This window comes from Streptomyces solicavernae (genome assembly GCF_029968095.1).
GTDB lineage: Bacteria > Actinomycetota > Actinomycetes > Streptomycetales > Streptomycetaceae > Streptomyces > Streptomyces solicavernae.
This window is the reverse complement of record NZ_JASCIR010000002.1, coordinates 455,118-511,914: the sequence shown is the minus strand read 5'-3', so window position 1 is coordinate 511,914 and position 56,797 is coordinate 455,118. Positions and strand designations below refer to the sequence as shown.

The 56,797-nt window shown below is 72.0% G+C and carries 49 protein-coding genes and 1 tRNA gene (2 of these 50 only partly in view); 15 read left to right on the top strand and 35 right to left on the bottom strand.

Going from position 1 to position 56,797, the window contains the following annotated elements:
- Positions 1-22, top strand: the final stretch of a protein-coding gene (locus tag QIS99_RS04705; protein WP_282510657.1) for a DUF309 domain-containing protein. Its footprint begins 482 nt before the window's first position; only the last 22 of its 504 coding nucleotides appear in the window; its start codon lies off the left edge, out of view; it ends in the stop codon at positions 20-22.
- Between the two features lie 385 nt (positions 23-407).
- On the opposite strand, the gene QIS99_RS04700 is transcribed toward QIS99_RS04705, so the two are convergent.
- The 4 genes from QIS99_RS04700 to QIS99_RS04685 all read right to left on the bottom strand — a co-directional run bounded on the left by QIS99_RS04700 (position 408) and on the right by QIS99_RS04685 (position 5,542).
- Positions 408-1,049 carry a response regulator gene (locus QIS99_RS04700; RefSeq protein ID WP_282510797.1) on the bottom strand — a complete coding sequence of 214 codons (642 nt, stop codon included), beginning with the start codon at positions 1,047-1,049 and terminating at the stop codon, positions 408-410.
- On the bottom strand, positions 1,046-2,866 hold the full coding sequence (locus QIS99_RS04695; protein WP_282510655.1) for a sensor histidine kinase: 1,821 nt from the start codon (positions 2,864-2,866) through the stop codon (positions 1,046-1,048). The genes QIS99_RS04700 and QIS99_RS04695 overlap by 4 nt, the downstream gene beginning before the upstream one ends.
- Before the next feature lie 75 nt (positions 2,867-2,941).
- Positions 2,942-4,774 (bottom strand): VanW family protein, encoded by a 1,833-nt coding sequence (locus tag QIS99_RS04690; RefSeq protein ID WP_282510653.1) that lies wholly within the window; start codon positions 4,772-4,774, stop codon positions 2,942-2,944.
- A 189-nt stretch (positions 4,775-4,963) separates the two neighbouring features.
- A complete protein-coding gene (locus tag QIS99_RS04685; RefSeq protein WP_282510651.1) occupies positions 4,964-5,542 on the bottom strand; it encodes a TetR/AcrR family transcriptional regulator in 579 nt (192 codons plus the stop codon).
- Positions 5,543-5,681: 139 nt separating this feature from the next.
- On the opposite strand from QIS99_RS04685, the gene QIS99_RS04680 reads away from it, so the two are divergent.
- The 4 genes from QIS99_RS04680 (at position 5,682) to QIS99_RS04665 (ending at position 9,903) form a co-directional block, all read left to right on the top strand.
- Positions 5,682-6,068 carry a VOC family protein gene (locus QIS99_RS04680; protein ID WP_282510649.1) on the top strand — a complete coding sequence of 129 codons (387 nt, stop codon included), beginning with the start codon at positions 5,682-5,684 and terminating at the stop codon, positions 6,066-6,068.
- Positions 6,069-6,359: 291 nt separating this feature from the next.
- On the top strand, positions 6,360-7,679 hold the full coding sequence (locus QIS99_RS04675) for an MFS transporter (protein ID WP_282510647.1): 1,320 nt from the start codon (positions 6,360-6,362) through the stop codon (positions 7,677-7,679).
- Between the two features lie 80 nt (positions 7,680-7,759).
- On the top strand, positions 7,760-8,989 hold the full coding sequence (locus QIS99_RS04670; protein WP_282510644.1) for an aminopeptidase P family protein: 1,230 nt from the start codon (positions 7,760-7,762) through the stop codon (positions 8,987-8,989).
- A gap of 95 nt (positions 8,990-9,084) precedes the next feature.
- Positions 9,085-9,903, top strand: coding sequence for an IclR family transcriptional regulator (locus QIS99_RS04665; RefSeq protein ID WP_282510640.1), 819 nt, complete (start codon positions 9,085-9,087; stop codon positions 9,901-9,903).
- A gap of 147 nt (positions 9,904-10,050) precedes the next feature.
- On the opposite strand, the gene QIS99_RS04660 is transcribed toward QIS99_RS04665, so the two are convergent.
- The gene (locus tag QIS99_RS04660) at positions 10,051-10,941 is read right to left on the bottom strand and encodes a polysaccharide deacetylase family protein (RefSeq protein ID WP_282510638.1); all 891 of its coding nucleotides are present in this window, start codon (positions 10,939-10,941) and stop codon (positions 10,051-10,053) included.
- Entirely contained in the window at positions 10,922-12,535 is a 1,614-nt protein-coding gene (locus QIS99_RS04655; RefSeq protein WP_282510636.1) for a purine-cytosine permease family protein, read from the bottom strand. The genes QIS99_RS04660 and QIS99_RS04655 overlap by 20 nt, the downstream gene beginning before the upstream one ends.
- A 158-nt stretch (positions 12,536-12,693) precedes the next feature.
- Between QIS99_RS04655 and QIS99_RS04650 the strand changes: the two genes are divergently transcribed.
- Positions 12,694-14,193 carry a PucR family transcriptional regulator gene (locus QIS99_RS04650; RefSeq protein WP_282510634.1) on the top strand — a complete coding sequence of 500 codons (1,500 nt, stop codon included), beginning with the start codon at positions 12,694-12,696 and terminating at the stop codon, positions 14,191-14,193.
- Between the two features lie 52 nt (positions 14,194-14,245).
- Here the strand turns inward: QIS99_RS04650 and QIS99_RS04645 are convergent, their stop codons facing one another.
- The 3 genes from QIS99_RS04645 to ald form a co-directional block, all read right to left on the bottom strand.
- On the bottom strand, positions 14,246-15,751 hold the full coding sequence (locus QIS99_RS04645; protein ID WP_282510631.1) for an amino acid permease: 1,506 nt from the start codon (positions 15,749-15,751) through the stop codon (positions 14,246-14,248).
- A gap of 386 nt (positions 15,752-16,137) precedes the next feature.
- The gene (locus QIS99_RS04640) at positions 16,138-17,508 is read right to left on the bottom strand and encodes an aspartate aminotransferase family protein (protein WP_282510629.1); all 1,371 of its coding nucleotides are present in this window, start codon (positions 17,506-17,508) and stop codon (positions 16,138-16,140) included.
- Between the two features lie 210 nt (positions 17,509-17,718).
- A complete protein-coding gene (gene ald / locus QIS99_RS04635; RefSeq protein WP_282510627.1) occupies positions 17,719-18,834 on the bottom strand; it encodes an alanine dehydrogenase in 1,116 nt (371 codons plus the stop codon).
- 309 nt (positions 18,835-19,143) lie between these two features.
- Between ald and pdxR the strand changes: the two genes are divergently transcribed.
- Complete coding sequence (gene pdxR / locus QIS99_RS04630; RefSeq protein ID WP_282510625.1) at positions 19,144-20,604, top strand: MocR-like pyridoxine biosynthesis transcription factor PdxR; 1,461 nt, start codon at positions 19,144-19,146, stop codon at positions 20,602-20,604.
- A 13-nt stretch (positions 20,605-20,617) separates the two neighbouring features.
- Here pdxR and QIS99_RS04625 read toward each other — a convergent pair whose 3' ends face one another.
- From QIS99_RS04625 to QIS99_RS04615, 3 genes are all read right to left on the bottom strand, one after another.
- Positions 20,618-22,393: a cobaltochelatase CobT-related protein gene (locus tag QIS99_RS04625; protein ID WP_282510623.1), complete on the bottom strand. Its 1,776-nt coding sequence runs from the start codon at positions 22,391-22,393 to the stop codon at positions 20,618-20,620.
- Positions 22,390-23,397: an AAA family ATPase gene (locus QIS99_RS04620; RefSeq protein WP_282510621.1), complete on the bottom strand. Its 1,008-nt coding sequence runs from the start codon at positions 23,395-23,397 to the stop codon at positions 22,390-22,392. Before QIS99_RS04620 ends, QIS99_RS04625 begins: the two co-directional genes overlap by 4 nt.
- Before the next feature lie 234 nt (positions 23,398-23,631).
- Positions 23,632-24,429 (bottom strand): IclR family transcriptional regulator, encoded by a 798-nt coding sequence (locus QIS99_RS04615; RefSeq protein ID WP_282510619.1) that lies wholly within the window; start codon positions 24,427-24,429, stop codon positions 23,632-23,634.
- 182 nt (positions 24,430-24,611) lie between these two features.
- Between QIS99_RS04615 and xsc the strand changes: the two genes are divergently transcribed.
- Together xsc and QIS99_RS04605 are read left to right on the top strand one after the other, a co-directional pair.
- On the top strand, positions 24,612-26,420 hold the full coding sequence (gene xsc, locus QIS99_RS04610) for a sulfoacetaldehyde acetyltransferase (RefSeq protein ID WP_282510617.1): 1,809 nt from the start codon (positions 24,612-24,614) through the stop codon (positions 26,418-26,420).
- A gap of 364 nt (positions 26,421-26,784) precedes the next feature.
- Complete coding sequence (locus QIS99_RS04605) at positions 26,785-27,963, top strand: phosphotransacetylase (protein WP_282510615.1); 1,179 nt, start codon at positions 26,785-26,787, stop codon at positions 27,961-27,963.
- A 259-nt stretch (positions 27,964-28,222) separates the two neighbouring features.
- On the opposite strand, the gene QIS99_RS04600 is transcribed toward QIS99_RS04605, so the two are convergent.
- Entirely contained in the window at positions 28,223-29,131 is a 909-nt protein-coding gene (locus QIS99_RS04600) for a LysR family transcriptional regulator (protein ID WP_282510613.1), read from the bottom strand.
- A 108-nt stretch (positions 29,132-29,239) separates the two neighbouring features.
- On the opposite strand from QIS99_RS04600, the gene QIS99_RS04595 reads away from it, so the two are divergent.
- The gene (locus QIS99_RS04595) at positions 29,240-30,466 is read left to right on the top strand and encodes a YeiH family protein (protein WP_282510611.1); all 1,227 of its coding nucleotides are present in this window, start codon (positions 29,240-29,242) and stop codon (positions 30,464-30,466) included.
- 81 nt (positions 30,467-30,547) lie between these two features.
- On the opposite strand, the gene QIS99_RS04590 is transcribed toward QIS99_RS04595, so the two are convergent.
- From QIS99_RS04590 to QIS99_RS04570, 5 genes are all read right to left on the bottom strand, one after another.
- On the bottom strand, positions 30,548-31,279 hold the full coding sequence (locus QIS99_RS04590; protein ID WP_282510609.1) for a hypothetical protein: 732 nt from the start codon (positions 31,277-31,279) through the stop codon (positions 30,548-30,550).
- 92 nt (positions 31,280-31,371) lie between these two features.
- Entirely contained in the window at positions 31,372-32,907 is a 1,536-nt protein-coding gene (locus QIS99_RS04585) for a beta-propeller fold lactonase family protein (protein ID WP_282510607.1), read from the bottom strand.
- A 184-nt stretch (positions 32,908-33,091) separates the two neighbouring features.
- Positions 33,092-33,823, bottom strand: coding sequence for a zf-HC2 domain-containing protein (locus tag QIS99_RS04580; RefSeq protein WP_282510605.1), 732 nt, complete (start codon positions 33,821-33,823; stop codon positions 33,092-33,094).
- Positions 33,820-34,329, bottom strand: coding sequence for a sigma-70 family RNA polymerase sigma factor (locus QIS99_RS04575; protein ID WP_282510604.1), 510 nt, complete (start codon positions 34,327-34,329; stop codon positions 33,820-33,822). Before QIS99_RS04575 ends, QIS99_RS04580 begins: the two co-directional genes overlap by 4 nt.
- Positions 34,330-34,489: 160 nt before the next feature.
- Positions 34,490-34,563, bottom strand: a tRNA-Pro gene (locus tag QIS99_RS04570).
- Between the two features lie 206 nt (positions 34,564-34,769).
- Between QIS99_RS04570 and QIS99_RS04565 the strand changes: the two genes are divergently transcribed.
- Entirely contained in the window at positions 34,770-35,492 is a 723-nt protein-coding gene (locus QIS99_RS04565) for a thiamine pyrophosphate-dependent enzyme (RefSeq protein ID WP_282510603.1), read from the top strand.
- A gap of 30 nt (positions 35,493-35,522) precedes the next feature.
- Positions 35,523-36,434: a transketolase family protein gene (locus tag QIS99_RS04560; protein WP_282510602.1), complete on the top strand. Its 912-nt coding sequence runs from the start codon at positions 35,523-35,525 to the stop codon at positions 36,432-36,434.
- 13 nt (positions 36,435-36,447) lie between these two features.
- Here QIS99_RS04560 and QIS99_RS04555 read toward each other — a convergent pair whose 3' ends face one another.
- Both QIS99_RS04555 and QIS99_RS04550 read right to left on the bottom strand, forming a co-directional pair.
- Positions 36,448-36,819 carry an MmcQ/YjbR family DNA-binding protein gene (locus QIS99_RS04555; RefSeq protein ID WP_282510601.1) on the bottom strand — a complete coding sequence of 124 codons (372 nt, stop codon included), beginning with the start codon at positions 36,817-36,819 and terminating at the stop codon, positions 36,448-36,450.
- Between the two features lie 98 nt (positions 36,820-36,917).
- Positions 36,918-37,847 (bottom strand): alpha/beta fold hydrolase, encoded by a 930-nt coding sequence (locus tag QIS99_RS04550; protein WP_282510600.1) that lies wholly within the window; start codon positions 37,845-37,847, stop codon positions 36,918-36,920.
- Between the two features lie 187 nt (positions 37,848-38,034).
- Here QIS99_RS04550 and QIS99_RS04545 point away from each other — a divergent pair, with 187 nt between their 5' ends.
- Positions 38,035-41,499 (top strand): ThuA domain-containing protein, encoded by a 3,465-nt coding sequence (locus QIS99_RS04545; protein ID WP_282510599.1) that lies wholly within the window; start codon positions 38,035-38,037, stop codon positions 41,497-41,499.
- 11 nt (positions 41,500-41,510) lie between these two features.
- Positions 41,511-42,386, top strand: a complete 876-nt coding sequence (locus QIS99_RS04540) for a sugar phosphate isomerase/epimerase family protein (protein WP_408909476.1) — start codon at positions 41,511-41,513, stop codon at positions 42,384-42,386.
- Between the two features lie 44 nt (positions 42,387-42,430).
- On the opposite strand, the gene QIS99_RS04535 is transcribed toward QIS99_RS04540, so the two are convergent.
- From QIS99_RS04535 to QIS99_RS04520, 4 genes are all read right to left on the bottom strand, one after another.
- On the bottom strand, positions 42,431-42,997 hold the full coding sequence (locus QIS99_RS04535; RefSeq protein ID WP_282510597.1) for a GNAT family N-acetyltransferase: 567 nt from the start codon (positions 42,995-42,997) through the stop codon (positions 42,431-42,433).
- A 103-nt stretch (positions 42,998-43,100) separates the two neighbouring features.
- Positions 43,101-43,940 carry an ABC transporter ATP-binding protein gene (locus QIS99_RS04530; RefSeq protein ID WP_408909480.1) on the bottom strand — a complete coding sequence of 280 codons (840 nt, stop codon included), beginning with the start codon at positions 43,938-43,940 and terminating at the stop codon, positions 43,101-43,103.
- Positions 43,937-45,019, bottom strand: a complete 1,083-nt coding sequence (locus QIS99_RS04525) for an ABC transporter substrate-binding protein (protein ID WP_282510593.1) — start codon at positions 45,017-45,019, stop codon at positions 43,937-43,939. Before QIS99_RS04525 ends, QIS99_RS04530 begins: the two co-directional genes overlap by 4 nt.
- 91 nt (positions 45,020-45,110) lie before the next feature.
- Positions 45,111-45,974 (bottom strand): ABC transporter permease, encoded by an 864-nt coding sequence (locus tag QIS99_RS04520; RefSeq protein WP_282510591.1) that lies wholly within the window; start codon positions 45,972-45,974, stop codon positions 45,111-45,113.
- Between the two features lie 314 nt (positions 45,975-46,288).
- Here QIS99_RS04520 and QIS99_RS04515 point away from each other — a divergent pair, with 314 nt between their 5' ends.
- Complete coding sequence (locus QIS99_RS04515) at positions 46,289-47,308, top strand: LacI family DNA-binding transcriptional regulator (RefSeq protein ID WP_349017269.1); 1,020 nt, start codon at positions 46,289-46,291, stop codon at positions 47,306-47,308.
- Positions 47,309-47,520: 212 nt separating this feature from the next.
- On the opposite strand, the gene QIS99_RS04510 is transcribed toward QIS99_RS04515, so the two are convergent.
- The 11 genes from QIS99_RS04510 to QIS99_RS04460 form a co-directional block, all read right to left on the bottom strand.
- Positions 47,521-48,048: a GAF domain-containing protein gene (locus QIS99_RS04510; protein WP_282510586.1), complete on the bottom strand. Its 528-nt coding sequence runs from the start codon at positions 48,046-48,048 to the stop codon at positions 47,521-47,523.
- Positions 48,045-48,680: a GTP-binding protein gene (locus tag QIS99_RS04505; protein WP_282510584.1), complete on the bottom strand. Its 636-nt coding sequence runs from the start codon at positions 48,678-48,680 to the stop codon at positions 48,045-48,047. Before QIS99_RS04505 ends, QIS99_RS04510 begins: the two co-directional genes overlap by 4 nt.
- Positions 48,658-49,035, bottom strand: a complete 378-nt coding sequence (locus QIS99_RS04500) for a DUF742 domain-containing protein (RefSeq protein WP_282510793.1) — start codon at positions 49,033-49,035, stop codon at positions 48,658-48,660. The genes QIS99_RS04505 and QIS99_RS04500 overlap by 23 nt, the downstream gene beginning before the upstream one ends.
- Before the next feature lie 2 nt (positions 49,036-49,037).
- The gene (locus tag QIS99_RS04495; protein ID WP_282510582.1) at positions 49,038-49,469 is read right to left on the bottom strand and encodes a roadblock/LC7 domain-containing protein; all 432 of its coding nucleotides are present in this window, start codon (positions 49,467-49,469) and stop codon (positions 49,038-49,040) included.
- An 86-nt stretch (positions 49,470-49,555) separates the two neighbouring features.
- Positions 49,556-51,628: an ATP-binding protein gene (locus QIS99_RS04490; RefSeq protein ID WP_282510580.1), complete on the bottom strand. Its 2,073-nt coding sequence runs from the start codon at positions 51,626-51,628 to the stop codon at positions 49,556-49,558.
- A gap of 432 nt (positions 51,629-52,060) precedes the next feature.
- The gene (locus tag QIS99_RS04485) at positions 52,061-53,485 is read right to left on the bottom strand and encodes a cytochrome P450 family protein (protein ID WP_282510577.1); all 1,425 of its coding nucleotides are present in this window, start codon (positions 53,483-53,485) and stop codon (positions 52,061-52,063) included.
- Positions 53,482-54,090: a GTP-binding protein gene (locus QIS99_RS04480; RefSeq protein ID WP_282510575.1), complete on the bottom strand. Its 609-nt coding sequence runs from the start codon at positions 54,088-54,090 to the stop codon at positions 53,482-53,484. Before QIS99_RS04480 ends, QIS99_RS04485 begins: the two co-directional genes overlap by 4 nt.
- Positions 54,068-54,427: a DUF742 domain-containing protein gene (locus QIS99_RS04475; RefSeq protein ID WP_282510573.1), complete on the bottom strand. Its 360-nt coding sequence runs from the start codon at positions 54,425-54,427 to the stop codon at positions 54,068-54,070. The genes QIS99_RS04480 and QIS99_RS04475 overlap by 23 nt, the downstream gene beginning before the upstream one ends.
- Positions 54,424-54,831 carry a roadblock/LC7 domain-containing protein gene (locus QIS99_RS04470; RefSeq protein WP_282510570.1) on the bottom strand — a complete coding sequence of 136 codons (408 nt, stop codon included), beginning with the start codon at positions 54,829-54,831 and terminating at the stop codon, positions 54,424-54,426. The genes QIS99_RS04475 and QIS99_RS04470 overlap by 4 nt, the downstream gene beginning before the upstream one ends.
- The gene (locus QIS99_RS04465) at positions 54,828-56,456 is read right to left on the bottom strand and encodes an ATP-binding protein (RefSeq protein ID WP_282510567.1); all 1,629 of its coding nucleotides are present in this window, start codon (positions 56,454-56,456) and stop codon (positions 54,828-54,830) included. The genes QIS99_RS04470 and QIS99_RS04465 overlap by 4 nt, the downstream gene beginning before the upstream one ends.
- Positions 56,457-56,507: 51 nt before the next feature.
- On the bottom strand, positions 56,508-56,797 hold the final stretch of the coding sequence (locus QIS99_RS04460) for an enoyl-CoA hydratase/isomerase family protein (RefSeq protein WP_282510566.1). Its footprint extends 553 nt past the window's final position; the window shows 290 of its 843 coding nt (coding positions 554-843); its start codon lies off the right edge, out of view; its stop codon occupies positions 56,508-56,510.

Below are 56,797 nucleotides of genomic sequence, written 5' to 3'. Positions count from 1 at the left end.
GAGGCTGCGCGGGACGGGGTAGCGGGCGGGCGGAACGCGGGGCCGGGCCGCAGGCCACAGGGCACGGGGCACGGGCACAGGCCACAGGGCCGCCAGACCGCAGCCGGTCCTCGGCGTACGGACGTCCTGGGCCTCCCCTGAGCCATCCCCTGAGCCATCCGCGTACGGACGCCCCTGGTCAGCGCCCTGCATACCCGCCGGTATTCAGGGCTTGCCCTGATGTTCCGTGCCGTTCGGCCGCCTAACTTTGGTGATCCGGCACCGCTCCGCACCGGGCATCAAGGGGTACGGGGAACGGGGGCACGGTCACGGGTCACGGGGGCCCGGGGCCTGCGCCCGGTCGCGGGGCGGCACCGGGTCGGGGGGAGAGTGCGGTGCGGGTGCTCCCGCCGCTCGCGCAGGTGGGTTCAGGCCTCGCGCAGATAGGTGAGGACGGCCCGGACGCGTCGGTTGTCCTGCGCGTCGGCGTCGATGCCCAGCTTCGTGAAGATGCTGCGTACGTGCGACTCCACCGTCTTCGCCCCGATGACCAGTGCCTGGGCGATGGCGTGATTGGAGCGGCCCTGCGCCATCAGCACGAGCACGTCCCGCTCGCGGGCGGTGAGTCCGGCGAGGGCGCTCGCACCGCGCACCCCGCTCATGAGGTGCGCGACCACCTCGGGGTCGACGACCGTCCCGCCGGCCGCCACCTGCTGCAGGGCGCGGGCGAGCTCGTCGGCGTCGGCGACGCGCTCCTTGAGGAGGTAGCCGAAGCCGCGCGCGTCGTCGGCGAACGCCCGCACGGTCGCGGTGGTCTCCACGTACTGCGAGAGCAGCAGGACGCCGGTGCGCGGGTGCCGGGCGCGGATCGCGGCGGCCGCGCGCAGGCCCTCGTCGGTGTGGGTGGGCGGCATCCGGATGTCGAGGAGGACCGCGTCGGGGCGGTGCCGGTCGACCAGGCCGAGCAGCGGCCCCGGCTCGCCGCAGTGCGCGGGCACGTCGAAGCCCTCGTCGGCCAGGAGGCGTACGAGCCCCTGGCGCAGGATCGCCGAGTCCTCGGCCACGATCACCCGCACGGCAGCTCCGCTCGTACGCGCGTGCCGCCGCCCGCCGGGCTGTGCACGCTCAGCACTCCGTCGACGGCCGCTATCCGGTCGGCGAGACCGCTGAGGCCCGAGCCGCGCGCGGTGTCGGCGCCGCCGATGCCGTCGTCGACGGTCTCCACGACGAGGGTCGTGCCCTGCCGCCGGGCGGAGACGCTGACGGCCCTGGCCCGGGCGTGCTTGGCGGCGTTGGCGAGGGTCTCGCAGACGGTGAAGTACGCGGTGGTCTCCACGACCGCGTCGTAGCGGCCGGGCTCGGCGGCGACCACGACGGGCAGTTCGGCCTGGAGCGCGAGTTCGGCGAGCGCCGGGGCGAGCCCTTCGCGGGTCAGTACGGCGGGGTGGATGCCGTGGGCGAGTCCGCGCAGCTCTTCCAGGGCGAGGCGCAGGCTCTGCTCGACCTCGGCGACGGAGCCGCGCAGCTTCGCGTCCGGGTGGTCGGCGACGCCCTTGCCGACCCGGCGCAGCGCCATCAGGGCGAACACGATGCGGGCCTGCGCGCCGTCGTGCAGGTCGCGTTCGAGGCGGCGGCGCTCGTCGTCGGCGGCGCGCACCAGGCGCGTACCGGCCTCTCTGGCCTCGGTGCGCAGCCAGGCGTTCTCCAGGCCGAGGCGGAGCGCGGCGCCGACGGCGGCGAGGAGTTCGGGGTCCTCGGCGAGTGCCGGATCGTGGTCGAGGACGGCGAGCGGGGTGCCGCGCACGGAGTCGACGCGGGTGGCGCGGGCCCCGTCGGCGCGTACGGGGCGGCCGTCCTCGTCGACGTATGCGCCGCGGATGCCCTGCCCCTGCTGCCACAGGCCGAGCCGCAGCGAGCTGTCGCCGAGGACGCGGGCCAGGACCGCGCGCATCCGGGCCGGGGTGGGGTCCGCGCCGACCTCGATGACCAGGCCGCCGACCGCGGCGTGCTGCAGCCGCATCCGCAGCAGCCCGGCGAGGAACGCGATGGGCACGGCGCACTGCGCGAAGTCGGACAGGAGCAGCACCAGGTCCTCGCCGAGACCGTCGAGCCCGGGGACCGTGAGCAGGACGACGTCCCACAGGATGAAGACGATGGCCGCGCCGATGGCGGCCCAGGCGGGCAGCAGCGCGCGGCGGCGGGCGTGCGAGGCGCGCCGCCAGCGGTGCACGACGGCCGTGGCGGTGAGCACGGAGATCGTCACGGCGAGTGCGCGGCAGGCCAGGTCGACCGGCCCGAAGAGTCCGGCGGCCCCGTCGACGAGCAGCGCGTTGGGCCCGCAGCCGCCGCAGTCCAGGTAGGTGCCGTGGTGGGCGCGGGCGGGATCGAAGGTGAGCGCGCGCAGGAGTCCGCCGACGGCGACGATCGCGTACGTGGCGAGGATCAGGCGGCGGGTGCGGGCGCCGGTGATGCGGCCGTCGGGGAAGGTCAGCACGAGGTGCACGAGGACGGCCAGGTTCAGCCCTTCCCACCAGGCGCCGAGGGCGAACAGGGCCGGTACGGAGGTGCCTTGGAGGTTGCCGATGAACCAGGTGACGCCCTCGGCGACCATGAGCAGGCCGGTCCGGTTGGCGGGCCTGCGCCACCAGGCGACGAGCCCGGCGCCCGCGTACGCCCAGCCGACCGCGAGGTCCCGCACGATGTCGGCGCCGTCGGCCCCGGCCCGCGCGTACGCCCACGCCCCGGCCGCGCCCGCGCCGACGGCGGCGCCCGCGCCCAGGCCGAGCCGGAAGCCGGGCCGGTTGCCGGGCCGGATGCCGGGCCGGATGCCGGGCCGGTTGCCGGGCCTCCGCGGCCTGATTCCGGTTCCTGTCCCCGCCGCTGTCACGGGCACACGCTAAGGCATGGGCTCCTGCCGGGCGCCGGTCGGTGGCCGGAAGACGGCCGGGGCCTGCGGTTCGCCCTATTCGCCCGGGCCTGGGCGCTCACCCGCGGCCGCCTGCTGCTCGTCACCCGGCGTCGGCTCGCCGCCCGGTGTCGGCTCGTCACCCGGCGTCGGCTCGGCCGTCGCCTCCGGTTCGCAGGTGACCTTGTCGCGGGGCGTGTAGTGGGTGCGGTACGGCTCGCGTTTCACTTCCCGGCCGTCGTCCTTGAGGATCCGCTCCACGGTGATGTCGAAGCCTTCGAGCGGGGTCTGCGGCTCGCACTGCTCGGAGGTGTTGGTGCGCTCCTTGGGCTGCGTGATGTTCTCGCGCTCGCCCTGGGTGGCGAGGACCTCGTCGTACTTCTTCGTGCCGAGGAAGGTGACCGTCACCGAGGTGTCCGTGGACTCGGCCTTGATGTAGATCGCGTTGCCGGAGTCGTTGAGGAAGCGCAGGTCGAGGCTGCCCCAGGCGACGGTGGCCTCGCGGCCCGCGGGGTAGCGCTCGATGTAGAAGGAGTGCGCGCCATATTCGAGGGGCTTCACGCCGGCGAAGAACAGGGCGTTGTACATCGTCGTGGCGACGGTGGAGACACCGCCGCCCGCGGCCTTGGTGTACATGCCGTTGAGGATGATCGTGCCGTCGACGAAGCCGTTGGCCTTGGTGCGCTCGCCGACGGTGCGGTTGAAGCTCCACTCCTGGCCCGGCTTGACGAGCGAGCCGTTGATCAGCTCGACGGCCCGGCCGATGTTCTTCGTGCGGTACGCGGCCCGCTCGAAGTCGACCGTGAACGACGACATCTTCTCGGTCAGGCCGAGCTCGGCGGCGCTCTCGCGGGTGATCTGCGGCTGCGTGGTCCGGGTGGCGACCTCGCCGGTACGGGCTGCGGCGCCGGTCCGGGTGAGCAGCGGCAGCACGGCCTTGCCGAGGGCCTTGTCGGTGACGGTCCGCCCGGGCCTGCCGTCGCTCGCGACCACCACCCTGTCGCCGTCGAGCCCCAGTTCGGCGTTCTTCGCGGCGCCGGTGAGGCGGGCGAGGGGCTTGGCTACCTCGGGGTCCTTGATCAGGCCTGCGCTGTCCAGGTGCGGCTCCAGCCGGCCGGAGGCGTCGGCCTTGAGGTCGAGGTGCTCGCCGAGGGTGTCGGGCCCGATGGTGAGCTCGCCGCCGCCGACGTCCAGGGTGACCGGGCCGGACATGGCGGGTTCGGCGAACTCGCGCAGGGCCCGGCCGGTCTCGGCCGCGGTGACCTTCGGCTCGGTGTCGTGCGTCGGCAGCTGCGTCCGGTCCGTGCGGGCCGCGGGCTTTTCGGGGAGGTACGCGGACCGCAGCGCGGTGACGGCCCCGTCGACGTCGAGGGTGTGGCCGGTGCGGGCCTGGCGGGCCTCGGGCTTGCCGTCCTTGAAGGCGACGGCGCCGTCGCGGACCTGCTGATCGTGCTCCTCGGCCAGGTCCTGGAGGGCGGCGCGCGCCTTGCGCTCGTCAAGGTGGACGACGGGTTCGACGTCGCCGCCGGAGCGGAAGAGCCCGCCGATCACCGTGACCGGGTCGGCGCCGCCGCGGGCCGCCCGGTCGACGGTGGCCTCGGTGTCGACGCTGAGACCGGCCGCCGCGGGGTCGATCGTGTCCTCGCGGTCGCCGATGCGCACGGCGAGGGGTTGCGCGCCCTCGCCCGCGACGAGCTCGCGCTGCAGCTTCTGCTCGGCCTCGGCACGGCTGAGGCCGCCGACGTCCACGCCGCGTATGCGGGTGCCTGGGTCGATGCCGTCGCCGTTGATCAGCGTGCCCGCCAGGTAGAGCCCGCCGGCGCCGACCGCGAGGACACCTCCCGCGATCGCGGCGGGGTTCAGGTACCCGGGGCGTATTCGCTGCTGCATGGAGCTCCCTCGGAGACGACGGCGGGGCAACCGAGCAAGTAACTCATATTCGGGCATTGCACCCATAGGGCGCATCTCACATGCACTTCGCCCGGCCCCGGGAGCGCTCTGCCCCCTCAGGCCCCCCGGCCCGCCCGAACCTCCTCGGCGAACCCCTCCACGTACCGGCGGCCCGCGGCAGGGTGAGGCTCACGCCCCGGGCGGCGCGCTCCGCTCCACGAGCACGGCGATGATGTGGTCGATGCCGTGCGGTTCGAGGAGCGCGGGCACCGTCAGGTCGTCCACGATGACGCCGAGCATGGCGAGGTAGAGCAGCAGCACGGTGTCCCGGTCGCCGGGGAGGCCCGCGTCGAGGTGCCAGGCGATGTTGTCGTCGAGCAGCTCGGTGAACGTGCGGGTCAGGTCAGCCTGCAGCTCCGGCCGGCGCGTGGCCTCCAGGCGGAGCTCCAGCATGGCGAGGTGGCTGCTGCGGTCGGCCCGCATCCGCTCGACCAGCTGCCGCAGCAGGGTGGCGTTCAGCTCGCGGCCGGGCTCGGCGCTCATGGTCTCTTCCATGGCGGCCGGGTCCGGGGTCAGGCGCTCCTTCGTACGGCCCATGATCTGGCGGAGCAGTTCGGCGCGATTGGCGAAGTAGTTGGTGGTGGTGCCGGTGGGGACTCCGGCGGCCTTGTCGACGGCGCGCAGGGTGAGCCCCCGCGATCCCTCCTGGGCCAGGACGTCGATCGCGGCGTCGAGCAGCGCGGTCCGCCGGGCGGGATTCTGTCGCATGGGTCTCCCCCACTAGTCACACACAAGTCACACACAAGTCACACACAAGCCACAACTGCGAACGCAGTACTACAGATTTACCACTTCACGTAGAGTACGTTACGGCGGGACCGCCGACGACCGAGGAGAAGGACTGCCCATGCGAGTGCGAGTCAAGGACTTCGACCACCTCGTCCTGAACGTCGAGGACGTCGAACGCGCCCTGGAGTTCTACTGCGGACCGCTCGGCCTGGAGCCGGTGCGGGTGGAGGAGTGGCGCGCAGGGAAGGTCCCGTTCCCCTCGGCCCGGGTCAACGCGACCACGATCATCGACTTCTTCGCCCGCCCGCGCCACGAGTCGAACGTGGACCACATCTGCCTGGTCGTCGAGCCGCTGGACTGGCAAGAGGTCATCGACGCGGGCGAGTTGACGGTCCTCGACGGCCCGGCCCCCCGCTTCGGCGCCCGCGGCGACGCCCAGTCGGTCTACGTACGGGACCCGGAGGGGAACACGGTCGAGCTGCGGTGGTATCCGCAGGACGCGTAACCGTACGCACGGGCACACACGTACGGACACACGCGTACGTACACGCGTACGCCCGTACGCCTACGCGCACGCACACACGCACACTCGCGCCCACGACAGGCCGTGCCGGAACTCTCCGGCGCGGCCTTTTCGTTGCCTCACCCTCTCCGAGTCATGCGTTGCGTCGCAAGCAACTCTGATGCATTACGAGCATCCATCCTTGTCATTTTCCTTGACACCTTGAATCCCTGTTCCCATAGTGGCGCTCATCGTTGCTTCTCGCGCAACCCTGATGCATGGGAGCCAGGTTCCATGAGCAACCCCACCGTCCCGCCGGACACCGACACCGGGACCGGGACCGACACCGGGACGCGTCGCCGGGTGGTCGCCGCCAGCTTCATCGGCAACTTCGTCGAGTGGTTCGACTACGCCGCGTACGGCTATCTGGCGGCGACCATCTCGACGGTCTTCTTTCCGGCGACCGACCGCACCACGGCGCTCCTCGCGACGTTCAGCGTGTTCGCCCTCTCGTTCCTCGTGCGGCCGCTCGGCGGGTTCGTGTGGGGGCACATCGGCGACCGGGTCGGGCGGCGCAGCGCGCTCTCGCTGTCCATCGTGATCATGTCCGTGGCGACCTTCTGCATCGCCCTGCTGCCCAGCTATGAGGCCGTCGGGCTGCTCGCGCCGCTGCTGCTGCTCGCCGTGCGGATCGTGCAGGGCTTCTCGGCCTCCGGCGAGTACGCGGGCGCCTCCGCGTTCCTGGTGGAGTACGCGCCCGAGGGCCGGCGCGGGCTCTACGCCTCCGTCGTCCCGGCCAGCACCGCGACGGGGCTGCTGCTCGGTTCGCTGCTCGCGGCGCTGCTCACCGAGTTGCTGTCCGCGGAGCAGATGCACAGCTGGGGCTGGCGGCTGCCGTTCCTCCTGGCCGCGCCCCTGGGCCTGATCGGCCGGTACATCCGGCTGCGCCTTGAGGACACCCCGGCGTTCCGCGCCCTTGAGGGGGAGCACGAGGTCACCCGGACCCCGGCCAAGGAGATGCTGCGGGACAACCGGCGCCCGCTGCTGCTCGCGATGGGTGCCACGGTACTCAACGCGGTCGCCTTCTACATGCTGCTCAGCTACATGCCGACGTACCTCTCTCAGGAGCTCGGCGTCGACGCCACCGCGTCGTTCCTCGCCACCACCGTCGCACTCACGGTCTACATCGCCTTCGTCTTCTGCACCGGCCTGGCCTCGGACCGCTTCGGCCGGAAGAAGCTGCTGATCGGCGCCTCCGTCCTGTTCGCCCTGGGCACCGTGCCGGCGTTCCTGCTGCTCGACGGGGCCGGGCTGCTGACCGTCATCGCGGTCCAGGTGCTGCTCGGCGGCATGCTCGCCCTCAACGACGGCACCCTGCCCAGCTTCCTCGCCGAGCAGTTCCCGACCCGGGTCCGCTACAGCGGCTTCGCCATCAGCTTCAACCTGGCCAACGCGCTGTTCGGCGGCACGGCGGCCTTTGTCGGCACCCTGCTCATCTCCTGGACCGGCAGCCCGCTCGCCCCGGCCTGGTATCTGGCCGCCGCGGCACTTGTCTCCCTCGGGGCCGTGCTCGCCGCGCGCGAGACCGCACGTCAGCCGCTCCGCGAGGGCTGACCCGCACGAACCACCGTACGAACCGCGTACGGACCACCGCACGAACCACCGTACGAACCCACCCACAAGAAGGAGTACGCATGTCCACCACCGACCTCCAGCGCCTGAAGCTCATCCGCAACGGTGAGAAGGAGCAACTGACGTTCTCCGACGCCGAGATGGAGCGGCGCCTGGCCGGGCTGCGCAAGGTGATGGCACAGGGTGACATCGACGTCGCCCTGTTCACCTCGTACCAGAACATCAAGTACTACTCCGACTTCCTCTACACCGCCTTCGGGCGCCCGTACGCGCTGATCGTCACCGCGGACGACCAGATCACGGTCACCGCGAACATCGACGCCGGCATGCCCTGGCGGCGCTGCTACGGGGACAACGTCGTCTACACCGACTGGCAGCGCGACAACTACGTGCACGCCATCCACGAGACCCTGAAGCAGCGGTCGATCGACCCGCGCCGCATCGGTGTCGAGCACGACAGCCTGCCGCTCGACCAGCTGCGGAAGTTCCAGGACGCCTTCTCCGGCGCCGAGTTCACCGACATCGCGGCGGCGACCATGCGGGAGCGGATGGTCAAGTCGGACGAGGAGATCGCCCTCATCAAGGAGGGCGCACGGATCGGCGACCTCGGCGGCGAGGCGGTGCGCGCGGCGATCGCCGAGGGCGTCGCGGAGTACGAGGTGGCGCTTGCGGGCAGCCAGGCGATGATCCGCGAGATCGCCCGCGCGCACCCGCACACCGAGATCCGCGACACCTGGGTGTGGTTCCAGTCGGGCATCAACACCGACGGCGCGCACAACTGGCCGACCACCCGCACCGTGCGCCGCGGCGACATCCTCAGCCTCAACTGCTTCCCGATGATCTCCGGTTACTACACCGCCCTGGAGCGGACGCTGTTCTACGGCGAGCCGGACGCGCGCTCGCTGCGGCTGTGGGAGGTCAACGTCGAGGTGCACCGCCGCGGCCTGGAGCTGATCAAGCCGGGCATCAGCTGCGCCGAGATCGCCCACGCCCTCAACGAGATCTACATCGGCCACGGCCTGCTGCCCAACCGCACCTTCGGCTACGGCCACTCCTTCGGTGTGCTGTCCCACTACTACGGCCGCGAGGCGGGCCTGGAACTCCGCGAGGACATCGACACCGTCCTGGAGCCCGGCATGGTGGTGTCCATGGAGCCGATGCTGATGGTGCCCGAGGGCGAGCCGGGCGCGGGCGGGTACCGCGAGCACGACATCCTCGTCGTGGGCGAGGCCGGCGCCGAGAACATCACCAAGTTCCCGTTCGGCCCGGAGCACAACATCGTGGGCGCCTGACGCCTGACCGGTGACCACTGAGCGCGCGGTGCCGCATCGTCCCGAACGGACGGTGCGGCATCGCGCGTACGACCATGCGGCAGGATGGGCGCACCATGGCAGACACTCAGACGGACAAGACGACCGACGGCGCGGGCGAGAACCGCGGCATCTCCGTGCTCCACAACGGCATCTCCGTACTGCTCAGCTTCAGCGCGGACGAACCGCTGCTCGGCGTCACCGAGATCGCCGCACGGGTCGGCCTGCACAAGAGCACCGTCTCCCGCATCCTCGCCACCCTGGAGCTCGACGGCCTCGTCGAACGGGACCCGGAGACCCGGCGCTTCCGCCTCGGCCTCGGCGTCATCGCCATGGCGGGACCGCTCCTCGCCGACCTCGACGTACGAAGGGTCGCGCACCCGGTGCTGCGGGAGCTGAGCCGCCGTACGGGCGAGACCGCGGCGCTGATGCTGTGGAACGGGTCGGAGGCGGTCTGCGTCGAGCAGGTGCCCAGCCACCACGAGGTCAAGCACACCACCCCGCTCGGCACCCGCTACACCACCGCGGCCAGCTCGTCCGTCCAGGTCTTCCTCGCCCAACTGCCCGCCCCCGCCGCGCGATCCCTGCTGACCGGCGGCGCCCTGGTCCTCCCGGGCACGGACGACGCGGCGCTCGACGCGTACCTGGCGCGGCTCGACGAGGTGCGCGAGCGGGGGTACGCCGCCAACTACGGGGAGACCTCGCTGCAGGAGGTCGGCGTGGCCGCGCCGGTCTTCGACCACCGGGGCGACGTGGCCGCCACCGTGCTCGTCTCCGCGCCGCGCTTCCGGGTCTCCCCCGACCAGCTGCCGATCCTCGGCGAGGCCGCGCGCGAGGCGGCGGACCAGGTGACGCGGCGGCTGGGCGGGCACCGGCCGGGGCAGGACACGGACTGACGGCGCCCGACACCGGCCGAGGGCACGGCACAACTCCCGTACCGCTGTGCGTGGTACGGGAGTTGTCGTGTTCGGGGGTTGTCGTGTTCGGGGGTTGTCGTGTTTCGGGGGTTGTCGTGTTTCGGGAGTTGTCGCGTTCCGGCAGTCTCAGTCGGCGGTCGGGTCCGTGGGCCGCGGCGCGTACTTCTCGGGTACCTCGACGCGCTCGACTCGCCGGATCTCGGTGACCGTGCGTGCCGTGTGGGCGGCGATCTCGGCGAGCGTGGTGACCCACATGCCGTCGAGGGCGCGGACGTCGGCGATCAGCCGTTCCAGGGCGGCGGCGCGGGCGGGACGGCCGGAGAGGAACGGGTGGTTGGTGAGGACGAAGCAGCCGCCCTCGGCGTGCTGCGCCTCCGCTTCGAGCAGCCACATCTCGTGCGCCTTGCGCGGGCTCTCGATCACGCCGCTGCCGGTCCAGCCCGGGTAGAAGGCGTACTGCTCCCAGTCGTCGAGGCTCCAGTCGACGGGTATCTCGACCAGGTCGCCGGGCTCGGCACTGCCGTGCAGGCGGTAGGGGACGTCGCCGTCGAGGAGGCTGGAGTCGTAGCCGAAGCCGCGCTCGATGAGCAGGTCGGGGGTGTGCCAGTTCATCTCCCACCACGGGGCCCGGTAGCCGACCGGGCGGGCGCCGGCCCGGTCCAGGGCCTCCAGGCCGCGATCCAGGTACTCCGCCTCCGTCGCCGCGTCGATGCCGCGCATCGGCTCGTGGAGGTAGCCGTGGTGGGCGACCTCGTGGCCGTCGTCGACGATCGTCCGCACCAGGTCGGGGTAGGTGTCGGCGGTGAAGCCCGGGACGAAGAAGGTGGCCCGTACGTCGAGGCGCCGCAGCAGCCGCAGCAGCCGGGGGACGCCGACGCGCGGCCCGTACGCCTGATGGGACATCAGGGACATCCGGGATGAGGCCGCCGGGTCGTGGGCGAGGACGCAGGACTCGGCGTCCACGTCGAAGGTGAACGCGGCGGCGGCGCGGCGGCCCTCAGGCCAGGGGAAGTTCATCGTCGAGCCTTTCCGGTGCGGCGGGAGAGGGGGCGGCAGCCTTCGGAGCCGGGGTCGGAGCCGGGGTCGGAGCTGGAGCGGGAGCCGGAGTCGGAGCCGCACTCGGAGCCGGAGTCGGAGCCGGAGTCGAGGTGCGGCGGGCGGCGCGCGGCCCGAGTACCGCGTACACCCCCGCGCTGGTGAGGCCGCCGGCCAGCCAGGACAGGTCGACGCCGCCGAGGGCGACGGCGGCCGGGCCCTGGAACGGCGGGATCAGCCCGTACATGAAGAGCCAGGTGGCGAAGACACCGGCGGCGAAGGCGGTGAGGCCCGCCCCGTTGACGTCGGGCAGCCGGCGGGAGCCCACGGGGTCGAAGAGGCGCTCGACGCCCGCCGTGCCGCGGTCGATGCGGCCGTAGTGGACGAGCATGATGCCGCCCCAGGCGGAGACCCAGGCGACCAGGCCGATCAGCCAGGTGTCGAGGATGGCGGCGAAGTCGGACTGGTAGACGAAGAAGACCACGACGGCCATGGAGAGGACCCCGACGACGCTGCTCAGGGTGCGCCGGTGCACCTTGATGTCGAGGGCCTGGGCGGCGACGGTGAAGGTGTAGATGTTCAGGATGTTGGTGGCGATCGGCCCGTGCAGGACGAGCAGCAGCACGGGTACGGCAAGGGCGCCGAAGTTCTCCACGATCAGCCGACCCGGGTCGACGTCGCCGTTCTTCGTGGCGAGCGTCGCGCCGAGAACGCCGAGCCAGACGACGGGCACGAACTGGCCGAGCGTGCTGGCCAGATACAGCTTGCGCCGGGGCATGCTGCGGCTGACGAAGCGCGAGTAGTCGGCGGCGTACGTGAACCAGGTGATGCCCCAGCCGATGCCGATCGCTGTCATCACGGCCGTCATCGCGGCGAACCGGTCCGGGCCGGTGAGGACCTGGCCGGGCGGTCCCGCGTACGACCAGTCGATGTCGAGGAAGAACCACGCGGCCACCGACATCGCCACCAGGACCACGATGGTGGGCGGCACCGTCCAGCGCTCGAAGGCGGAGATCGCGCGGTAGCCGACCCAGGAGATGACCACCTGGATGCCCATGATCAGGGCGGCCACCCCGATCTTCCAGGCGTGGTTGGCCTGGAGCGGGTCGACCACGCCGAGCCGGCCGAGCAGCGCCATGACCAGGTCGAGGATGATCCACGTGTTGACCGAGCACCAGCCGACGGCGAGCAGCGCCTGAATGGCGGCGGGCAGATAGTTGCCACGGCGCCCGAAGGCGGCCCGGCCGAGGACCATGCCGGTCACTCCGGTGCGCTGCCCCATGAGGACGAACACGCCGAAGAACGCCATGCCGATGAGGTTGCCCACGACGAGGACGATCAGCGTGTCGGCGAGCCCGAGGCCGAGGTGCACGCCGAGCGCGCCGAGCACCCAGTTGATGGGCGCGATATTGGCCCCGCACCAGATCCAGAACTGCCCGGACACGCTGGCGGTCCGCGCGCTCTCCGGTACGGGCTGCAGCGTGCCCTCGACGTCATGGGCGGTGGACGGCGGGGACGGTTGTGGTCGAGACGGCTGAGGAGGCCGAGGAGGCTGAGGGGGCGGGGACGCTGACATCAGTTGACTCCCAACGGGGGCTGGCTCCCAACGGAGGTGGCCGGGCGGACGGCCGGGTTCGCCCTGCTTGCCGAGCCATCCTGGTGTCGCACGTCACAGAGGCCAACGCACGATCTGTCGCACAGACGGCGGGAAGTGGTACACAAATCGTCATGCGGATGACAGTGTCGCGAGTCCTTGCCCATCCCAGCCTCGCCCCTGCCAGGCCGCGGGTCCTCACGGGCTCGGAGGGTCTGGAGCGGGCCGTGCGCTGGATCCACTCCAGCGAGGTGCTCGCGATCGCGCCGCTGCTGCGCGGCGGCGAGCTGCTGCTCACCGGCGGCACCACGCTGGCGCACGCGAGCGAGGACCAACTGCGGTCCTACGCAAGGAGTCTGGCGGAGCGCGCGGTGGCGGGCGTCGCGATCGAGACCGGCGGGGAGCTGTCCGCCGTACCGCCCGCACTGCTCGCCGAGGCGTCCGCCCTCGGCTTCCCGGTGGTCGAGCTGCGGCGGGTCGTCCCGTTCGTGGAGGTCGCCGAGGTGATCAACGCGAGCCTGGTGGACGACTCCGTGGTGCGGCTGCGGTCCGCCGGGGTGCTGTCCCACGCGATGTCCGGGAGCCTCGCCGACGGCGGTGGCGTGCAGGAGGTCCTGGACACCCTCGTACGGCATGTGGCGGCCGGAGCGGCGCTGTTCGACGCCGTCGGCCGGGTGATCGCGACGAGCAGCCCCGAGGGCCGTCCGGAGCTCGAACTGCCGGACTCCGGGGGCGGACTTGCGGCGCCGCTGGCGATCCGCGGGGTGCCCACGGCCACGCTGGTGCTCTACCCGGACGCCGAGGCCGATGTCGCCCTGCTCGAACTGGCTCAGGACCGGGCGGTAGAGGCCCTGCAGCTGGCGCTGCTGCGCACCCGCCCGCCCGGCGCGCGGGAGCTGGCCGCGAGCGAGCTGGTCCGGCTTGCCGCGGGCGGCAGCGCCCAGCCGCAGCGCATCCGCCGCCTCGGCGCGTCACTCGGCTTCCCGCCCGACGCCCCGGTGGTGGCGGTCGCGGTGCGGGCGGCCCGGACCCCGGCCGCGCTCCGGGGCCTGGACGCCGTGCTCGCCCTGCACGGGCGGGCCGCGGTCGACATGCCGTCCCCGCTCGCCGTGCACGCGCTGGTTTCCCTGCGTGCCCCGCACCGCGCCGCGAGCGGCGTCCGGCCCCGCCTGATCGCGGCGCTCCGCGAGTGGTGCGCCGACGACCGTACGGCGGTCGCGGTCGGCCCCGCACTGCCCGAACTGGCCGACGCCGCGGCCTCGTTGCGTGCGGCGACGGAGTGCCTGCCGCGGCCGGGCGGCGCGTTCGCCGGCGGCGTCGCCGACGCGACCGAGCGGGGCGTGGAGCGGCTGCTGCTCGACGACGCGTTCCGCACTCCGGCGGAGCAGCTCGTACGCGAACAGCTGGGGCTGCTGCTGACGTTGCGCGACGAGGAGCGCGACGTACTGCTCACCACGCTGAGCGCGTACTTCGACTCCGGCTTCAACAAGACCCGTACGGCGGCCGACCTGCATCTGCAGCGGCAGTCCCTCTACGCCCGCCTGCAACGCGCCTTCGACCTCCTCGGCGGCGACCCGACGGGCACCCCTCGCGCGCTGCCGCTCCATCTGGCGCTGCGGGTCTGGCGGGAGGGGGTGTGAGGGGCGGCCTGTCCGGACCGCCCCTCGGGCCAGGGACTGCGCGACGGCTCCCTCACTGCTCCCGGGCCGGGACCGGTGGCCGCTGGGAGTCGGCGGGCGGTCCGGCCGGGCCCGGCAGCGGGGTGGGCCGCGGTCCGCCGGACGGCGGCGTCGGGGCGGGCCCGTCGGCGGCTCGGCGGCGCAGGCGGATCACGCCGTACGCGCCGAGGACCGTGAGGAGCGTCAGGAGGCTGGTGCCGAAGTCGAGGCGGGTCGAGGGCAGCACCGCCATGGTGAGGATGACCAGGGCCATGGCGGCGACCGTGAACCAGCTCAGATACGGGTAGCCCCACATCTTCAGGGTGAGCGCCCCCGGGTCCTCCCGCTCCAGGCGGCGGCGCAGGCGCAGTTGGGACAGCGCGACGAGCAGGTAGACGAACAGCGCCACCGCTCCGTAGGAGTGGACGATGAAGGAGAACACGGTGTCGGGCGACACGTAGGCGAAGACCACGGAGACGTAACCGAGCACGGTGGCGAGCAGGATCGCGCGCTGCGGCACACCGCGTCGGCTGAGCTTCGTCAGGCCGCTCGGCGCGTCGCGGTGCCGGGTGAGGGCGAAGACGATGCGCGAGGCGCTGTAGAGGCCGGCGTTGAGGGAGGACAGCACGGCGACGAGGACGAGGATGCGCATCAGGGTTCCGGCGTAGGGGATCCCGATGTGCTGGAGGGCGGAGATGTACGGCCCGTCGGTGATGCTGCCGTCGTTCCACGGCACGATGGCGACGACGAGGAAGATCGAGCCGACGTAGAAGAGCAGCACGCGCAGGACGACCGAGCGGGTGGCCCTGGCGACGTTGCGCCCCGGCTCCTTGGACTCGGCCGCCGCGAGGGCCGCGATCTCGGCGCCGGTGAAGAAGCCGACCGCCGGGATGACCGAGGTGAGCACGGGCCCGATGCCGTGCGGGGCGAAGCCCTCATGTGCCGTCAGGTTGCCGACGTCCGCGTGCGCTCCGGGCCACAGGCCGACGACGAAGACCAGGCCCAGGATGAGGAACACGCTGATCGCGGCGACCTTGATGGACGAGAACCAGTACTCGAACTCGCCGAACGACTTCACCGAGAACATGTTGACCGCGGTGAGCAGCAGCATCAGGCCGAGGCTGATGGCCCACAGCGGCACGCCCGGGAGCCAGGCGTGGATCTGGGTGGCGCCGGCCACCGCTTCCAGCGCGACCACGTTGACCCAGAAGTACCAGTACAGCCAGCCGATGGTGAAGCCGCCCCAGGGGCCGAGGGCGAGCCGCGCGTACTCGTAGAAGGAGCCCGCGGAGGGGCGGGCGACCGCCATCTCGCCGAGCATCCGCATCACCAGGATGACGAGGCCGCCGGCCAGGACGAACGAGATGATCGCTGCCGGGCCGGTCTCCTGGATGACGACGCCGCTGCCGACGAAGAGGCCGGCTCCGATCACCCCGCCGAGGGCGATGAGCGTCATATGCCTCTGTTTGAGCTCGCTGCGCAGTCCGGCTGTCTCGCCCTGCTCGGGCTTTTCGCCGTCCACGAGTTTGTTCTCTCCCACAGGTAACCCATTTCGTTCAGGAATCGCGGCGCTGCGGTACCACCCCGGCCGGAATGCTCGGGTAAGCCGCCGCGGAAAATCAGCAGTGCCGGGATGATGGCCGCTCCCCGCATTGCGGGGAAAGCTCCAGTTCTGGACCTACTAGGGGTGCCAGTTCGGGATTTCATGGAAATGCCGATCGCCCGTGCGCGCGCGGGTGCGCGACGGGCATCGAGAAAGTTGGGCAATGCATGAAAAAGGGTGGGCCGGAATTTCCAGCGGTACCGGGGCGCGGAAATGCCACACCCGGGAGCGGTACTCCCCGGGGGCCGTACAGCGCGAATTCGCCCGCCGGCGCCCCACGACGGGTCCGGTCCCTCTCGGACCGGACCCGCCCGCTTTGCGCCTCAGGCGCTGACACTCCGCTGTACGTCGCCGACCATCACGTCGATGCCGGCGAGCAGCTCGTCGAGCACGGCGCGGTCGGCCACCAGCGGCGGCGAGACCATGATCATCGTGGCGCCGCGGTCGTCGGGGCGCAGGATGACCCCGGTCTTCTTGAACGCCGCCGGGAGCACCTCACGCAGGATCTTCGCCGACTGCTCCGCCGAGAGTTCCCGGTCCGTCTCGCGGTCGGCCATGAGCTCGATCGCGTAGAAGAAGCCCATACCGCGGACGTCCTTGACGACGCGGTGGCGGTTCTTGATCTCCTCAAGCCCCGCGCGGAGTTCGGGGCCGAGGGTGCAGACGTTGCCCAGGACGTCCTCGTCGCGCATGGCCTTGATGTTGGCGACGGCGACGGCGGTGGAGACCGGGTGGCCGCCCCAGGTCGCGCCATGGGTGAACGTGCCGCCCTTCGGGGAGTCGAACAGCTCCTGGACCAGCTGCTCCCGGGCGATCATGCCGCCCAGCGGGGCGTAGCCCGAGGTGGCGCCCTTGGCGAAGGTGACCATGTCGGGCACCACGCCGAAGTAGCCGCTGCCGAACCAGTGGCCGAGGCGTCCGAAGGAGCAGATGACCTCGTCGGCGACGAGCAGGACGCCGTACCGGTCGCAGATCCTGCGCAGCTCCCGCCAGTACCCGTCCGGCGGGACCAGTGCGCCGCGGCCGTTCTGCACCGGCTCGGCGAAGACCGCGGCGACGGTCTCCGGGCCCTCTTCGAGGATGGCCTGCTCGATCGCGCGTACGCAGTCGAGCTCGGCGGCGGGGCCGCAGTCGCCGGTGCGGCCGAAGGTGTTGGGGACGTGGCGGACGCCCGGAAGGAGCGGCAGGAACGGGTCGCGGATCTTCGGGAGGCCGGTCACCGACAGGGCGCCGAGGGTGACGCCGTGGTAGGCCATCTCCCGGCTGATGATCTTGGTGCGCTCGGGGTTGCCCTGGCTCTTGTGGTACTGGCGGGCGAACTTGATGGCCGTCTCGACGGCCTCCGAGCCGGAGTTGACGAAGAAGGTCACCCCGAGGTCGCCGGGCGCCAGCTCGGCTATCAGGCTGGCGGCTTCGATGGACGGCGGGTGGGCGGCGCCCCAGTTGGTGGAGTACGGCAGGGTCTCCATCTGCTTGCTCGCGGCGGCCACGATGTCGCTGCGGCCGTGGCCGATGTTCACGCAGAACAGGCCCGCCAGGCCGTCGAGGAACCGCCGCCCACGGTCGTCGTAGAGGTGGCAGCCCTCGCTGCGCACGAAGACGGGCAGCTCGGCGTCCTGCCAGACGTCCTTGCGGGTGAAGTGCGGGCCGAGGTGGCGCCGCGCCTGGGCGCGGAGGCCGGAATCGGTGGTCACGTGGGTCTCCCCTCCTGGCCCGGCGGACGGCCGGGCGGTGTTGGATGCGGTGGTGCGGGCCTCCGGAGAGGTCCTCCGGTGAGGTCTTGAGGTCTTCCGGTGAGGTCTTGAGGTCTTCCGGTGAGGTCTTGAGGTCTTCCGGTGAGGTCTTGAGGTCTTCCGGTGAGGTCCTCCGGAGAGGCCGCGGTACGACTGGGAGTCGCGGTACGCCTAGACGAGGGCTTCGTCGACCTCGACGTGCTTCAGGTCGTGCGCCTCCGCCACGGGCCGGTAGGTGACCTGGCCGCCCACCACGTTGACGCCGCGCTTGATCGCGGCGTCCGCCCGGGCGGCCGCGGCGAGCCCGTTGTTCGCGATGGCGAGGACGTACGGCAGGGTGACGTTGGTGAGGGCGTACGTGGAGGTGTTCGGCACCGCGCCCGGCATGTTGGCGACGCAGTAGAAGACCGAGTCGTGGACGTCGTAGACCGGGTCCGCGTGGGTCGTCGGGCGGGAGTCCTCGAAGCAGCCGCCCTGGTCGATCGCGATGTCGACGAGCACCGAGCCCGGCTTCATGCGGGAGACGAGTTCGTTGCTGATCAGCTTTGGCGCCTTCGCGCCGGGCACGAGGACCGCGCCGATGACCAGGTCGGCTTCGAGCACGGCCCGCTCCAGCTCGTAGCCGTTGGAGGCGACGGTCGCGATGCTCCCCTGGTACATGCGGTCGGCGGCGCGCAGCTTGTCGATGTTCTTGTCGAGCAGCACCACGTCGGACCACATGCCGGTGGCGACGGCCACCGCGTTCATGCCGGACACCCCGGCGCCGATGACGACGGTCTTCGCGGGGTGCGTGCCGGAGACGCCGCCCATCAGGACGCCGCGCCCGCCCGCGGCCCGCATCAGGTGGTACGCGCCCACCTGCGGGGCGAGCCGGCCGGCGACCTCGGACATCGGGAACAGCAGCGGCAGCGTGCCGTCGGCCGGCTGCACCGTCTCGTACGCGACACCGGTGACCCCGGCCGCGAGCATCGCCTGGGTGCACTCCCGGGAGGCCGCCAGGTGCAGGTAGGTGAAGAGCACTTGGCCGGGGCGCATGCGGTGGTACTCCTCCGCGACGGGCTCCTTCACCTTGAGCAGCAGGTCGCCCTCGGCCCAGACCTCGTCGGCCGTCCTGAGGACGGTGGCGCCTGCGGCCTGGTAGTCCGCGTCCGCGATGAACGAACCGGCCCCGGCGCCCTGCTCGACGTACACCATGTGGCCGGCCTGGACCAGCTCGTGCACGCCGGAGGGGGTGATGGCCACGCGGTACTCGTGGTTCTTGACCTCGCGCGGAATTCCGATCTTCACGAAGAACTCCCATCTGGGATGAGGGGGTTGGCGTCGGGCTCTCGTCTGGAGCCGCCGATGGCGCTAGATTGCAGAGCCAACTGGTCCGGCGAGAAGCACCAGAACCGGGCCCTTTGATGGGTCCAGGAGGAGATCGCCGCGTAGGCGACCGATTACGTCCCGTATACGACCGGTTTTACGGCCGGTTGCGCGACCGCTGGGTCACCCGTCCCGTACGGCCGGTGAGGTCACCGGTGGTGCGCCCAGGGGCGGACCCGGTCGCGCCCACGTCCCGTCCGGCCCAGGCCGCGAGAGCTCAGGAGGCATCCCATGCCACGCACGTTGATCGAGGTCGACCGGGAGTCGAGCGAGCCGCTGTACCGCCAGATCCGCAAGGCCATCGAGCACGGCATCGCGGTCGGGACGATCGACGCCAGCCGCAGGCTCCCCTCGTCCCGGGAGCTGGCGCGCGAGTTGGGCCTGTCCCGGAACACCGTCAACGCCGCCTACCAGGAGCTGGTGGCCGAGGGTTTCGTCGAGAGCCGGGTCCGCCAGGGGATCTTCGTCAACCGTGAGATCCGCGCGTACTGCACCGCCGAAAAGCGGCCCGCGACCCAGCGCTTCGACTGGGCGGCGCGGCTGCGCGGGCACCCCGAGGACACCTTGCCGCACATCGAGAAGCGGCCGGACTGGGCCCGCTATCCGTACCCGTTCCTCGCAGGTCAGGTCGATCTGCGGGCGTTCCCGGCGCGGGACTGGTCGCGGGCGCTCAACAAGGCGCTGTACCAGCCGCACGTCCAGTACAGCCTGCAGGACGGCATCGCGGCCGACGATCCGCTCCTGGTCGAGATGGTCTGCCACCACCTGCTGCCGGCCCGCGGGGTGGAGGCGTCGCCGGAGGAGGTGCTGATCACCGTCGGCTCGCAGCAGGGGCTCGACCTGCTGAGCCGGGCGCTGCTCGGCCGGGGCTCCGTGGTGGCGGTCGAGGATCCCGGCTATCTGGACGCCCGGCACATCTTCGTACGGGCGGGGGCCTCGCTGCTGCCGATCAGGGCGAACGAGGCGGGGCTGATGCCGGCGAAGAGCCTGGCGGGCGTGGACCTGCTGCATGTGACGCCCAGTCACCAGCATCCGACGAACGCGACGTTGAGCATCGGCCGCCGACGGGAGCTGCTGTCCCTCGTCCGGGAGAGCGGGACGGTGATCGTGGAGGACGACTACGACAGCGAGTTCCGCTATCAGGGCAGCCCGACGCCCGCGCTGAAGGGCTTGGACGAGACCGAACAGGTCGTCTATCTGGGCACGTTCTCGAAGTTCCTCGCGCCGGGGCTGCGGATCGGGTACCTCGTGGGCTCGCGGGAGCTCGTCCGGGAGCTGCGCGACCTGCGCCGTTACTCCGTGCGGCACCCGTCCGGGCACATCCAGCGCGCCCTGGCCCTGCTCATCGAGTCCGGGGAGTACCACCGGGCGGTGCGCAGGTACCGGGGCCAGCTGATGCACAAGTGGGAGGCGGCGAGCCGGGCGGTCAACGCCCACCTGCCGTGGCGCACGACGCCTCCCCCGGGCGGGGTGAGCCTGTGGATGTCGGGGCCGCCGGAGCTGGACTGCCGCCGCCTCGTGGAATTGGCGCAGAAGCGCGGGGTGCTCATCGAGCGCGGCGACATCTACTTCCTGTCGGAGAACCCGCCCCTGAACCACTTCCGCATCGGCTTCGCGGCGCCCCCGCTCTCCGTGATCGACCCGGGCATCCGCATCCTGGGGGAGCTGGTCGACGGGGCGATGGTCGCGTAGAAGGGGGCTTTCTCTAGCGGCTCGGGTGGCCCGCGAGCAGTGTGACCGTCTCCCGGATCATCTCCCTGGCGGTGGTCCGGGACGGGTCGAGGGCGTGGCAGCGGCTGTAGTAGGGGCTCAGGTCGAGCCCCACGCCGAGGCCGTGGACCTCGACCTCGCCGGACCGCTCAAGGCCCGCGACCACGTCCTTGAGGTGGTGGTCCAGGTAGTGGCGGTCGTTGGCCAGGTGGGTGGCGGTGTCCATGGGGCTGCCGTCGGACAGGACGAAGAGCAGCCGCCGCCGCTCGGGCCGGGCCTGCGCGCGCCGCGCGGCCCAGGCCACCGCCTCGCCGTCCAGGCCCTCGCGGTAGAGGTCGGCCTTGAGGAGCGCGGCGATGTCCCGGCGGGCCCTGCGCCACGGTGTCTCCGCGTCCTTGAACACGAGGTGGCACTGCTCGTTGAGGCGGCCGGGGTGTGCGGGGCGCCCGGCGCGCAGCCAGGCGCGGCGGGCCCGGCCGCCGTTCCAGGCGCCGGTGGTGTAGCCGAGGATCTCGCAGCTCGCGCCCGCCTGTTCGAGCGCGCGGGCGAAGACGTCGACCAGTACGGCCACCGGCTCGGCGTGCTCCTTCATGGAGCCCGAGCAGTCGATGAGGAACGTCACGAGGGCGTCGGGAACGGGTGCGATGCGTTCGGTCCTGAAGAGGCGGCGCTCGCTCGGGGAGCTGATCAGCCGGGCGAGCAGCCGACCGTCGACCTGGCCCTCCTCCTGCCCGCCGTCCCAGCCGTCGCGTACGGGGTCGGCGAGCAGCGCCGTCAGCTCGCGGGCCAGTCGGCCGGTGTTCACGCTCTGCGCGGCGATGCGCCGGTCGAGCCGTTCCCGGTACTCCCTGAGCAGCTCGGGCCGGACCAGCCGGCCTGCGGGGTGCTGCCGGTCGTGGGCGGTGGTGAAGACGCGGTAGCCGTCGGTGGCGTCCTCCAGTACGCGGCTTCGGCCGAGCGATGCGGTGCCGGGCTGCTCGTCGTCGCCGAAGTCCGTCAGGAGGGTGAAGCGGGACCGGTCGTCGGCCCGGTCGTCGGGGTCGTCGTCCGTGCGCGCGTCCTCGTCTCCGGCGCCGGTGCCGCCCTCTCCTTCGGCGGACGTGAGCAGCGCGGCCACGGTCCGGGCGAGGGACAGGGCGTGGCCGGCGAACGCGGCCTGGTCGTCCCGGTGGCGGCGCAGCCCGGCGAGGTCGTGCCCGATCTCGGCGCCGAGGGCGGCGCGCGTGGCCTCGATCAGGTCCTCGGTCTCGGCGAGGACGGGTTGCGCGGTGATCCGGGACCGGCAGATCTGCGCGACCGTGTAGAGCAGCAGTCCGCGTGCCGTCTCGGTGAGGCCCGAGCGGTGGAAGGCGAGCGACCACTGCTCGTGGCGGTGGCGCAGGTTGCGGGCGATGCCGGGCAGCGCCGCCGGGGCCAGGGACTCGACGCGGAACTGCTCCAGCATCTCGAAGACCAGCCGTGCCACCGGTTCGGCGGGGCGCTCCCGGCGGTGCAGCCCGGCGTCCGACCGGGTCAGCCGCAGGGCCATGCCGTCGGCCGCGCCCCGGAACGAGCCGAAGTCGTCCTCGGGGGCGGGGTGCAGGTGCGGGGCGTGCGGCGGCAGCGGGCGCCGTCCGCGGTGCAGTCGGCGCCCGCGGAACCGTAGGTCGGGGTCGGCACTGAGGGCCCGTACGGCTGCGGCGCAGAGCTCTTCGACGCGTTGCCTGCGGCGGGCGTCGGCATGGGTGTCGACATGGGTGTCGACATGGGGTCCGGCGTGGGCGTCGGTCACGGCGCGCTCTGGGCCGGCTCGGCGGTGAGCGCGTACGACACGTCGAGCTCGCGGTCGAAGCAGCGCTGGAAGTACTCGGCGACCACGGCGCGTTCGGCCTCGTCGCACCGGTTGAGGAACGACACCCGGAACGCGAGCGCGAGGTCGCCGAAGATCTCCAGGTTCTCCGCCCAGGTGATGACCGTACGGGGCGACATCAGCGTCGACACGTCACCGGCCTGGAAGCCCGTGCGGGTCAGGGCGGCGACCGCGACCATCGAGGCGATCAGCTCCGCGCCCCGCTCGTCGGCAAGCGACGGGACGCGCGCCCGCACTATAGCCGCCTCCTCCTCGGCCGGCAGGTAGTCGAGCGAGGTGACGATGTTCCAGCGGTCGATCTGCGCGTGGTTGAGGCGCTGCGCCCCGTGGTAGAGGCCGTTGAGGTTGCCGAGCCCGACCGTGTTGGCGGTGGCGAAGAGCCGGAAGTACGGGTGGGGGCTGATGACCTTGTTCTGGTCCATGAGCGTCAGCTTGCCGTCGCGCTCCAGGACGCGCTGGAGGACGAACATGACGTCGGGGCGGCCCGCGTCGTACTCGTCCAGGATCAGCGCCACGGGCCGTTGCAGCGCCCAGGGCAGGATGCCCTCCTGGAACTCGGTCACCTGACGGCCCTCCCGCAGCACCACCGCGTCCTTGCCGATCAGGTCGGGGCGGCCGAGGTGACCGTCCAGGTTGACGCGTACGCAGGGCCAGTTGAGCCGGGCGGCGACCTGCTCGACGTGGGTGGACTTGCCGGTGCCGTGCAGGCCCTGCACCAGCACCCGCCGGTCGCGCAGGAACCCGGCGAGCAGGGCCAGGGTCACGTCGGGGTTGAAGCGGTAGGCGTCGTCGGTCTCGGGGACGTACTCGGTGCGCTCGCTGAAGGCGGGGACGACGAGCGGCGAGTCGATGCCGAAGACGTCCTTGACGGCGAGCCGCAGGTCCGGCCGGTCGGGGGTGGTCGGGTGGGTCACCGGGTGTGCCATGTGCGGCCCTTCGGGTCGGGTGTGGTCACGGGTGGCCACAGGTGTGGTCGGGGGGTGGCCACAGGTGTGGTCGGGGGGTGGCCACAGGTGTGGTTACGGGGTCGCCATAGGTGTGGCCACAGGTGTGGTCACGGCTGTCGTCGCGGGGTCGCCACAGGTGTGGCCACAGGTGTGGTCACGGCTGTCGTCGCGGGGTCGCCACAGGTGTGGCCACAGGTGTGGTCACGGCTGTGGTCACCGGTCGGCGGCGGGGGTGCCCTCGGCCTCGACGCGGGCGATCGCCTCGGCGGCCCGCTGCAGGGCGGGGAGCAGTTGCAGCGCCTTGTCGGGAGTGAGGCGCATGACGGGCGCCTGGACGGCGACGCACAGGTTGGCGCGTCCGGGCACGAGCACGGCCACGCAGACCAGGCCGGGCAGGAACTCCTCGTCGTCGAGGGCGTAGCCGTTGCGCCGGACGCGCTTGAACTCCTCCTCCAGCGCGTCGAGTTCGGTCACCGTCGTGGGCGTGTACTGCTTGAGCGGGGCGTGGGCCAGGAGCTTGCGGCGCTGGGCCGGGCTCATCTGGGACAGGATCATCTTGCCGCTGGCGGAGCAGTGGACGGGCACGCGCGAGCCCGGCCGCAGATAGAAGCGCAGCGGCTCCGGGGTCTCGACGCGGTCGAGGTAGACCACCTCGTTGCCGGAGAGCGTGGTGATGTTGCAGCTCTCCCCCAACTCCTCGACCAGGTTGCGCAGTACGGCATGGCGGGCGCCGTGGTGGGTGGCGTTCAGGAGCAGGTTTTCGGCGAGGCGGCGCAGCCGCGTCCCGGTGCCGTAGTGGCGGCCGTCCGCCTGCCGGATGAGGAGCCCGGCCGCCTCCAGCTGCTGGAGCATGCGGTGCAGCGTCGGCTTGGGCATGCCGGTCTCCTCGACCAGGCCCTGCAGCGAGACCAACTGGTCCTTGGCCGCGATCAGTTCGAGCAGCGAGAACAGACGCATCGTCGGCGTATCGCCGTTCAGCGCGGTCGGATCGGGCTCGCGAGTCAGGTCCACGACTCCCCCACGTGTAGGGATCACAACGGTTCAAGTTCCGGAATTCAGCGTAACAGATCTCATTTTCTCGAATGACTCGTTGACGCTCCCGGTGAAGCACCCTACAGTCCAGCCAGATCCTGATTTCAGGAACGCCACGTACCGATTTCTTCATCCGATGAGCCTGTCGAAGGAGTGGAACCATGAGTGAGAAGCAGACGGACGCCAGCCGTGCCGTCGTCACCGGCGTCCAGAAGATGACCCCCTCGGAGGCCTTCGTCGAGACGCTGGTGGCCAATGGGGTCACCGACATGTTCGGCATCATGGGCTCGGCGTTCATGGACGCCATGGACATCTTCGCCCCGGCCGGCATCCGCCTGATCCCGGTGGTCCACGAGCAGGGCGCCGGCCACATGGCCGACGGCTACGCACGGGTGAGCGGCCGGCACGGCGTCGTGATCGGCCAGAACGGCCCCGGCATCAGCAACTGCGTCACCGCGATCGCCGCCGCGTACTGGGCGCACAGCCCGGTCGTCATGGTGACCCCGGAGGCGGGCACCATGGGTACCGGCCTCGGCGGCTTCCAGGAGGCCAACCAGCTGCCGATGTTCCAGGAGTTCACCAAGTACCAGGCGCACGTCAACAACCCGAAGCGGATGGCCGAGTACACCGGCCGCGCCTTCGACCGGGCCATGTCCGAGATCGGCCCCACCCAGCTCAACATCCCGCGCGACCACTTCTACGGCGAGATCGAGGCCGAGATCCCGCAGCCAAACCGCCTCGACCGCGGCCCCGGCGGCGAGCAGAGCCTGAACGACGCCGCCGAACTGCTCGCCACCGCCGAGTTCCCGGTGATCATCTCCGGCGGCGGCGTGGTCATGGCCGACGCCGTGGAGGAGTGCAAGGCGCTCGCCGAACGCCTCGGCGCCCCCGTGGTCAACAGCTACCTGCACAACGACTCGTTCCCGGCCAGCCACCCGCAGTGGTGCGGCCCGCTCGGCTACCAGGGCTCCAAGGCCGCGATGAAGCTGATCTCCCAGGCGGACGTGGTCATCGCCCTGGGCTCGCGCCTCGGCCCGTTCGGCACGCTGCCGCAGCACGGCATGGACTACTGGCCCAAGAACGCGAAGATCATCCAGATAGACGCCGACCACAAGATGCTCGGCCTGGTCAAGAAGATCACCGTCGGCATCTGCGGCGACGCCAAGGCCACGGCCTCGGCCCTGACCGAGCGGCTGGCCGAGAAGTCCCTCGCCTGCGACGCCACCCGCGCGGAGCGTGCCGCGAAGACCCAGGCGGAGAAGGACGCGTGGGAGCAGGAGCTCAGTGACTGGACCCACGAGACCGACCCGTTCAGCCTCGACATGATCGCGGAGCAGGAGCGGGAGGAGGGCGACTGGCTGCACCCCCGCGAGGTGCTGCGCGAGCTGGAGAAGGCCATGCCGCCGCGCGTCATGGTCTCCACCGACATCGGCAACATCAACTCCGTGGCCAACAGCTACCTGCGCTTCGAGGAGCCCCGTTCCTTCTTCGCCCCGATGAGCTTCGGCAACTGCGGCTACGCGCTGCCGACCATCATCGGCGCCAAGGCCGCGGCCATGGACCGCCCGGCCATCGCGTACGCCGGTGACGGAGCCTGGGGCATGAGCATGGGCGAGATCATGACCGCCGTACGCCACGACATCCCCGTCACCGCCGTGGTCTTCCACAACCGGCAGTGGGGCGCGGAGAAGAAGAACCAGGTCGACTTCTACAACCGCCGCTTCGTGGCGGGCGAGTTGGAGAGCGAGAGCTTCGCCGGGATCGCCCAGGCCATGGGCGCCGACGGCATCGTCGTGGAGAAGCTGGACGACGTCGGCCCGGCGCTGCGCCAGGCCGTCGACGCCCAGATGAACGAGGGCCGGACGACGGTCATCGAGATCATGTGCACCCGCGAGCTGGGCGACCCGTTCCGCCGCGACGCGCTGTCCAAGCCGGTCCGGTTCCTGGAGAAGTACCAGGACTACGTCTGACCGGTCGCCGGTATCTCCGGCGGCCCGGTATCCCCGGCAGCCCGATATCCCCGGCAACCCGATATCCCTCGGCAACCCGATATCCCTCGGCAGCCCGGCATCCCTCGGCAGCCCGGCATCCCGATCGGCCGCCCGCAGCACGACCCGCCCGCCCGGCTGCCCTGACCGGTGCGGCGGGTCCCGTACCGCGGGCGTGCCCCGGCGCCGCGTGCGTTCCCTCCTCGGACACCCGGCGCCGGACCGGCCGGACCAGGCACCGACCTGGTCCGGCCAACGCCGGTCCCGGGCGGGACGTCACCAACTCGCGTACCCCTCCCCCGGCGCCCCCTGTTCCGCCGTCCTCCTCCCAACGGAGCCCCGAACCATGCTCGTTGATCCACTCGCCCCGGCGCGGCCGCCCGCAGGACAGGCGGGGCCCGCCGTACACCACCTGGTCGAATCGTGGGCCGCACGGCTGCGCCGGTGCGGCCACCGGCCGCGCGTCGCGCTCGCCGACGGGACCGACGCGCGGGCGCTGTGGGCCGCCGCCCGCCTCGCCGCCCAGGGCGCCGTCACCCCGGTCCTGGTCGGCGACCCCGCCCGCATCCGGGCGCTCGCCGCCGACATCGGGCTGCAACTCCCGGACGACCCCGGCCTGTTCGACATCCTCGACCCCGCCCGGATGGCGGCCGACCCCCGCTACGCGGACACCCTCGGCGCGGCCCTGGACGCCCGCCCGCGACTCTCGGCCGGCGAACGCCGCGAACTCGCCGCCGACCCGCTGTTCCTCGCCGCCACGGCGCTGCGCCTCGGCGACGTGCGGGCCTGCGTCGCGGGCAGCACCCGTCCCACGGCGGACGTGCTGCGGGCCGGGCTGTACGTGGTGGGCCTGGCGCCCGGCATCCGTACCCTCTCCAGCAGCTTTCTGATGGTCCGTCCGGACGGCCGCACCCTCGGTTACGGGGACTGCGCGGTGGTCGTCGATCCGGACCCCGCGCAGCTCGCCGACATCGCCCAGGCCACCGGCGCCACCTACCGCGCGCTGGCGGGGGAGGACCCGCGGGTCGCCTTCCTGTCGTTCAGCACGCGCGGCAGCGCCTCGCATCCACGCGTCGAGCGGGTACGCGAGGCCGTACGGCTGGTCCGTGCCGCCGCGCCCGGACTGGCCGTCGACGGCGAGCTGCAGTACGACGCGGCGGCGGTGCCCGCCATCGGCCACTCCAAGGCGCCCGCCTCACCCGTCGCGGGCAGCGCCAACACCTTCGTCTTCCCGAACCTGGAGGCAGGCAACATCGGCTACAAGATCGCCCAGTGGTCCGGCGGCGCCGCGGCCATCGGCCCCCTGCTGCAGGGCCTTGCGGCGCCGCTGCACGACCTGTCCCGGGGCTGCTCGGGCTCGGACATCGCGGCGATCGCGCTGGTGGGCGGGTTGCAGGCGGTGGAGCGCACGGAGGCGTCCGCGGTCGACCCGGCCGCTTCGGCCCGTCCGGCCTGTTCAGCGCCTCCGGTTGCCCTCAGCCCATCCGGTTCATCGCACCAGGAAGAGTCCACCCCATGTCCCTGACCCGCTCCTTGGCCCGGCCCCCCGGCCTGCTCCGGGAGCGCTGAACGGCACGACCCGCTCCCCCGGGCTCCCGCGCGGGGCCGCTCCCGGGCTCCCGCGCGGGGCCGCTCCCGGGCTCCCGCGCGGGGCCGCTCCCGGGCTCCCGCGCGGGGACCGCGTCACGAGCGAACGACGGCGGCGTGCTCCCGTACGAGGAGCACGCCGCCGTCGTGCTGGCCGCGGGGCGGGGCCTGCGCACCTCACCACCGCCCTCCCCCGGTCACCCCTTCTTCCCTCGGCGTCTCGTCACGGCGAGGAGTTCCGCGGCGGGCCCCACGAGGGTGCGCCCCGTTGCCCAGACCGCGCGCAGGGCCCGGCGCAGTTCCATGCCCTCGACCTCCACCGGCAGCAGCCGGCCGTCGGCGAGGTCGGCCCGTACGGCGAGTTCGCTGATCACCGCCGGGCCGGTGCCGGCGATCACGGCGTTGCGTACGGCGGTCGCCGAGCCCAGCTCAAGGAGCGGCAGCGGCTCGCCCACACCGGCCTGGCGCAGCGCCTGGTCCAGCGTTTCCCGGGTGCCCGATCCGCGTTCGCGCAGCACCAGCGGTGCGGCGGCGAGCTCGGCGATGCCCAGCGGGCGGCGGCGCCGCGTCCAGGGGTGCCCCGGCGCGACCACCACGAGCAGCCGGTCGCAGGCGACCTGACAGGCGGTCAGCCCGGTCGGGGCCAGCGGCGACTCGACGAACCCGAGGTCCGCCGCCCCGCTGCGCAGCAGCTCGGGGACGTGCTCGCTGTTGGTCACCTGGAGGCCGATGTACAACTCGGGCCGTGCCCGGCGCAGTTCGCCTATCCAGCCCGGCACCAGGCACTCGGCCACGGTCATGCTGGCCGCCACCCGCAGCTCGGCGTCCCGCTTCGTCCGCAGCGCCTCCGCGCCGGTCAGCAGCCCCTCCATCTCCTGCTGGACCCGCTGGGCCCATCCGGCCACCGCCCGGCCCGCGTCGGTGAGTTGCGACCCGCGCCGTGTCCGGTCCACGAGGACCAGGCCCAGCTTGCGCTCAAGCAGGGACAGCCGCTTGCTCGCCGACGGTTGCGCCAGTCCGAGCTGCGCCGCCGCACTGCTCAGGCTTCCCGCATCTCCGACCAGGACGAGCAGCCGCAGGGACTCCAGATCCGGCAACTGGCTCATGGCTCCAGGGTAGGGGCCGGATCCGGTCCGGAGTCATATCGGTTGGCTATGACCTCCTCGCGAACTCGGGGCTACAACCGCGCAACGGAGCGTCCCAGAGTCGAGGCCATGAGCGAAGATCTGGACCGTCAGGTCACCCCACCGAAGGCCGAGTCCGCGTCGGCGGCCCAGCCCTCCGGACACCACCCCGAGCCGCCCCGCCCGACCACGAGCACGAGCACGACCACGGGCACAAGCACGGACACGACCACCGGCACGGACACGGACACGGACGCGGGCACGAGCACGAGCACGAGCACGGGCACGGGCACCACTACGGCCACGAGCCCGGCGGGAGCGGCCGCGCTCGTACCGGGTCTGGCCCTCGCCCTGGCCATCGCCGTGGCGGCCACGGCGATCGGCAAGGTGTTCCCGCTCGTCGGCGGCCCGGTGGCCGGGATCGTCCTCGGCGTGCTGATCGCCGCCCTGCTGAAGCCGGGCCCACGGTGGCGTCCCGGCATCGCGTTCGCCGCCAAGCGGGTCCTGCAGATATCGGTCGTCGTACTGGGTTCCCAGCTGTCGCTGACCCAGATGGTCCACGTGGGCGTCAGCTCGCTGCCGGTGATGATCGGCTCGTTGGTGATCTGTCTGGCCTGCGCGTACGGCATCGGCCGCCGGCTCGGCGTCGTCAGGGACCTGCGTACGCTGATCGGTGTGGGCACCGGCGTCTGCGGCGCGTCGGCGATCGCGGCCACCGCACCGGTGATCCGCGCGGCCGGCGTCGAGGTGGCCTACGCGGTCTCCACCATCTTCCTGTTCAACGTCGCGGCCGTGCTCACCTTCCCCCTGATCGGCCATCTGCTCGGGATGAGCCAGGAGAGCTTCGGCCTCTTCGCGGGCACCGCGGTCAACGACACGTCCTCCGTGGTCGCCGCGGCCGCCACGTACGGTCCGATCGCTTCGAACCATGCGGTCGTCGTCAAACTCACCCGCACCCTCATGATCATCCCCATCTGTCTGGGGCTCGCCTGGCTGGTGCGGCGCCGCGACCGTGCCGCGTCGGACGCGGCGCCCGGTCCCCGGCCCCGGGTGGTCAAGCTGGTGCCCGTGTTCCTGGTCGGCTTCCTGCTGATGACCACGGCCAACACCCTCGGCCTCATCCCGGCGGCCGCCCACCCCGGACTCAGCGAGCTCTCGGTCTTCCTCATCACCGTCGCGCTCGCCGCCACGGGGCTCTCCACCGACCTCGGCGGCCTGCGCCGCACCGGCCCGCGGCCGCTCGTCCTCGGCGCCTGCCTGTGGATCGTCGTCTCCGTCACCAGCCTCGTCCTCCAGTACCTGACCGGAACCCTGTGACCGCACCCTGCGGATGAACGGCCGACCGGCCCCCACCCGTTGCATCGGTGGGGGCCGGTCGGCCACGTTCTCGTACGGGGGTCAGGCGGCGGGGGCACCGTTCAGACGGAAGCGGACCTTCTCGACCTCCGAGGCGACGCCCAGGGCCTTCAGGTCCTTTCCGTCGACGCGCCCGTCACCGTTCAGGTCCTTCACGACGTCCGGGGCGTCGTCGTACACCCCGTTGTCGTCGAGGTCGTCGACCACCGCGACGGTCAGGACGGTGTCGATGTCCTTGCCCATGATGGAGTCGCCGACGATCCAGGTGTCCCACAGCCTGGTGGCGTCGGCGGACCGGTCGCTGATGCCCGTCACGTTGAACAGGTCGGCCAGGTTGGTGCCGGGGCCGGCGAACTTGCGGTCCGGGTCGTCGATCGTCGTGGAACCGAGGACGACAAGGCCGGGAAGGCGGTCGTCCTGCCCGGGGGAGAACGTGCCGGGCAGCGGCGGCACGTTGTTGTGCCCGGCCGGGCCGGTGAGCTGCGCGCCGCTGAACCCGGCCCGGCGCAGTCCGTCGGGGCCGCCGGGGTAGGACACCTCCAGGTCCACGAACCAGCCCTTGCCCTCGGCTCCGGCGACATCGCCCTCGGCGGGGGCGAACACCTCGACCTCGACGGGCCGGTCGTCCTTCGGCCGGGCCGCGGAGCCGGACTCGCGGGCGGACTCGCGGGCGGACTCGGGGGCGGCCACGGCGGACGCGACCGCGGTGGCCGCGGCGATCACCCCGGCGGTGGCGGCGGCGAACAGGGTGCGCTTGGACGGCTTGTGACGCATGTCTACTCCTCGTGTGCTGATGGGTTACGGGGTTTGCGGTACGGGATGTGCTGGGTGATGCGGCTGAGGGGGGTGTTCCGGGCGGGGCGCCATCAGTCGTCGTGCGCGTGCGCCCCGTGGTCCCCGTTGCCCCCGTGGCCCCCGTGGTCCGTGTTGGCGGACGTTCCGGTGGCGCGTGCGACGGTCAGACGGTCGTCGTACACGCCGGTGAAGCGGGCGAAGACCAGCACCCGGGGTGCGGCGCCCTTGGCGTCGGTGGTGAAGTCGACCAGCGGGACGCGCTCCCCCGCCCGGCGGGCGTAGAGGGTGTACGCGGTCGAGGGCTCAAGTGCCTTTGCGGAGAGCTGGAGTTGGTCGAGTCCGTCGACGGGGCGTGCGGTCACCTCGACATCGGCGTCCCCGGGTGCGTCCACCGGGACGTCGCGGGTGGCCGCGGACAGGCCCTGGCGTCCGAGTCCGGCGTTCGCGGCGGGCGCGGACCGCGCCACGTACACCAGGGCCTGCGGATCCTGGCCGACGTCGAGGGACTTGGTCACCCGGCGGGTGCGGGTGTCGATGACGTCCACGGCGTCGCCGCGCTCAAGCGCCACGTAGACCTTGGTGTTGTCCGGGCTGGGCCAGATGCCGTGGGGCGTGGAGCCGGAGTTGCGGATGCGGTCCACCAGTTGGGGGTGCGCGCCGCGGCGCTCGTAGACCAGCGTCTCGTCGCGGCCGCCGACGGTCACGTACGCGTAGGCGGTGTCGGCCGTGGTGACGAAGTTGATGTGGTTGGTCTCCGGCCCGGTGTCGAGCACGGTCAGGACGCGTCCGGCGCGCACGTCGACGACGGTCACCTTGCCGGCCTTCTTCTGGCCGACCCACAGCTCCCGTCCGTCCGGGGAGAGCGCGGCGTCCGGGGAGAACACGTCGCCGATGCCGCGGATGCGCTGCACGACCTTCTTCTGCGCGGTGTCCACGACAGTGACCTGCGCGGTCCCGATGTGGTTGACGTAGGCCCGCTTGCCGTCCGGGCTGAACAGCACCTTGCTCGGGCCCTGCCCGGTACGGATCCGCTCCTTGACGCCGCCGTGCCGGACGTCGACCACGGCCACGGTGTCCTGCCCGCGCTCGGCGACCCAGAACTCGGTTCCGTCGGCGCTGAAGAAGCCCTCGTGGGCGGCCCGTCCGACGTATGTCTTGGACACGATCTCGTTGGTGGCCGTGTCGATGACGACCGCCGAGTTGGTGGTGACGCTGACCACGCCGAGGTGGCGTCCGTCGCGGGAGAAGCCGAGCCCGTGGACCCCGACCTCCTTCAGGTACTGCGCGCCCAGGACGCCGTCGAGCCGTTGCGAGCCCAGGGCGAGGGTGCCCAGGACCCGGTCCTTCGACGGGTCGATGACGGTGACGGTGTTGGACGTCTGGTCCGCGGTATAGACCCGGTCGGACGGGGAGATCCCCTGGGCGCCCGGCAACGCCGGTGCCTGGACCGGGGCTTTCGTCCGCCCTGCCGCCGGGGCCCTGTCGGACGACCGCGGCGCCGTCGCACCGCCGGGGTCCACCGACGCCACCCCGACCCCTCCCGCGGCCACGACGGCCGCAGCCGCGGTCGCCGCGACCACGTTCCTGCGGAACTTTCTCGTTCCCACTTCGACCTCCTCCGATGACCGGTTCCGGGGCGTGTACGCCGGGCGGCGCCGTCCGGTTCACCGGAGGAGGGATGGAATTCGAGCCGCATGGTTCCGGATTCCGGGATATGACTCGTCGGGATTCCGGGATATGACTCGCCGAGGGGGCGTCATCCGGAACCCGGGGTCGATCGAGGCGAGACGCTCAGGGCCGCATCTCCAGCAAGGGCTTGCCGTCGCGGGTGGTCACGCGCAGGGTCGCGACCCGGTCGCGCGGGATCGAGGAGGCGCCGCGCAGCCGGGCGCTGCCGTTCGGCGTGGACGACCAGACGGCGGCCTGCTCCCGGCGCCCGTCCCGGTCGACCACCCAGGCCACGAAGTGCTCGCCCGTCGGCAAGTCCTCGACGTGCAAGGCGACTTCGGTGCCCCAGGCCCGCGCCTCCAGGCTGCCGTGCCCGCTCGCGGGGCTGCCCGCGAGGGCGGTCAGCGGCTCACCGTCCGGCCCCGGTCCTGCGGGCGCGGCGCGGTGGTCGCCGCCCAGGCCGACGACGCCGACGGTGCCGCCGCCGATGACCAGGCCCGCTGCCGCCGCCGCGGCCGCCAGGGCCAGGCGCGGCCGCAGGCCCCAACGGCCTCGCCGGGCGTCGGAGCGGCCGTCGGACCGCCCGGCGGTCCGCTCGGCGGCACGCTCGGCGCGGGCCGTGGCGACCAGCCCCTCCCACGTGGACTCCGGCGGCGGAACGGCCTCCGGCGGCGGCCCCGCCTGATGGAGCAGGCCGGGCAGGACGGCGTACGCGGACAGCTCCTCCCGGCAGGAGTCGCACCGCGCCAGATGGGATTCGAGGCGCTCCCGGTCCCCCGCGCCCAGTCCGCCGAGCACATAGGCCCCGAGCAGCGTGCGCAGCTCCTCGTGCTGCTGCCGGCTCTGCTCCTTCACCGCACCACTCCCATTTCCTCCAGCACCGTCCGCAGCGACCGCACGGCGTAGTACGCACGGGACTTCACGGTCCCGGCGGGAATCCCGAGCTTCGCGGCGGCCTCGGCGATGCTGCGTCCCCCGTAGTACAGCTCGACGATCGTCGCACGGTGCTCGGGCGAGAGCCGGGCCAGCGCCTCGGTCACCAGCCAGCCGTCGAGCATCCGCTCCAGGTCGTCGGCGGCCGCCGCGGACTGAATCGCCTCGTCGTTCTGCACCAGGCGCGGCCGACGCTGCTCGGCGCGCCACTGGTCGGTGAGGACATTGCGGGCGACCGAGAACAGATAGGAACGCGGATTGCCCTGCTGCGGGTCGATGGCGTCCAGATTCCGCCAGGCCCGCAGCAACGTCTCCTGCACCACGTCCTCCGCGCGCTGCCGGTCGGACACATAGCGCAGCACGAAGGCGTGCAGGACGCCCGCATGCTCGTCGTACAGCGCGCGCAGCAGCTGTTCATCCGCCGTCATGACCCACTTCCGCTCCGCTGTCATCGGCTCACCACGGGGGGTGTACGCCAGACCGGCGCCCGCGGTTCACCACCTTGGGAGCTTCCTGACGACAGCGTCCGCGCAGACGACGAAGGCCGTTCCCGATGATCGGAAACGGCCTCTGTCCGCGAAAGCAACGTCGGGACGACAGGATTTGAACCTGCGACCCCTTGACCCCCAGTCAAGTGCGCTACCAAGCTGCGCCACGTCCCGTTGCCGTTCGTGACCTGGGCTTTTCCCCGGGCCGAACGCGCACGGAAACAATACCGCACTCGGGCGGGTGGTCGTGAATCCGTTTCCGTGGAGCCGTTTCCGTGGAGCCGTTTCCGTGACCGCACGGAGCGTGGCGGCCGGATCTCGACGCACGCCCACCGTCCGTGCTTGACCTCAACTTTGATTGAGGTTGCACGCTCCTTCCCATGACGACGACCACGACTGTCCAGGCCCCCGCGTACGGCTACGCCGACCTCCCCCGCCTCATGGCCCTGATGACCGGCGACGAGAAGCACGGGCCCGCCGCCACCTCGACCCTCGACGCGCTCTGGGTCCTGTACGACCGCGTGCTGCGCGTCTCCCCCGGCACCGTCGACGACCCCGGCCGGGACCGGTTCCTGCTGTCCAAGGGGCACGGCCCGATGGCGTACTACGCGGTGCTCGCCGCGCAGGGCTTCGTGCCCGTCGACGTGCTGCCGGGGTTCGGCTCGTACGACTCCCCGCTCGGGCATCACCCGGACCGGCTGCTGGTGCCGGGCGCGGAGATCGGCAGCGGCTCGCTCGGGCACGGGCTGCCGATCGGCGTCGGTTCGGCGCTGGGGCTGCGCGCGCAGGGGCTGACCGATCCGGCCGTCTGGGTCCTGGTCGGCGACGCGGAGCTGGACGAGGGCAGCAATCACGAGGCGATCGCGTACGCGGGCCCGGCCGGGCTCGACCGGCTGCATGTGCTGGTGATCGACAACTCCTCGGCCAGCCACGCCAGGCCGGGCGGGCTCGCGGCGCGGTTCGAGGCGGCCGGCTGGTCCACGGCGACCGTCGACGGCCGCGACCACGAGGCCCTGCACGCCGCGTACACGACCCCGCACCCGGGTCGGCCGCACGCGGTGATCGCCCGCGTCGAGCCGAAGAACGTCACCGCGGCCCGCTGACCCACGACCACACCCCCTCGGAGGATGACCATGGACTCCATGCGTGACCGTTTCGCCCGTACCGTCACCGAACTGCTCGACCAGGACCCCCGGGTCGCGCTCGTGCTCGCCGAGATCACCCGGGACCGGGTCGAGGAGGCGGAGCGGCGGCATCCGGACCGCGTGATCAACGTCGGCATCCGGGAGCAGCTGCTCGTCGGCGCCGGGGCCGGGCTCGCGCTGACCGGGATGCGGCCGGTCGTGCACACCTTCGCCGGCTTCCTCGTCGAGCGGCCCTTCGAGCAGGTCAAGCTGGACTTCGGGCATCAGGGCGCGGGCGGCGTCCTGGTCAGCGCGGGCGGCTCGTACGACTGGCCGGCCGGCGGCTTCACCCATATGGCGCCCGGCGACGTGGCGCTGCTCGACACCCTCGACGGCTGGACCGTGCACGTGCCGGGCCACGCGGACGAGGCGGAGGCGCTGCTGCGGCACGCGGTCGCCGCCGGGGACGACAAGGTGTACGTACGACTGTCGGAGCAGGCGAACCGGGACGGGCTCGGCGTCGACGGCACGCGCATGCTCACCGTGCGCGAGGGGCGCGGCGGTGTCGTGATCGCCGTCGGGCCGATGCTGGACAACGTGCTCGCGGCGGTCGAGGGCCTGGACGTGACCGTGCTGTACGCGACGACCGTGCGCCCCTTCGACGGCGAGGCGCTGCGCCGGGCGGCCGGGGACGGGCCGGACGTGGTGATCGTCGAGCCGTATCTGGCCGGGACGTCCACGGCCGCCGCGAACGAGGCCCTGCAGTCCGTGCCGCACCGGGTGCTCGGGCTCGGCGTCGGCCGGCGCGAGCTTCGGCGGTACGGGGACATGGCCGAGCACCTGCGCGCGCACGGGCTCGACCCGGCGTCCCTGCGGGCCCGCATCACGGACTTTCTGCCGAGCCGGATGCCTGCCGCCTGAGACCCGCCGGGGCTCACTCCGGTCTCGGCACGCCCAACTGCGGGTACTGCTCGATGAGTTGGGCCGGGGCCGCCTGACGCCAGGAGTCCGCGAGGATGTCGCGGAGCTCGTCCAGGTCCTCCAGGCGGTCGATGCGGGCGCGGACCCAGGCGAACTGGGCCTCGTGGCCGGCGATCCAGAACTTGCCGGGCTCCGCGAGGACCAGCTCGTCCCGCTCCTCCTTGGGGCAGCGGACGGCGATCGAGGTCTCGTCCTCGGGGAGCGTCGCGAACATCTTGCCCGCCACCCGGAAGGTGGGCATGGACCAGGCGATCTTCTCGGTGGTCTGCGGCAGCGCGAGGGCTGCCGCGCGCACGTCGTCTGAGGTCAAGGACTTTGCGGCCATGTCCCCGACACTAGGCCCTGACAACGGCCGCCCCCCGAGGCCCGGTTGCCGCGCCGGGGGACTTCCGGCGCCTCCCCCGGCGCCCCGCGCGGCCGGGCTCAGACGTGCTTGTCCAGCCACTCGGTCAGGTCCCGCTGGACCTCGTCCCGGTTGGTCTCGTTGAGGATCTCGTGGCGGGCGCCCTCGTACCCCTTCCAGGTGAGGTCGGTGACGCCGACGTAGCGGAAGTCCTCCAGGAGTTCGTAGACCAGGGTCATCCGCTGGTTGCAGGGGTCCTCCGTGCCGACGGCGATGTGCACCGGCAGGTCGGCGGGGACGCGGGCGAGGTTGCGCGGGTCGTTGATCTTGCGGGCGTTGCGGACCCAGTCGAGGGCGAGGCCCGCCGAGAACGGGAAGCCGCAGCGCTCGTCGGCGACGTACGTGTCCACCTCGGCCTCGTCGCGGGAGAGCCACTCGAAGCCGGTGCGGTGCTCGAAGGCGTCGTTGAACGAGGCGAAGAGGCGCGGGATGAAGTCCGACAGGGCGGTGCGGCCGCGCTCGGCGACCTCGCGCTCAAGCTCGGCCGCGGACCCCTCGATCTCGGCGCCCGGCAGCGAGCGGAACGTGCCGGAGAGGATCAGTCCGGCGAGGTCGTCCGCGTACTCCTGGACGTAGTCCCGGGCGAGGAGCGAGCCCATGCTGTGGCCGAGGAGGACCAGCGGGACACCGGGCTGCAGGGCGCGCACCGGGTCGCCGACCGCCTTGAGGTCGTCGACCATCGCGCGCCAGGAGTCCTCGATGTCCGCGCCGGTGACGCCGTAGCCGCCGGTGCCCTTGGCGGTGGCGCCGTGGCCGCGGTGGTCGGAGGCGATGACGCCGAAGCCGTGGGCGGCGAGGTGGCGGGCGAACCGGTCGTAGCGCAGGCCGTGTTCGGCGGCGCCGTGGGCGATCTGCACCCACGCGCGCGGGCGGCCGTTCTCCGGCTGCCAGGTGTAGGTGGCGATCTGCACGCCGTCGCGGGCGGTGGCCATTCCCACGGAGTACGTCATCGAGTACGGCTCCTTCGCTGTGCGGGTCCTTGTGGACGACCCTCTCCCGTAAGTGGCCGCGCACACCAGCCCTACGCCGGCAACCGACGCCCCATTGACCCCCCGGAACCTCGAACCTACTCTGAACGACGCACTCCAGAAAGCGCTTTCTATCCACCCGCAGCCGTCCCGAGCCCAGGGAGCGCCCATGAGTCACCCGATACGCACCGCCCGAAGACCACTGCTCACCCTGCTCGCCCTACTGGCGCTGATCCTCGCGCTGGGAGTCTCCTCGGTCCCGACTCCCGCGCAGGCGGCGCCCTTTCGCGTGCTCGTGTTCTCGAAGGTGACGAACTTCGCCCACGACTCCATCCCCGCCGGCATCGAGGCCATCGAGAAGCTGGGCAGCGAGCACGGCTTCGAGGTCGAGGCGACCGACGACGCGGGCGCGTTCACCGACGCCAACCTCGCCCGCTTCCAGGCCGTGGTGTTCAACAACACCAACTCCACGCCGGAGAAGGGCGATCTCCTGAACGCCGAGCAGCGCGCCGCCCTGCAGACGTACATCCGGGGCGGTGGCGGCTGGGTCGGCCTGCACTCCGCGTCCGCCAGCGAGCGGGACTGGGAGTGGTACGAGGGCCTGGTCGGCGCGATCTTCGACAAGCACCCGGCCGTGCAGACGGGCCGGATCAAGGTGCTCGACCAGGCACACCCCTCCACGAAGGGCCTGCCCCAGCTCTGGGAGCGCAGCGAGGAGTGGTACAACTGGCGCGCCAATCCGACCGGGAAGGTGCACACGCTCGCGCAGATCAAGGTGCGCGACGGCATCGAGGGGCTGGACGAGGGCGTCGACCACCCGTGGTCCTGGTGTCAGAACTACGACGGCGGCCGGTCCTGGTTCACGGCCGGCGGGCACGACAAGTCGGCGTTCTCCGAGGAGGCGTTCCGGAAGCATCTGCTCGGCGGCATCGAGTGGGCGGCGGGCGCGAAGCCCGGTGACTGCACGGCCACCAAGACCGGCGCGTTCCAGCGCACCCCCCTCGCCACGGAGGACCTGGCCGACCCGTTCGAGCTGGCGGTCGCCCCGGACCGGCGGGTGTTCTTCATCCAGCGCACCGGCAAGCTGAAGGTCATCGACCAGGAGACGCTGGCGGTCACGACGGCCCTCGACTTCGAGTACACGCCTCAGATGACGAGCCAGTCCGACGGGCTGCTCGGCCTCGCGCTCGACCCGGATTTCCAGGACAACCACTGGCTGTATCTGCTGCATTCGGACAAGACCGAGAAACGGCTCAACCTGTCGCGGTTCACGGAGAGCGGCGGCAAGGTCGACATGGCGTCCGAGAAGCGCCTCCTCACCATTCCGACGTTCCGGGGCGAGGGCCGGGCCAATTCGCATATGGCCGGGTCGATCGCGTTCGACAAGAAGGGCGATCTGTACGTCGCGACGGGCGACAACACGGACCCGTTCGCCTCGGACGGATTCGCGCCGATCGACGAGCGCGAGGGCCGGCGGGCCTGGGACGCCCAGGCCACCTCGGGCAACACCAATGACCTGCGCGGCAAGATTCTGCGCATCACGCCGGAGGACGACGGGAGTTACTCGGTCCCGCAGGGCAATCTGTTCGCGCCCGGCACCGAGAAGACCCGCGCCGAGATCTACGCGATGGGCCTGCGCAATCCGTTCCGCATCACCACGGACCCGCTGAGCGGCGCCCTGCTCGTCGCCGACTACGGGCCGGACGCCCGCAGCGCCGTGCCGGACCGCGGGCCCGAGGGGACGGTCGAGTACAACCGCATCACGAAGGCGGGCAACTACGGCTGGCCGTACTGCATCGGCAACAACACCCCGTTCAACGACTACGACTTCGCGACGCAGACGTCCGGGGCGAAATTCGACTGCGCCAAGCCGGTCAACGACTCCCCCAACAACACCGGTCTGCGTGAACTCCCGCCCGCACAGCCGGCATTGGTCTGGTACGCCTACTCCGAGTCGAAGGAGTTCCCCGAACTCGGCACCGGGGGCGGCGGCCCGATGAGCGGTCCCGTGTACGACTACGACGCGGACAACACGTACCGCACGAAGTTCCCCGAGGCGTTCGAGGGGAAGTGGCTGACTTACGAACTGACCCGGAAGTACTTCAAGTCGTTCTCCATCCAGAACAAGGACCAGACATTCCAGGACCCGCGCTTCCCGCCCGCCAAGGCAGGGGATCTGCATTCCATCAACTCGGTCTTCGAGGACATGAAGTGGAACCAGCCTTTCGACGCGGACTTCGGTCCTGACGGCGCCCTGTACGTGATCGACTTCGGCGTGGGCAGCGGCACCGGACGCGGCGGCGCCAACGAGGGCGCGGGCATCTACCGCATCGACTACGTCGGCGACGACCGGCTGCCGGCGGCGCGGATCTCCGCCTCGCCCGACAACGGCCCGGGACCGCTCACCGTGAAGTTCTCCAGCAAGGGCTCGGGCCTGCCCGACGGCACCCCGGTGACGTACTCCTGGGACTTCGACGGGGACGGCACGACCGACTCGACCGAGGCCGAGCCCACCCACACGTACGAGAAGAACGGCCGGTACAGCGCTCGCCTGAAGGTGACCGCGCCGAAGGAGCTGACCGCGCTGGCCGTGCAGGAGGTGACCGTCGGCAACACCCGGCCCGAGGTGACGATCCGGACGCCGGACGACGGCGGGATGTTCTCCTTCGGCGACACCATTCCGTTCACGGTCCAGGTGAAGGACCCGGAGGACGGCAAGGTCGACTGCTCCCGGGTCGTCGTGCAGTCGCAGCTCGGCCACGACTCCCATCTGCACCCGCTGGACAACTACACGGGCTGCGCGGGGAAGATCGCCACGGATGCCGGTGACAGCCACGGCCCCGGGCAGAATCTCTACTACGGCATCACCGCCGCGTACGAGGACGAGGGCGGCCCCGGCGGGGTGCCCGCGCTCACCGGGTCGGACGCGCTGACGCTGCGCACCTCGTTCCGGGAGGCCGAGCACTTCACGACGACCGGCGGGGCGCACGGCGGCGCGGAGGTGGCCGGCCGCGCGGACGCCTCGGGCGGCAAACGCCTCGCCGGGATCGAGCACGGCGACTGGGTCGGCTTCGCGCCCACGCACCTCAAGGGCGTCGAGTCCGTGACCGTCGGCGCCGCCTCGGCCGGACTCGGTGGTGACATCGAGTTCCGCGCCGGCTCCCCCACGGGCGAGCTGCTCGGCAAGGTGTCGGTGCCGGACACGGGCGGCTGGGGCAACGTGGTCTCCCCGACGACCGAGCTGAAGGACCCCGGCAGGAGCGTCACGCTGTACGCGGTGTTCACCAACCCCGAGTGGGCCGACGGCAAGCCGGACCTGCTGTCCCTGGACTGGCTGCACTTCAACGGGCCCGGCACTCAGGCGCGTCCGGCGTCCCAGGTCGAGGTCGAGGCCGCGCCCGCGGAGGGCAGCGCGCCGCTCGCGGTGCAGCTGTCCGGCTCGGTGGATCTCCTGCCGGGGCGTCAAGTCGCCTCGTACCACTGGGACTTCGGCGACAACAGCAAGACCGAAGGCGAGGAGGGCGCCCGCGCGGCGCACACGTACGCCCGCAAGGGCAGCTACACCGCGCGTCTGACGGTCACGGACGACCAGGGTGACACGACGACCGGCTCGGTCCGCATCACGGTCAAGTGAGGGAGTTTTCCATGGAGTTGAGTCCCACCGGATCCCGATGGCGTGCGACGACACGGCGGGCGTTTCTCGGTACGTCGCTCGGCCTCGCGACGGCGGCCGCGATGGCGCCCCGGGCGACCGCCGCGCCCCTGCGGCGGATTCCGCGCGGCGCCATCGGCATGCACCTGTACACGATGCGCGGCCCGCTGGCCGCCGACTTCCACGGCACCCTGGAGCGGCTCGCGGAGATCGGGTACGCGACGGTCGGCGTGAGCGGACGGCACGGCAACGGCGCGCCCGGCATCCGCCGCATGCTGGACGCGACGGGTCTGCGGGCGGTGCTCGAACACGTCTCGTACGACACTCTGCGCGGCGCCGGACTGCCGCAGGCCCTGGACGACCTGCACACGCTGGGCGCGAAGTGGCCGGTGGTGCCGAGTCTGCCCGGCTCGCTGCACACGCCGGCCGGATTCCGGGACGTGGCACGGGAGTTCAACCGGATCGGCAAGGCCTCCCGCGAGGCCGGGCTGGGCCCGCTGCTGTTCCACAACCACGGCGCGGACCACGCCGCGGTGGACGGCGAGGTGCTCTACGACATCCTCGTACGGGAGACCGATCCGGAGCTCGTCGGCTTCGAGCTGGACGTCTACTGGGCGGCCAAGGGCGACGCGGACCCGGCCCGGTACTTCGTCCGGCATCCGCGGCGGTTCCCGGCGCTGCACGTGAAGGACATGGCGCCGGACGGCTCGATCGCCGATGTCGGCTCGGGGGTCCTGGACTTCGCCGCGATGTTCCGGGACGCGCATGTCGGCGGGGTCAAGCAGTGGCTGGTGGAGCACGATGCGCCCGCTGATCCGTTCGCCACCGCCCGTAACAGTTACGGGTACTTGGCGGGGCTGCGGTACTGAGTGCACTGGTGACCGGGGGTGCCGTCTCGTGCGGCACCCCCGGTTCACGTCAGCTGCTTGTAGAACAGCGTCGTCGGATGCAGGACGCCCCCGGGGTCGGCCGCGAAGCCGGGAATGGTGCCGACCCGGGTCCAGCCCGCGGCGGCGTAGAAGCCCTCGGCGTCACTGCCGGTCTCGGTGTCCAGGACGAGCAGGGTCACACCCCGCTCGGCGGCGGCGCGCTCGGCGGCGGTCAGGAGCAGGCGGCCGAGCCCGCGGCCGCGTGCGGAGCTGTGCACCATCAGCTTGACGATCTCGGCGCGGTGCCGGCCGTTGGCCTTGTCGACCAGGTCGACGCCCACGGTGCCGACGACCCGGCCCTGGTCCCGTACGGCGAGCAGCAGCAGCCCGCCCCGGTCCACCGCGTCGGCCCGCGCGCGCCAGAACGCCTCGGCTTCCGCGCGGTCCAGGGACGCGAGGAAGCCGAGGGAGTTGCCGCCGTGCACGGTGTCGAGGAGCAGGTCCGCGAACTCGGCGTGCAGGGCGCGGAGTCGGGTCCCGGTGAGCAGCTCGGGACCGGCCTCGGCCGCGGCGCGGTCGCCTCCGGTCCGCCTGGATGTCTCCACACGCATGCGGCGGATCGTACGGGCGGGGCGTTACCGGGAGGTTTCCGAGGCGGGCGGTGAGCGGCGGGACCGGCCGGGCCGGAAGCCGTAGGCCGTAAGGCCGTAGGCCCTAGCCGCCCACCCCCACGCTCCCCAGCAAGCCCCGGATGTGCCCGGTCGCCGACGCGAACTCGGGCCGGGACATGGTCTCCCCGTACTCCCGTTCCAGCGGCAGCCCGACGTCGATGATCTCCCGGATGGTGCCGGGGCGGGGGCTCATGACGACGACGCGGTCCGCGAGGTACACCGCTTCCGCGATGGAGTGCGTGACGAGCAGCACCGTCGTGCCGGTCTCGCGCCAGATGCGGCGCAGCTCGATGTTCATCTGTTCGCGGGTGAGCGCGTCGAGGGCGCCGAACGGCTCGTCCATCAGCAGCACCGGCGGCTCGTGAAGGAGGGCCCGGCACAGGGCGACGCGCTGCTGCATGCCGCCGGACAGCTCGTGCGGATAGGCGTCCTCGAAGCCCTCCAGGCCGGTCATGGCGATGAGTTCACCGGCCCGGGCGGCGGCCTGCGCGGCCGGCATCCGGCGCATCTCGGCCTGGAGCAGGATGTTGCGGCGGGCCGAGCGCCACTCCAGGAGGGCGGCGCGCTGGAACACGTACCCGATGTCGTGGCGCGGCCCGCTCACCGGCTCGCCCTGCAGCCGCACCTCGCCCGTGGACGGGGCGAGCAGACCGGCGACCAGCTTGAGGAGCGTGGACTTGCCGCAGCCCGAAGGGCCGACGAGGGCCACGAACTCGCCCATCGCCACGTCGAGGGAGACCTCGCTGAGGGCGGTGACGTCGCGCTTCTTCGTGCGGAACCGGACGTCGACGGAGTCGATGCCGACGGCCGGAAAAACCTTACTCTGAAAGGGAGTTGAGGACTTGCACGGGCTCGTGTCGTTCGGCAAGGTCGGCATGGTCAGCCCTTCACCGCCGCGTCCGAGGCCCAGTAGTCGGTGACCGGCTTGGCTTCCTGCACCATGCCCGCCTCCTTGAACACGTCGATGGTCCGCTGCCAGTCGGCCTCGTCGTTCACGCCGGGCGCCTTGCCCTCGGTGGCCTCGGTGTGCAGCAGGGTCAGGGTGGTCTCGAACTGCTCCGACAGGACCTTCTCGGGCGGGAGTTGGCCGGAGGCTCCGTCCATGGCGGCGACCGCGGGCCCGGGCGCCTTCTCGGCCGCGGTCCAGGACTCGCTGACGGCCTTCGCCATCCGCGTCGCCAGATCCTTGTCGGCCTTGAGGGTGCGCTCGCCGATGATCAGGCCGTTGGAGAAGAAGTTGAGCCCGTGCTCGGAGAAGCGCAGATACGAGACGTCCTTCTTGGCCTTGTCCTGCATGATCGGGCCCTGGTCGCTCGCGTACCCGAGAAGCGCGTCCGTCTTGCCGGAGATCACCGCGGCGATCTTGCCCGCCGGGTCGGTGTTCTGCACCTTGACGTCGCCCTCGGAGAGCCCGTTGGCCTTGAGGAACGCCGGGAACGTACGGGACAGCGCGTCGCCCGTGGTGCCCGCGACCGTCTTGCCCTTGAGGTCGGCCGGCTCCTTGATGCCCTGGTCGCCGAAGAACTGCACGGACGCGGGCGTGGTCTGCAGGAACACCCCGAGGCTTTTCACCGGCACCCCGGACTCGACGCCCGCGAGCACGGCCGGGGTGTCGGCCCAGCCGAAGTCGGTCTGGCCCGCGCCGGTGGCCTGGACGGTCTTCTGCGAGCCCTGGCCTGCCTGTATCTGCAGGTCGATGCCGTGCTTCTCGAAGATCTTCTGCTGCTTGCCGTAGTAGAACGGCGCGTGTTCGCCGTACGGGTACCAGTTGAGGGTCAGCGTCACCTTGTCCAGGGTCTTGCCGTCGGCACCGGTGGTGGTGGCCGGTTCGTCCCCGCCGCACGCGGTGGCGGCGACGAGCAGCAGCGGGACGAGTCCGGCCAGGGTGCGTCCGGTCGGGGTGCGTCGGGTCGGGGTGCGTCGGGTCGGGGTGCGTCCGGACGGGGTTCTGCGCGGGGTCATCGGGGGCGGCCCTTTCGCGAGGGGACGGGCGGTGGGTACGGGGTGCGGACTCGACCGGCCTGCCGGGCGTCGGGTGGAGACGGGTGGAGACTCAGTACGCGGTGGTCACCGAGGCGTCCCGGCGGCTCGCGTGCCACGGCAGCAGCAGCTTCTCGGCGATCTCCACGAGCACGAACAGGACGACGCCGATCAGCGACATCACGAGCAGCCCGGCGAACAGCATCGGGGTGTCGAGGTTGCCGTTGGCCTGCAGAATCACATAGCCGAGGCCCTCGTTGGCGCCGACGAACTCACCGACCACGGCACCGGTCACGGCGAGCGTGACGGCGACCTTCAGACCGGAGAAGAGATGCGGGAGCGAGGCGGGCAGGCGGATCTTGACGAAGGTCTGCCAGGGCCGCGCGCCCATCGTCGACGACAGCTGCAGCATCTCCGGGTCGACCGCCTTCAGGCCCGTGACCATCGAGATGACCACCGGGAAGAACGCGATCAGGACGGCGATCAGGATCTTCGGCGCGACCCCGAAGCCGAGCCAGACCACGAACAGCGGGGCGATCGCGATCTTGGGCACGACCTGCGCGAACAGCAGGATCGGATAGAGCGTCTTCTCGACGGTGGTCGAGTACACCATCACGACGGCGGCGAGCACGCCGACACCCACGGCGATGACGAAGCCGAGCAGCGTCTCGTACGTGGTGATCCAGCTGTGCTGCCACAAGTAGTCGGACTTCTCGACCAGTACGTCGAGCGTGGCGCCCGGCGACGGGACGAGATACGGCTCGACCAGCTCGGCGGCGGCGATCGCCCACCAGACGGCGAAGCAGGCGAGCAGCAGGGCCACCGGGCGCCAGCTGTGCTCGGCGGCCTCGGCGACCCGGCGGCCCGGACTCGGCCGCTCTCGCACGGCGACGCCCGCGGTCTTCGCGGGCGGGGCGGACAGTGCGCTCTGGCTCACGGGTAACTCCCCGGTGTAGGGCGGTGGCTGGCGAGTCGGCGGGCGCGGGTGCGGGCGCTCGTACGGGCGCTCGTACGGGCGCTGGTACGGGCGCTGGTACGGGCGGATCCTGGTTCCGGAGAACGCTTTCAGAAAGCGCTTTCTGCTAGCATGTCGGCCACGCTAATGACCCCTCGACAGCACGGTCAATAGGTCGTCCCGAAGTTCCTTCGGGCCCCTCAGCCACGACGCCCGAAGGGGGCGCGGTGAGTGAACGGGAACGCACAAGACAGGAACGCCGGTCCGGCCGGGGCGCCGCACCGCCCCCCGTCACGCTGCACACCGTGGCCGACGCGGCGGGCGTCTCCCCCGCCACCGCGTCCCGCGCCCTGAACGGCACGACCCGGGTCCGTGCGGAGCTGCGCGGCCGGGTGCTCGCGGCGGCCGCCGAGCTCGGGTACATCCCCAACGCCCATGCGCAGGCCCTCGCCTCGGCCTCCAACAACACGGTCGGCGTGATCTGCCACGACGTCAGCGACCCCTACTTCGCAGCGATCGCAGGCGGTGTGATGCGCGCGGCCGCCGAGCGGGACCTGCTCGTCATGCTGGCCTCGACCTTCCGCGACCAGGCCCGGGAGATCGCGTACGTGTCGATGCTGCGGGCCCAGCGCGCGCGGGCGATCCTGCTGATCGGCTCGGGGATCGAGGACCGCGCGTGGGAGCGGGCCCTGGACGCCGAACTCGCCCCCTACACCAGGGCGGGCGGCCGGGTCGCCGTGGTCAGCCGGCATCGCAGCCTGCGCGTCGACACGGTCCTGCCGGAGAACCGCGAGGGCGCGGCGGCGCTCGCCCGCGCGCTGCTCGCCCTGGGGCACCGGGAGTTCGCGGTCCTCACCGGACCGCCCGAGCTGACCACGGTCGCCGACCGGCTCGCCGGGTTCCGTGAGGCGCTCGCCGCGGCCGGGGTGGCGCTGCCTGCGCACCGGGTGGTGCGGGGCGCGTTCACGCGCGACGGCGGTCATGCGGCGATGCTCGGACTCCTCGCCCGCGGTCCCCGTCCGACCTGCGTGTTCGCGGTGACCGACGTGATGGCGGTGGGCGCACTCGCGGCGCTGCGCGAGCGGGGGCTGCGGGTGCCGGAGGACGTGTCCCTCGCGGGCTTCGACGACATTCCCCTCGTACGGGAACTCACCCCGCCGCTCACCACGGTGGGGCTGCCGCTGCGGCGGATGGGCGAGCGGGCGATGGGGCTTGCGCTGCGGGAGGGGAGGGGGGCGCGGTCGCGGGTGGAGCGGGTGGCGGGGGAGGTGGTGGTGCGGGCGAGTACGGGGCGGCCCGGCTCGTGGTGCGGCTGAGCCGGGTCCGGGACCTGACCCCGACAGGGGCGCGGGGAACTGCGCGGTCAGCCACGGCGGCGCGCCAGCCGGATGACGTCGGCACGGCAGCCGGACGACGGCGGAAGGGGACCCCGTCCGGCGGTTGAGGACGAACCGGGAGGGCGGTCGGCGGTTGAGGACGAGGCCGGAGGGCGGAGGGCGGTCGGCGGGGTGCGAGTCGACGGTGCGGTTCAGACCCGCGCGTCGATCTGCCCCATCAACTCCTCCGCCAGCTCCTTGATCGTGGCGAGCCCCGCCCTCCCCCACGCGCGCGGCTCCGTGTCCACGGCGCAGATCGTGCCGAGGGTCATGCCCGTACCGTCGACGAGCGGAGCGCCCAGGTACGAGCGGATGCCGATCTCGTCCACCGCCGGGTTGGCCGCGAACCGCGGGTAGTCGCGGACGTCCTCAAGGACGAGGGCCCTGCGGCGGACCACGACGTGCGGGCAGTAGCCGTGTTCGCGGTCCAGCTGGCGGCCCACGCGGCCCGCGGCCTCGCCCTCGGGGGTGTGCAGGCCGGCGAAGAACTGCCGGTGCTCGTCGATGAAGTTGACCATCGAGTACGGCGCCCCGACCGTCTCCGCGAGCCGGTCCGCGAACGCGTCGAACGCCGGGTCGGGCGCGTCGCCCAGGCCGAGTTCGCGCAGCCGCAGCACCCGGCTCGACGCCTCCTTGTCGACGGGGGTCAGCAGCAGGTGCCCGGTCGGGTCGTACGTCATGAAAGCGCTCCGTGGCTGGGGTCCGGGGTCTGGGTGAGGAGGTACTGGACGAGGGTCACCAGGGTCTCGATGCCGGAGCCCGCGACCCGCGCGTCGCACAGCAGCACCGGCACCTCCGGCTTCAGGTCGATCGCCGCGCGCACCTCCTCCGGCTCGTACCGGAAGGAGCCGTCGAACTCGTTGACGGCGACGACGAAGGCGATGCCGCGCCGCTCGAAGAAGTCGACGGCGGAGAAGCAGTCCTCCAGGCGTCGGGTGTCGGCCAGGACGACCGCGCCGAGCGCGCCGTCGGACAGCTCGTCCCACATGAACCAGAAGCGCTCCTGGCCCGGGGTGCCGAAGAGATACAGGACGTGCCGTTCGTCGAGGGTGAGGCGGCCGAAGTCCATCGCCACGGTGGTCGTGGACTTGCTCTCGATGCCCTCCAGGCTGTCCGTGGCCGCGCTGACGGTGGTGAGCAACTCCTCGGTGCTGAGCGGTTCGATCTCGCTGACCGTACTCACGAAGGTCGTCTTGCCCACCCCGAACCCGCCCGCGACCAGCACCTTCAGCGCGTCCGGGAAACCGTCCCGGCCACCACCGGCGGGTGCGCGGGGGGCCGTCAGCGGGTCAGAGCCGTCGTCGTAGACCATCGAGCACTGCCTCCAGCAGGGACTGGTCGTCGGTGGGGTGGTGGCGGAAGGTGGGGTCCTTGGCGGTGAGGGCGCCGCAGTCGACGAGGTCGGAGAGCAGCACCTTGGTCACCACCGCGGGCAGCCGCAGTTGCGCCGCGATCTCGGCCACGGAGGTGGGCCCGCCGCCGCACAGGCCGAGCGCCTGTGCGTGCTCGGGCCCCATGTGGGCGACCGACACGCCGCCCGTCGGCACGACCATGGAGAGCAGGTCGAGCGGGGCGCTGGGCCGGGTTCTGCCGTTGATCACGGTGTACGGACGGACGAGCCGGCCGGCCGCGTCGTCCAGCCACGGCCCGTCCTGCGGGGGCGCCACGTTCACGGATTCATCACCGAGGGCTCTACGGGCTGCCGGGCGGGCGTGACGAGGTACGGCCGGACGCTCTTCACCAGCATCGCCATCTCGTACCCGAGGACCGCCGCGTCCGCCTCGCGGCCCGCCATGACCGCGAGACAGGTGCCGGAACCGGCGGTGGAGACGAACAGCAGGCTCTGCGCCAACTCCACGACGACCTGCCGGACTTCGCCGCCGTCGCCGAAGCGGATGCCGGCGCTGCGGCCGAGCGAGTACAGGCCGGAGGCGAGCGCGGCCATGTGGTCGGCGCTGTCCGGGTCGAGTCCGTGGACGGATTTGACCAGTCCGTCGGAGGACAGCAGGACCGCGCTGCGGGTGTGCGGCACCCGCTGCACCAGGCCGCTCAGCAACCAGTCGAGGTCGGAAACCTGGCCGGTCGGTACATCGCTCGCCATGGGGGATCGACTCCTTGAGGTACGGGTTCCGGCGTCAACGCGCCGGCCGGGGAACGGGGTTGGCCGGGGTCCGGCCGGGGTGGCGGTCACCCGGCCGGTTCGCCTCCCCCGCGTACGGGCGCGGGGTGCGGTTCGGGTTCGGGGTGCGGCTCGGGTTCGGGGTGCGGCTCGGGGTGGTGCTGCGGCACGGGGGCGGGGTACGGCTCGGGGTCGGGCTGCGGCACGGGGGCGGGCTCGGGCTGCCGTGGTTCGTCGTGTGCCTCGGCGAGTCCGATGCCGCGCTGGAAGGCGGCCATGAGGCCCGGGTCGTGGCCGTCGTCCGTCTCCGGCTCGGCGGCCGGGGCGTGCGGCACGGGGGCGTCGCGCAGCTGCGGCACCAGGTGCTCCTGGGCGCGGCGCCTGGGCAGTTGGGGCCGGCCCATCGTGCCGCGTACGCCGGTGGGTGCGGGGCTCGCGGGCCGCGGGGTCCGCGGGGCGGCGTCGGCGGGGTTGGGCCGCGCCTCGCGGGCGCCGCGCACCGGCAGCGGGGGTGCGGTGCCGGCCGGTTCGCCCTGGGGCTGCGGCGCGGCCTGGGGCGGGCCCTGCGTCGGGACGGCGGCGACGGGGGTGTGGGTCGCGGTGTGCAGCGTCAGCGCGGGCGCTTCGGCCCCGCGCCTGGGCAGCCGTACGGACTCCGCCGCGGCGGGGGCCGGTTGCACGGCGGGGGCCGGATGCGCGGCGGGGGCCGGATGCGCGGCGGGGGCCGGTTGCGCGGCGGGGTGGTCCTGGTGCGGTACGGGGAGGGCGCCGGTCGAGGTGAACTGGGGCTGTCCGGGGGCCTGTTGGGCGGGTTGAGGGACCGCGTGCGGGCCCGGCCGGTCGCCGGGCCGGGGGTCCGGTTGCGTTTCCGGTTGCGTTTCCGGCTGCGCGGCCCCCTGGAGCCGGCCGTCGGTGGTCGTCGTCTCGTCGTCCGCGCCGAGGAGGTTCTGCGGCAGCACGATGACCGCCTGGACGCCGCCGTAGATGTTGGTCTGCAGCCGTACGGCGATGCCGTGCCTGTCCGCGAGCGCGGCGACCACGAACAGGCCGATGCGCCCACCGGCGATCAGCCCGGCCACGTCGACGTCCTCGGGGTCGGCGAGCAGCGCGTTCATCTCGCTCTGCTCCTCCCCCGCCATACCGAGGCCCCGGTCCTCCACCTCGATCGCGAGGCCCGAGGTGACGCGGCTGGCGCGCATCAGGACCTGGGTGTGCGGCGGCGAGAACACCGAGGCGTTCTCGACGAGTTCGGCGAGCAGGTGGATGACGTCGGCCACGGCGTGCCCGCGCAGCGTGCCGTCGATCGGCGGCACCAGCTTGACCCGGGAGTACTGCTCGACCTCGGCGATCGCGGAGCGCAGCACCTCGCTCATGGAGACCGGGTGGGACCACTGGCGGCGCGAGTGGGCGCCGCCGAGCACGGCGAGGTTCTCGGCGTGGCGGCGGATGCGGGTGGCGAGGTGGTCGACGTGGAAGAGGCCCTTGAGGACGTCGGGGTCCTCCACCTCGTTCTCCAGGTCGTCCAGGAGCTGGATCTCGCGGTGCACCAGGGACTGCAGCCTGCGGGCGAGGTTGACGAGCAGCTCGACCTTCTGCTCGCTGCCGGCCTGGCCGGACAGCCGTGCGGCCTGGACGACGGAGGCGACCGCGGACTCCTGGGCGCGGGTCAGCTCCCGGGCGAGCTGGTCGAATTCATCGCCGCCGGACGCGTTCCCGGGGCCCGGGGTGGTGGTGCGGGGCGGGGCGCCCTCACCGCGGCGCAGGCGCTCGACGAGGGCGCGCAGGTCGTTCTGTCCGCGGGCCGTGGTGCGGCGCAGGGCGGACACCCGGTCCATCACGGACCGGGTGGTGCGGTCTGCGGCCACCACGGCCGCGGCGATCCCGGCGACGGCGACCGTCGCCGCGGCGGCGAGGAGGCCCCACAGGAGGGGCGTGGGCCGGGTGCCGCTGACCTGGACGACGCAGAGCACGGCGGCCGCCCCGGCCAGGGCGACGGCCACGGCGGGCAGGACGGAGGCGCGCAGGAGTTGGCGGCGTATCCGGGCCTCGGGCAGCTCCTTGACGGCGCGGGGTCCGGGCCTGCCATGGCGTCCGCCCTCGCGGCGTTCTGCGCGTGCGGCCGGTTCGCGAAGGTGAGACATCAGTGTCCTCGTCGGTGGGACTCGTGGTGCGCGGGCATCGGCGCTCGGCGTCGGGCACACGGCATGGCGGTGCCGTTCGTCGGCGAGCAGTGGATGCGCCCTGCGTTGGTCGACGAGCACACACGGTAGTCATGAATGGCCGGTGCGCGGTGGGCAGTTGGGGAACTTCACCGAACTGCGTTCAACCCGGGCGTGACATCTCGTACAATCGCGCGAATCCCGCAGGCCGGACGCCTGTTCGCACGACCTCCGGACGGGCTCTTCGGAGGCTTGTACGGGCCCCGGGGCGCCCTTGAGGTCAGGTTTGCGCCGCATTCGCTCACGTACGAAAGGGAACGGGCACGCCCGGTCCGTCGCGGACAGTTACGTACGCGACGGACCGGGCGTGCCCGGGAACTGCGGTGGTGGTTGAGGCTGTTCAGGTGCCAGTGGTCAGTTGTCGCCGCGCCACCAGTTCAGCCAGAGGTTCAGGACCTTGCGTCCCGGCGACGGGGTTTCCGGCGACGGGGGCGGCGGGCCCGGCTGGAGGAGCGAGCCCGCCCTGGGGGCCTGCCCGTTGGCCGCGGCGGAGGCCTTCTGGCCGGCGCGCGCGGCGCGCGGCGAGAAGCGCACCGGGAGTGCCTTCAGGGCCCGGTGGAAGGGGCCGGGACGCCACTGAAGGGTCGACTCGTCGACGGCGAGGCGCAGGTCGGGCAGGCGCTTGAACAGCATCTCGATCGCGGTGTAGGCGATCGACTGGGCCTGGCGCTGGGCGGGGCACTGGTGCGGGCCCGCGGACCAGGCGAGGTGGGCGCTGTGCGTGGCGTCCTGATCGGCCGCGATGCCCTCCGTCGGGTCGTTGTTGGCCGCGGCGAAGGAGATCAGGATCGGCACGCCGGTCGGGAAGACAACGTCGTGCAGTTCGGTCGTACGACGGGCGTAGTGCACGCCGTAGTTGGCGACCGGCGGGTCCCAGCGCAGCACGTCGTTGATGGACTCGCTGATCGGCGGGTTGATGCCGGCGAAGTGCCCGGCGAACCGCGGGTCGGCGAGGATCTTCAGGGCGGCCGTGCCGATCAGGTTGGACTCCGGCTCGGTGCCCGCGCCCACCAGTGTCATGAGCTGGTGGATGATCTCCTCGCCGCCCGGCTGCGACGGGTGCGCCAGCATCCAGCTGGTGACGTCGGAGCCGGGCTCGTTGGTCTTGAACTCAAGGAGGTCCATCAGCCCCTGGGTCACCAGGGCCATCGACTTCTCCGGTTCGCGGCCGTCGAAGAGGGCGGACATGCCCTCCACCAGCCGCTCGGCGATGTCGTCGGGGCAGCCGAACATGCGGTTGAAGACCCGCAGCGGCAGGGTCCTGGCGTAGTCCGCGATCAGGTCGGCGCGGCCGGTGGGGGCGAACCGGTCGATCAGCTCGTCCGCTGCCTCCTCCACGAAGCGGCGCAGCTGGTAGAGGTCGACCTTGCCGAGCGCGTCCTCGATGACCTGACGGCGCGCCTGGTGCTCGTGGCCGTCGCTGAAGAGGGCGTTGGGGCGCCACTCCATCATCGGGCGCACGCTGCTGTCCGCGGGGATGCTGCCCCGGTTCAGGTCCGCCCAGTTGCGGGCGTCCTTGGAGAAGTCGGGGCTGAGCAGGATCTCGCGGGCGGTGGCGTAGCTGGTCACGAGGATGGCGTGCACGCCCGGTTCGAGCGCGACGGGGTGGGCGCGGGAGCCGGTGGCCCGCAGCTGTCCGTAGACGGCGTGCGGGTCGGCGGCGAAGTCCGCGCCGAACAAGGGGGTGACGGCCGCGGCGCCGGTCCCCGTCACGGGGCATCCGGACGCGTTCTGGCCGTGCCGGTCGTGCCGGCCGTAGGAGTCGACGGGGTAACTCACCGGAAGCTCTCTTGGTGTACGGCCCGCTCGTGGAGGTGTTCCACGAGGCGGATCAGGGCGATGGTGGAGGACTGGGGGTCACGGGCGTCGCAGGTGACCAGCGGGGTGTCCTGGGCCAGGTCGAGGGCGTCCCGGACCTCGGCCTCGTCGAACCTGCGGCCACCCGAGAAGTGGTTCACGGCGACGCCGTACGGCAGTCCGAACTCCTCGACGCGGTCGAACACCGGGAACGACTCGGCGAGGTTGCGGGTGTCGGCGAGGATCAGGGCGCCCAGGGCGCCGTATGCCAGGTCCTGCCAGAGGCGCCGGAAGCGTTCCTGGCCGGGGGCGCCGAACAGGTACAGGACCAGGCGCGGGCTCAGGGTGAGCCGGCCGAAGTCCATGGCGACGGTGGTGGTCTTCTTGTCGGGGAGGCCGACCAGGTCGTCGTAGCCGATGCTGGAGGCCGTCATGACCTCCTCGGTACGGAGCGGGTCGATCTCCGACAGGGTTCCCACGTACGTGGTCTTGCCGACGCCGAAGTGCCCCGCGACCAGGATCTTCGTGGCCACCTGCACGGTGTCGGCCAGATATATGGGCTGCTTAGAGACGGGCGCGGAGCCCATTGAGGACCTCCTCCAGGAGGGTTCTGTCTGTGGCGGGGGTGCTGGTGGGCGCCGTGCGGGTGGTGAGGAGCTGCTCGTCGACGAGGTCCGCGACAAGGACCTTCGTCAGCGCCACCGACAGGTTGAGGTAGCCCGCTGCCTCGGCCACCGTCATCAGCGCGCCGCCTCGGCAGAGTTCGACGATGGCGCGCTTCTCCCGGTTCAGCCGGTGCAGCGGTTCATTGCTGGGGGTCGCCTTGATGAGGGTGATGACGTCGATGTCCGCTCGCGACGGCTTGGCTCGCCCACCGGTGATCACATAAGAGCGGACCAGTGAGCCTTCGTCCGGTGCGCTCATCCGTGGAAGCCAAAGCCCTGCCGGTCCGCTACGGCCATCTCGTGCCCGATCTGGCCGACCAGCTCGTGCATGCGGCGGCTGATGGCGGCGAGGTCCACCGCGGCCGTCGTCGACACACCGAGATAGGCACCTGCTCCGGCACGGATGGCGAAGACGTACCGCGAATCGAACTCGATCACCGTTTCGAGCCAGGGGTTGTGCGCCCCGCCGCTGAAGATCGGGTCCTGGCACAGTGACGCGAGGCCGGACATGGCGGCGGCGTAGGTGTCCGCCTCGTCCTTGCTGATCTCCTCGGTGCGGGCCTGCATGAGGCCGTCCCGGGAGAGCAGGACCGCGTGCAGGACCTCGGGGATTTCGAGGAGGCTGCGCAGCATCCACGCGGGCTTGCTCGTCGTGTCACTCATGAAGTTGTCTTCCCCTTGAACTCGTCTGCCGTGCTGCTGACACGGCCCTCACGGTTGCCCCGCTGCAGTGCGGCCATCCGGCGCGCGGTCTCCTCCGCGGAGCGCGGCTGTACGTCGGCGTCCTGGAGTCGCGCGTCCGCGGTCGGCGCCTTGCGGCGGCGTCGCGGCAGTCCGCCCGAGGTGGTGCCGAGTTCCTCCTGGCCGGGCGGCGGGGTGCCTTCGCGCCGACCGCTCTCGGCGGACGTCTCGGGCTCGGGCGTCGCGGGCCAGGAGCGGGCGGTGGGCGCCGTGTGTGCGCGCGGGGGTTCGGGCGCGGGGGCGCGCGGGGGTTCGGGCGCGGGCGGGGGCGTGGGCGCGGGCTCGGTGGACTGTATGGGCGCGTGCGTGGGCGTGGGCTCCTGCCGGGGTGCGGGCATCGGCGTGGGCTCGGGCCGCGGGGCGGGGGCCGGCCGGGGTGCGGGCGGCGGGGGCGCGACGGCGGGCCGGTCCTCGGTCGCGGCGGCCGAAGGGAACACCGTGGCGCGGCCGTTGACGGCGGCGGCGTCGAGGGCGCGCTGGCCGTTGATGGCGTCCATGGGGCGCTGCGGGGCGACGCCGGAGACCTGCTTGGGGGCGCTCTCGGGCATCTGCGTGAGCAGCGCGTTGGGCAGCATGACGACGGCTCGTACGCCCTTGTAGAGGCTGGTCTTGAGGCCGACGGAGAAGCCGTACTGCTGGGCGAGCAGGCCGACGACGCGGAAGCCGAAGCTGGGTTCCTCGGCGAGTTCCTCGATGTCCAGGGCCGGGGGCCGGGAAAGGAGTTCGTTGGCCTCCTGGACCTTCTTGGGGGCCATGCCGAGTCCGCGGTCGTCCACGGAGATCGCCACGCCGTTGGGCAGGCGCTCCAGCTCGACCTCGATGGGCTGCTCGGGGTTGCTGAACTGGTCGGCGTTGTCGAGGAGTTCGGCGATCGCGTGCACCACGGGGTTGACGGCGTGGGCGGCGACTCCGACGTCCAGTTCGCTGACGAGGCGTACGCGGGTGAAGCCGCGGATGTAACCGGTGGCGCCGCGGACGACGTCGGTCACGGTCTCGGGCCTGCGGGAGCGGCCGGGGAAGCCGCCGCAGAGCACCACGATGTTCCTCGCCTTGCGGAGGAAGTAGGACGTGCGGTGGTCGACCTTCATGAGCGCTTCGAGCATCCGCGGGTCCTGGAGCAGGCGCTCCAGGTCGCTGATGGTCTTCTGCTGCTCGGAGCCGCGGGCGAGGAAGCTCTCGCCGATGACCTTGAGGAGCTTCCACAGGGACTCGCCCATGCGGTCCCGGGCGACGTCGCTCAGCTGCGAGAACCACTCGGCGATGACGCGCAGGTCGTGCTCGAAGTCGCTGCCCGCCAACGAGCCGTATGCCTCGGGGAGTTGGAAGGGCGGCGGGGTCTCGTTGGGGTTCGCGAGGCGCGGCAGATAGCTCTCCAGGAGGTAGCGTGCCGCGTCGTCCCGACGCTGTCGCTGCGCCATCGCCTCGGCGCTGCGCTTGCGCTGTACGCGGGCCACGTTGTGCCCTCGCAGTGCGAGCACCGCGAGGACAACCATGGCCCCGATCAGGCACCAGAACACCCAGTCCTGTTGCCCAAGGTATTGGATCATCGCTCTAGGGCCCCTCGGCCCGTCCTCCTTCGTGTAATCGAATCCTCACGCTCAACGCCCCCTCGCCTGGCGGGCGCCCAGTGCCGTGGCCAGGAGGTAGCCGTCGAGTTCCGTGAGGTCACCGCTACGGGCGGGGGTCCCGTATGCGCGCATCAGAGCCTTGGTGCCACGCAGTGCGGCGTGTGAACGGCGTGCGATGGCGCGGGCCCACCGGTCGACGATCTTGTCGAGCTCCGCGGAGTCCGCTGCCACGCGGTGCAGCAGGGACCACTCCAGGGCTCGTGCAGAGTCGACGACGTCGCAGGTCAGCGCCATTTCCCGGATGCGAGGAGCGCCGACCT

Excerpts from the sequence above, each read along its gene's own strand:
- QIS99_RS04690 (WP_282510653.1), bottom strand. The coding sequence starts at position 4,774 with ATGCAGCAGCGAATACGCCCCGGGTACCTGAACCCCGCCGCGATCGCG.
- QIS99_RS04685 (WP_282510651.1), bottom strand. The coding sequence starts at position 5,542 with ATGCGACAGAATCCCGCCCGGCGGACCGCGCTGCTCGACGCCGCGATC.
- QIS99_RS04680 (WP_282510649.1), top strand. The coding sequence starts at position 5,682 with ATGCGAGTGCGAGTCAAGGACTTCGACCACCTCGTCCTGAACGTCGAG.
- QIS99_RS04675 (WP_282510647.1), top strand. The coding sequence starts at position 6,360 with ATGAGCAACCCCACCGTCCCGCCGGACACCGACACCGGGACCGGGACC.
- QIS99_RS04670 (WP_282510644.1), top strand. The coding sequence starts at position 7,760 with ATGTCCACCACCGACCTCCAGCGCCTGAAGCTCATCCGCAACGGTGAG.
- QIS99_RS04665 (WP_282510640.1), top strand. The coding sequence starts at position 9,085 with ATGGCAGACACTCAGACGGACAAGACGACCGACGGCGCGGGCGAGAAC.
- QIS99_RS04660 (WP_282510638.1), bottom strand. The coding sequence starts at position 10,941 with ATGAACTTCCCCTGGCCTGAGGGCCGCCGCGCCGCCGCCGCGTTCACC.
- QIS99_RS04655 (WP_282510636.1), bottom strand. The coding sequence starts at position 12,535 with ATGTCAGCGTCCCCGCCCCCTCAGCCTCCTCGGCCTCCTCAGCCGTCT.
- QIS99_RS04650 (WP_282510634.1), top strand. The coding sequence starts at position 12,694 with ATGACAGTGTCGCGAGTCCTTGCCCATCCCAGCCTCGCCCCTGCCAGG.
- pdxR (WP_282510625.1), top strand. The coding sequence starts at position 19,144 with ATGCCACGCACGTTGATCGAGGTCGACCGGGAGTCGAGCGAGCCGCTG.
- QIS99_RS04620 (WP_282510621.1), bottom strand. The coding sequence starts at position 23,397 with ATGGCACACCCGGTGACCCACCCGACCACCCCCGACCGGCCGGACCTG.
- xsc (WP_282510617.1), top strand. The coding sequence starts at position 24,612 with ATGAGTGAGAAGCAGACGGACGCCAGCCGTGCCGTCGTCACCGGCGTC.
- QIS99_RS04605 (WP_282510615.1), top strand. The coding sequence starts at position 26,785 with ATGCTCGTTGATCCACTCGCCCCGGCGCGGCCGCCCGCAGGACAGGCG.
- QIS99_RS04600 (WP_282510613.1), bottom strand. The coding sequence starts at position 29,131 with ATGAGCCAGTTGCCGGATCTGGAGTCCCTGCGGCTGCTCGTCCTGGTC.
- QIS99_RS04595 (WP_282510611.1), top strand. The coding sequence starts at position 29,240 with ATGAGCGAAGATCTGGACCGTCAGGTCACCCCACCGAAGGCCGAGTCC.
- QIS99_RS04590 (WP_282510609.1), bottom strand. The coding sequence starts at position 31,279 with ATGCGTCACAAGCCGTCCAAGCGCACCCTGTTCGCCGCCGCCACCGCC.
- QIS99_RS04575 (WP_282510604.1), bottom strand. The coding sequence starts at position 34,329 with ATGACGGCGGATGAACAGCTGCTGCGCGCGCTGTACGACGAGCATGCG.
- QIS99_RS04565 (WP_282510603.1), top strand. The coding sequence starts at position 34,770 with ATGACGACGACCACGACTGTCCAGGCCCCCGCGTACGGCTACGCCGAC.
- QIS99_RS04560 (WP_282510602.1), top strand. The coding sequence starts at position 35,523 with ATGGACTCCATGCGTGACCGTTTCGCCCGTACCGTCACCGAACTGCTC.
- QIS99_RS04555 (WP_282510601.1), bottom strand. The coding sequence starts at position 36,819 with ATGGCCGCAAAGTCCTTGACCTCAGACGACGTGCGCGCGGCAGCCCTC.
- QIS99_RS04550 (WP_282510600.1), bottom strand. The coding sequence starts at position 37,847 with ATGACGTACTCCGTGGGAATGGCCACCGCCCGCGACGGCGTGCAGATC.
- QIS99_RS04545 (WP_282510599.1), top strand. The coding sequence starts at position 38,035 with ATGAGTCACCCGATACGCACCGCCCGAAGACCACTGCTCACCCTGCTC.
- QIS99_RS04540 (WP_408909476.1), top strand. The coding sequence starts at position 41,511 with ATGGAGTTGAGTCCCACCGGATCCCGATGGCGTGCGACGACACGGCGG.
- QIS99_RS04535 (WP_282510597.1), bottom strand. The coding sequence starts at position 42,997 with ATGCGTGTGGAGACATCCAGGCGGACCGGAGGCGACCGCGCCGCGGCC.
- QIS99_RS04525 (WP_282510593.1), bottom strand. The coding sequence starts at position 45,019 with ATGACCCCGCGCAGAACCCCGTCCGGACGCACCCCGACCCGACGCACC.
- QIS99_RS04510 (WP_282510586.1), bottom strand. The coding sequence starts at position 48,048 with ATGACGTACGACCCGACCGGGCACCTGCTGCTGACCCCCGTCGACAAG.
- QIS99_RS04505 (WP_282510584.1), bottom strand. The coding sequence starts at position 48,680 with ATGGTCTACGACGACGGCTCTGACCCGCTGACGGCCCCCCGCGCACCC.
- QIS99_RS04495 (WP_282510582.1), bottom strand. The coding sequence starts at position 49,469 with ATGGCGAGCGATGTACCGACCGGCCAGGTTTCCGACCTCGACTGGTTG.
- QIS99_RS04490 (WP_282510580.1), bottom strand. The coding sequence starts at position 51,628 with ATGTCTCACCTTCGCGAACCGGCCGCACGCGCAGAACGCCGCGAGGGC.
- QIS99_RS04480 (WP_282510575.1), bottom strand. The coding sequence starts at position 54,090 with ATGGGCTCCGCGCCCGTCTCTAAGCAGCCCATATATCTGGCCGACACC.
- QIS99_RS04475 (WP_282510573.1), bottom strand. The coding sequence starts at position 54,427 with ATGAGCGCACCGGACGAAGGCTCACTGGTCCGCTCTTATGTGATCACC.
- QIS99_RS04470 (WP_282510570.1), bottom strand. The coding sequence starts at position 54,831 with ATGAGTGACACGACGAGCAAGCCCGCGTGGATGCTGCGCAGCCTCCTC.
- QIS99_RS04465 (WP_282510567.1), bottom strand. The coding sequence starts at position 56,456 with ATGATCCAATACCTTGGGCAACAGGACTGGGTGTTCTGGTGCCTGATC.